Below are 57,671 nucleotides of genomic sequence, written 5' to 3' on the forward strand. Positions count from 1 at the left end.
ATCGTCCACGGCACCGTCCCGTGTTCGGCGCTCGCCAGCCACACCTGCGTCGCGCCGCCCGCGGTCAGGTCGGCCCGGCGGAAGGACGGCGAAACGGCCGAGTCCACATGGCAGATGACGACGCGCGGCCGGTCCGCCCGCGTGCCCAGGGCGCGTTCCAGGACGGGCAGCCAGAAGCCGGAGAACACCACCAGCGTCTCCACGCCGGTCCGCCTCCAGCGGCGTCCGAGTTCCTCCGCCGCCTCGTCCGGTATCGCGGTGGTCGGGTCGGCGGCGATGCGCTGGCCCGCGCGGGCGAACCGGATGTCACGGTGGAAGTGGCCGCGGGAGCGTTCGATGCCCCGCAGCCGCTCCGGCGGTAACAGGCGTTCCAGCACCAGCGTCTCGGCGCGCACTCCCCGGTCCCGCAACCGGTCGGCGAGCAGCAGGCCGGGGGTGTGCACCCCCAGGGCCACGCCCGAGGTCAGTACCGCGATCACGCGCCGCCTCCGCTCGGTGCGGCGAGCACGTTCAGGGCCGCCTCCAGCGCCGGGTACACCAGGGTCCGCGTGCGGGCCGCCTCGAGCGGGGTGAAGCGGCGGGGCACCGTCTCGGTGAGCATGATCAGGTAGAGGTAGCAGCGGTACAGCGCCAGCCGGGTGCGGGCCGCCTCGTCGTCGGGGATCGTGCCGCCGGCCGCCCGGTAGCCGGCGGTGAAGTGCGGGTCGTCCTCGGCGCGGTCGAAGAGCCGCAGCGAGGGGAGGTCCGCCAGCGGATCGCCCCAGAACATCCGCTCCCCGTCCACGATGCCGCTGACCCGCCGGGCGCCCGGCGCGCCCTGGAGCAGGACGTTGCCCTCCCACAGGTCGAAATGGACGGCGACGGGGACCGTCACCTCCTCCAGCGCCCAGGACCCGGCGGCCATCAGCGCCTCGATGTCCGGCAGGGGCCGGGGCAACCGGGGGCCGAACCGCTGCGCGTCCGCCACGAGCGCGCGGGTCATGGCCGTGAACGCCTGCCGCCACGAGGCGTCCAGCGGCGCGACCGACTCGGCGGGATAACCGAAGGCCGGCCCGGTGACCGTGTGCGCCCGGGCCACGATCCCGCCGAGTCGCGTACGCAGCGCCCGCCGTTCGCGTTCTTCGACCTCGTCGGCGAGGGAGGCCCAGGACTCGCCCGGCAGCACCGACATCAGCAGGAACGCCCTGCCCTGCGCTCCCGGGGGCGTCCCGCCCTGCGCTCCCGGCGCAGCCCCGGCGTCGTCCTGGTGGAGGACGGTCGGCATCGGCCCGGCCCCGGACGGCCCGACGGCGCGGTAGTAGACGGCCTCGCCCCGCAGCAGGTCGGTCTCGTACCGCAGGCACGGGAGGTCCGCCGGGGGCGCCACCTTCAGCATCAGCGGCGGCCGGGCGGTGAAGGTGACCCGGTACAGGTCGTTGTAGCCGTTGTGGGACATGGCCCGCGCGTCGGTCACCTCCCCGTCGACACCGGCGCGGTCCAGGTGGTGCCGTACCAGTCGGCCGGTCTCGTCTCGCACGTCAGAGGAGGGCATTCGGGTTCCGATCTGTCGACGGGCTCTGCCGCTCGACCGCGTCCCGGTGAGCCGCGGCCATCAGCCGGACCCGCGCGGTCGCCTCGTCGATGCCGGCTCCCCATTCCCCGGGGGCGCCGGCGAGCAACTGGAGGACGCGGGCGAACTGGACACGGTAGTAGTCGACGGGGGCGCACGCGACGACCGTGCGTGATCCCGTGTGCGGCCGGATCACGATGTTCAGCGGCACGGCGAGGCCGATAGCGGGCAGCAGCACCTTGGGGACGCGGACGTCGGCCTGCTCGAACGCGAATTCGTGTTCCGCCAGGTGGCCGGTGCCGAAGGCGCACTCCAGGACGGCCGTCACCGCGTTCGGAAGGTCCAGCCGGGCGCGGAAACTCCGGTCGACCCCGTTGGGCCCGTCGAAGTCCGAGACGCCGCTCGCGACGGCACCGCCGATCCCGGCCGTCGCCTGGACCGCCTGCAACCAGTACGAGGCGGTGTCGTAGAACGCCCCGCCGCCCAGCTCCGGCCGCAGCCGGAACCCGGACCCGGCGGCGACCTCGAAGCGCATCCGCGAGCGGATGCCGCGCAGTCGGCCGAACCGGCCGCCGGTGACGAGGTCGCGCACCCGGGACTGCCACTCGTGGCCCGCCGTCATCACCATCTCCACCACCCGCACGCCGGAGGTGGCGGCGGCCCGTTCGATCCCCGCGGCCTCCTGCGGCGTCAGGCAGAGGGGCTTTTCGACCAGGACGTGCTTGCCGGCCGCCGCGGCCGCCCGCGCCCACCGGGCGTGCGCCGAATGGTGCAGCGAGATGTAGACGGCGTCGACCGAGGGGTCATCGAGGACGTCCTCGTAGCGCTCGTGGACCACCGCCACCCCGTGCCGGGCGGCGAACCGGCGCGCCCGCTCCACGTCGTGCGCCGCGACCGCGGCGACCAGCACGCCGGGACGGTCGGCCGCCGGGCCCACGATCGCCCGCTCGGCGATGCCGGTCGCCCCCAGCAGGCCGATGCGCACGCTCACCGCGCCGGCACCCGGTCGGTCCGCGCCGACCGTGCGGTGGCCAGGCACCGCCGCACCCGCTGCGCCCAGTGGTCGAACGCGCCCGGCGGGCACAGCACCGCGCAGCACAACCGGCCCCGGGGCGGCGTCAGGCACCCCCCGCTCAGCGGCAGGACACCGGGCTCGGACCCACCCGTGTACAGCAGCCCCTCCCCGGCGAGGGCGGCCAGCACCTGGTCGATGCCCTCACCCTCCGCCAGGGCGATCTCCTCCTGCCACAGGTGGGATTCGAGCCCCCGCCGGCCGGCCACGTCGTTCAGCCGCAGGTTGAGCCGGCCCAGCGACTGCCGTGCGTTGACCTCCAGCACCGGTACGAGCATGCCGTCGGCGCACACCATCGAGTCGACGCACACCGGCCCGAACCAGCCTTCGCCGGCCAGCCGCTCGGCGACCGCGGTCAGCACCGCCGCGTAGCCCTGCCCGCGCAGTTCGGCGGCGAGCGCGGCCGGCAGCGGACCGGAGACGGCGTGCCGGTAGCCCTGGTTGCGCAGGTGCTGCACGCCCACCACCCGGGCGGTGCCGTCCCGGGCGATCTCCAGGTGGGCGGAGAAGTCCCACCGCCGCTCCCACCGCGGCTGGACCAGCAGGCGGACCTCGCAGCCGGCCTCCTCCTGCCGGCGCAGGTGCCGCGTCAGCCGGGCGGCGGTGGCGGCCGACCCGATCTCCAAGGTGCCCTGGCCCGCGACACCGAAGGGGTCCTTGACGAGGACGGCACCGGTGACCCGCGCCGCGCGCTCGACCAGCCCCGCCACCTCCGCGCTGCCGCGGGCCTCGTACGCCTGCCCGGGCAGCCCGAGTTCGCGAACGCAGGCGTTCGACCACAGCTTGCCGTTCACCCGGGCGGCCACGTCCGCGGCGGGCAGCGCCCCGGCCAGGCCCATGCGCTGCGCCAGAGCCACGGTGTCCGGCAGCACGGCGAACGGCTCCAGCCGGTGGTGGCCGGCCGCGACACCGGTCAGGAACGGCTCCTCGGCGGCCAGCGCCTCCGCGGACGCCCCGGCCGGCCCCTGCGGCAGCAGCTGGTGGGCGAAGGTGATTCCGGCGTGCGCCAGGACCTCGCGCAGCGCGCCGGACAGCGGCCTGCGGGTGGCCAGGGTGTCGCCCGGCCGGGTGAGCAGCACGAGCAGCTCGTCCATCGCCGCCACCCACGCCACCGCCCGGGGGTCGCGCACCCCGGGCAGCCGCGCCATACCCTCCGGCCGCCAGTGCTGTTCGGCGCCGAAGGTCCCCAGCACCAGCGCGGCGTCGGTCACCGCGTCGCCCCGGCCGCCTCGACGACCACCGCGAACTCCCGCACCGAGCGCAGGTGGTCCAGGCTCAGGTTCTCGTAGTCGAGCTCGATGTCGAACTCGTCCTCGATCCGCAGCAGGAACTGGATCGCCTGGAGCGAGTCCATGCCCAGTTCCTGCACCATGTCCGCCTCGACGGTGACCGCCTCGGGCGGCACGACCTCGTGCAGCACCTCGGCGAGTACCTTCTTGACGCGGTTCTCGGTCTCCGTCATGCCCCTCACACTCCGTTCAGGTAGAGAAGAATGCACTTGGAGCACACGGGCATCATTCCTCGTTCCGCGAGAAGACCGCGCACCCTGGTGAAACTCGGGCTCCGCCACAATTCCAGGACCGGCGTCTCGTAGAGATTCCCCACCACGAATTCCGGAAAGAACTTGCACGAACTGACGTTGCCGTCGGCGTGCACTTCCATGCGGTTGGTCACCGCGAGACAGCGGTTGCGCCCCTGCGCCGGCCGGGAGGTGCCGCGGATGAAGTCCTCGATCTCGTCCGCCTCCAGTTGCGGCTGGTAGCGGACCCGCGAGCGCCAGGAACGGGCCGCCAGCCGGGCCATGGACTCGCGCAGGTGCGGCAGCCGGTCCTCAGGCAGGCGGTAGGTGTAGGAGTGCCAGGTCGGGCGCTTGGTCCCGGTCTCGGTCCCCAGCCAGCTGAAGGCCTCCTCGTACACCGCGTCCATGGCCTCGGCGACCTGCGGGCTGATGTACCACGGGAACTGGAAGTACACCGTGTTGACGCCGATGTCCTCGGCCCACTCCATGAACTCGTACATGCGGTCCACGGTGGCGTGCGAGACCATGCAGGAGACCGAGATCTCGCCCTTGAACTCCCCGCGCCGCTTCATGTCCAGCATCAGCCGGAGGTTCTGCACGGTGCGGGCGAAGGTGCCCTTCCCGCGCAGGGCCTCGTGGTCGTCGTCCAGGCCGTCCAGGCTCACCAGCAGGTTCAGGTTCTCGTTGATGCGCAGCAGGTCGTCGAGGTGGCGCTGGAAGAGCAGACCGTTGGTGCACATGTTGACGGTGCGCGGATAGCGTTCGAGGAGGCGGGATATCTCGTCGAACCGGCTGTGCATCAGCGGTTCCCCGCCCCACAGGAAGAGCTTCGAACGCACCGGGGCGGTTTCCCGGAGCACGTTCTCCACCACGTCGAGCGCGAGTTCGGTGCGCTGCCGTTCCACACTCCAGTCACGGAAGAAGCCCTGCTCGTTCCACTGGTAGCAGTGCGTGCAGCGCAAGTTGCACCGGTAGGTCAGCTGGAGGCTCACCTCACGCGGAATGTCCGCCGCGTAGGAATGATCGGCGCGCAGACCGGCCCGGGAACGCGACCGGATCGATACGGTGTGTTTGATGTCGGCGAACTCTTTCGCGCTGAGTGTCCGGCTCGTTCGAGGGTGCATCACAATCCCCTGCCATCGGATGAGCTGACCGTTTTCCGGAGCGGGCGGTTCGGGACCTGGTTTTCGGTGGACCGCAGCCGCGCCACCGCGGGCAGTGCCAGGAGGACCAGGCAGCCGGCGACAGTGAGCACGGCCCCTCCCAGCAGGACGGCCGTCGTGCCCGCCAGAGCGACGGCCGGTCCGCTCAGGGCCCGGCCGATCGGTGTGAAGCCGGTGGAACCGACGACGTCGTAGGCGGATATCCGGCTCATCGCCTCCACCGGAGAGTGCGTCTGGACGGCCGTCGACCACATCACCGACCAGAAGGCGAGACCGATGCCGCCGAGCAGCATGGCGGCGGCGACCAGCCAGAACGGCGCGCCCAGCGCGATCACGGCGGGAACGGTCGCGAAGGACAGCAGCATCGCCGCACCGGTCCGCAGCGGCCGGCCGGGATCGCTGTGCAGCGCCAGCAGACCGCCGGCCAGCGACCCGAGCCCCTGGGCGGCCACCACCAGCGCGTAGGCCGACGCCCCGAACCGGCGGGTCAGCACCACGGCCTTCAGCACGTCGAAGGGGCCGAAGACCAGCAGCCCGAACAGCGCGAAGACCACGATGACCGAGCACAGCCACGGCCGCGAGGAGAACTCCTGCCAGCCGTGGGCGAGTTCCTTCCAGACCCCCGGCCTCGTCTCCGGCCGCGCCCGGCCCGTGATCCGTATCCGCGACAGGAGCAGGGCGCTCAACCCGAAGGTCACCGCGTCGAGAGCGATGACCAGAACCGGCCCGGTCAGCACGATGATCACAGCGGCGACGGCGGGGCTGGCGAAGGTCATGACGGACTCGCCGGTGCGGATCAGCGCGTTCCCCTCCCGCAGCCGGCCCGGCACCAGGTGGCGGATGAGCGTGGCCAGCCCCGGCTGGAAGAACGCCTGGGCAGCCCCGCAGACCAGGGTCAGCAACGTCATCACGACGAGCGACGGCTGCCCGCAGAAGAAGAGCACGACCAGGACGCCCTCGGCCAGGAAACGCACCGTGTCGGCGGAGATCATCAGGCGCCGGACGGGAAAGCGGTCGGACAGCACGCCACCCATCAGCATCAGCAGCACCGCCGGCACCATCGACGATCCCAGCACGATGCCGACCTGCGTGGTCCCGTAGCCGTTCGCGAGCATCGCACCGGTCAGCCCGATGGGAAAGACGACATCGCCACCCCGGGACAGCACCCGGGCGGCGAAACAACACCTGAACCCGGCGTCGCGCAACAGCACTTGATAGGACGCCTGCACCAGAAACGACCTCCGTGCGGGGTTTCCGCAGTCCGCGATGCGTCGGTGATCTCAGGAAAACGTTGTCGTGGTGCTGTGTCGCGCGGGGCTGAGCGGTGCGGTGTTCGTGCGGTGCCGTGTTCGTGCGCTGCGATGCCGTGCCGTGCGGGTGGTGCGGTTGCGGTGCGTGTCGTGCCGCGTGACGTGGAAGCGCGCACGGCGGAGTACGACAGCCGGGAACGGCGGCCCGGTACGGCAGTTGGGGACGACAGGCGGGAGCGACGACGGAGAACAGGGGCTGGGAAGAACGGCTGGGAGCACTGGTCGCGAAAGCGGCTGACTGAGCGTGGAGTTCCACGTGCTCGGAGCAGGGACGCGGGCGAAGGCCTGCGGCTGATGACTGTAGGCGAGGCCGATTCGCCCGACAAGGCGGGCCGGACGTGCAGGAGGGGCGGTCGCCGCCATCGGCCCTGCTACGGCGGAATCCCGCAGGGCGCGGCGTGTTCAACCGCTCGAAACGGTGGGTTGAACACCGGTGCCGCATGACCGGCGCGAAAGTAGGATCGCCCACGGCCCAGGTGTGCCGGGCCCATGTCCGGTCGCTCCGGCGGCAGTTGTCGTCACGTGCCGCGCGGTGCGGTGCGGCTTTCTCCCCCGACCCGCCGACGTGACGGCCGGCGGTGTGCGTGGCGGTGTACGGCAGGCGTCTTGCGCGACGGTGCCGTTCCGGACGCGATGCGCGACACCCCGGATCGGATCACGCACGACTCACCCACGACGGGTCGGCGAGGTCACGCGCTCCTACCCGACCCCCTGGCCGCCCGCCCGCCCGACCGCCCGCCACGGCTCGGCCGCGCCCGGCGCTCGGTGTCCGTAACGGCAGCGCCTCCGGTGACCCGCGACGAGCCGCTTCCCGCGCCGCCCGCCTGGCGCCCTGGTGGCCCCCGCACGGCGCGTACGGCAGACACCCGGGCCTTCAGCAGGTGCCCGACGCCGCGGCCGGACCCCGCCGGCAGAGCGGGATCGCCCTTCCGGCCTCCTGTGCGCCGCACGTCCTCGTGCCCGTCGGCGGACTCGCCGGGGGCGGCGGTACGGCGCCGATGCCGCGTCCGTGGGTGGTGTCGACGGCGGATGTGTTTGACGGGAGAGACTCAGGAAAGTAGTTTCCTCAGAGGAAAGTAGTTCTGGTCGAGCAACTTCAGTGACCGGAGTACGCCAGCGATCTTCAGGAGGTCCCATGTCCGACCGTCCCACCGCCGACGAGGCGGCACGCGCGCTGGACGACGTCGACCGTCGCAGGAGCCAGACGTTCGACTCGGTCGGTGAGTCGCGATGGGTCGGCGTCGTCTTCGGCGTCGCGATCTTCCTGTTCCTCGCGGCCCCGGACTTCTTCGGCCAGGGGGTGACGGTCTGGACCTCGTGGGCCTTCACCGCGATCGTCGTCCTGTACAGCGTCATGCTCAGGAGCCGTCGGGGGGCAGCCGTGCTGGGGCGCAGGACGCGGTTGCGCCGGCAGGAGGTCTCGCCGCGGTTCGCGCTCTACCACCGCGTCGTCATCGCCGCCGTGCTCGTGGTCGGCCTGGTGTCCCTCTTCGTCCCGCATCCGCACCTGGCGGTGCCGTACCTGCGCACGATCGTGGGAGCCCTTCTGGGCGGCGCCCTGATCGTCTTCGGCCCGAGCCTTCAGACGGGACTGCTCTCGCTCGCCCGGGGCGGCGGTAACGCTCATGGCTCCCGCTGACCTCGACCCGCTGCTGCTGGACCCGACGCGGCTGTCGATCGTGTCGTTGCTCGCGGGTACCCGGTGGGCCGAGTTCGGCTGGGTGCGCGAGGCCGTCGACCTGTCCGCGTCCGCCCTGTCCAAGCAGGTCACCACCCTCGGCGCGCAGGGCTACGTCGAGGTGGAGAAGGGGTATGTGGGCAAACGCCCCCGCACCTGGCTGAACCTGAGCGACACCGGGCGGACCGCGCTGGAGGACCACGTGCGGGCCCTGCAACGCATCGTCGACGCGTCGCGGCAGGCCGGGCGGGACCACGGGGGCGAGACCGACGGGAGACCACCGGGCGCTGGCGGTCCGCCGGGCGACGGCGTTCCGCATGGCGGCAGTGTTCCGCATGGCGGCAGTGTTCCGCATGGCGGCGGCGCGGAGAGACGTTCACCGCGCGGCCCGTCGGCCGGGTAGGTCGACTGGACGGCGGGAGGGGGCCGGCTCCGGACGGCAGCCAGAAGCGGTCGGCCGAAAGGGACGTGGGGCGCGGCGGGGTAGTCGGCGCCAAGGACGTTCCCGCTCGGCGCGGTGTGCTTGTGTCGCGGAACCGGCAGGCGCCTGCGGAGAGGGCCTGCCGGTTCCGGCGCCGCGGGTGTGCGGGGCGCGGCGCGGGGCGGGATCAGCCCACGGTCTTCCAGTGGTCGTAGGCGCTGACCATCTGGTAGTTGCGGTCGGGGCAGTAGAAGTCACTGCTCGGGGTGTCGTAGTGGGTGTCGGCGTTCGCCGAACTCGCGGGCGACCAGGCGCCGTTGTTCCGCACCGAGATGTTGCTGGACTCGAAGGTCAGGCCGGCCATGTCACCACAGGAGTAGGCCTGGCCGGAGGAGGCGACCGTGGAGTAGAGCTCCTCGATGTCCCAGCCGTCGGTGCGTCCCGACTGGTTGGTCCCGGACTGGGTGAACAGGGTGTCCCACTGGCCGGTCGAGTAGTTGTAGAGAGCCGCGGCCCAGGTGTTGGAGGCCGCGTCGGTCTGGATGACCCGTCCGGTGTAGGCGCCGGAACCGTTGGTGTAGGTGCTCAGGAAGGAGCTGTCGATGGGCACCGAGGCCGCGAAGCTGACGCTCTTGCACCAGTCCCAGGCGGAGACCGAGCGGCCGGACGTCGTGTAGACCGTGACCAGTTCGACGCAGGAGCCGCCGGGCGGGTACATGGTCGGGGTGTAGATCGTGGTGGCGCTGTCGGCGTTGAGCTGGGTGGACACCGACTGGGTGGCGCAGGAACCGTCCGCGCCGGACATCGACTTGAACGCGGTGCCCTGTGACGGGTGGATGTCGACCAGTGGCTGGCGTGCGACCTGGCCGGCGGCGGTGCCGAGCGGCCCCTTGGCCGGGAGCCCGTAGTCCGCGCGGTGCTGCGCGGTGAGGGAGGACAGCCGGCGGTGGACCTCCGCCTGGGGCAGGGCGCCATGGACGGTGTGGTTCGAGGCGGCGGTGGAACTGCAGACGCCGACCGTCGCGCGGGGGGCCGCGGCGGTGTGCGCGGCGGGTGCGGGACTGGCGGCAGCGGTGCCCAGACCGCAGCCCAGGGCGATGGCTGCGGCGGCGGCGATGACGGCCGCCGTGGACTTGAGACTTCTCACGCTGATGCGTTCCTCTCGGCAGGGCAGGCAGGTACCTGGCTAGGCGAACGTGTCCATGACAAGGCAATCGCCTCCAAAAGAGAAGCCCCCGGCCGGGGTTGGTGCCGGTCGGGAACCGAGAATCCCCCGGATGGGCGGGTCACGTACCCCGATGGCTGGAGGTGCCGTGCCCAGGGGGGCGTGCCCGGGGAGTCCCGCGGCTGCCCGGGGAGCCCCGCAGCAGGGGAGCCCGTGCCTGGGGAGCCCGCAGTAGGAGGGCCTGTGCTCAGGGAGACCGCGGTAGGGGGCGGTGCCCGGGGAGTCTCGCGGCAAGGGGCGTGCCCGGGGGGTTGCGGCAGAGGGGGTCCGTGCCCGGAGCAGTGGCAGAGGGTGCCGTCGTGCCAGGGAGACTGCGGCAGGGCGGTCGGCGTTCGGGGGAGCAGCGGTTGGGGGAGGTCGTTCGGGGGACGCCGTTCGGGCGTGCCGGAGGTCGCATCGGACTGCACCGGGGCGATGGTGCCGGTGACCGTTCCCGCGACGCCGGTCCGCGACCGCCGCCCGTCCGCTCCGCGACGCCGGGCGTGACGGGCCCGGACCCGGCCTGTCGGGCAGCCCGCGCGGGCCCATGTATCCGCGGCGTATCCGCCGCGTGAACAGGGGCGCGGAATTCTTGACCGTGGTGCCGGAGGTCTGCTGGACTCGTCGCATGACCCCGCACCTGGACCTGACGAGGCGGCGCCACATCGACCTGGCGCACGTGTCCAGCGCGTTCTGTTGTCGCTGACCCGCAACGCCGCTTCCGGCGGCGGTAGTTGGACACCGCCGGCTCCCGTGGCAACCGGGCGGCGCGCGTCCGTCCTCCTGCCGGAGCCTTCCCATGAGTCCGTCGCGTCGGCCGAGTCGGTCGCGTTCGTCGCGTTCGTCGAGCCGGTCGGATTCGGCGTGTTCGCCCTCTGACCGTGCTCGGCGGACCTCTCCGTGCGTCCCGAGGGCCGGGGGCCGGGGCCGGGGGAGACGCGTCATGCGGTCGCGCCGGCGCCGATAACACAGCGAACCGGCCTTGAGCACGGCCCAGTTGGCGCCGAGACCCGGCGGCCTGCGGCGTGCCGTACTCCGTCTTCCGCCCGCGGCGTGAGCTGCCGTCGGCGCTCTCGTCCACCGTCCGACCGCTGATGACGCCGCGATCCGTCCGACCGCTGTCCCTGCGGTGATCCGCCCGACCCGGGGGTACCGCGCTGCGCCCGACCACCGGCGCTACCGCGCTGCGCCCGACCGCTGTCGACACGGCAACTCGGGTGTTCACGCCGCCCGTTCGCTCCGCCTTTCGTCCATCCCGCCTTTCGTCCACCCCGCATTTCCGCGCCCTGCTGCGTACCCACTTCACGAGGGGTTTCCTCATGCCTTTGTCCATCCGCAAGCTCACGAGCCGCATCGGCGCGGTCGTCGAAGGCGTCGACTTCACCGCCTCGTCGGACCGCGCCACGATCGCGGCGTTGCGTGACGCCCTCAACGAGCACAAGGCGATCGTGTTCGAGGACGTGGACCTCGACGACGCCGGTCAGCAGCGGGTCGCCGGATGGTTCGGTGAACTCACGACCGCGCACCCGAACGTTCCGGCGGTCGACGGCACGAGGAACGTGCTCGCCGTCGACAGCGAGACGTCGAAGGCGAACGCGTGGCACACGGACGTCACCTTCGTGGTCAACCCGCCGCAGGTCAGCACGCTCCGCTCCATCGTGACCACCCTGTACGGCGGTGAGACGCTCATCGCGAACTCGGCGGCGGCCTATCGCGACCTGCCGGAACCGCTGCGCGTCCTGGCGGACTCGTTGCGGGCGGTGCACAGCAACCGGTACGACTACGCGCGCCCCTCGGCCGCCACGGCCAGGCACGAGGAGTACGACCGCGTCTTCGCCGCCACACCGTACGAGGCCGAGCACCCGGTCGTGCGGGTGCATCCGCTGACGGGTGAACGCGGGCTGTTCATCGGCGGGTTCGCCCAGCGGATCGTCGGCTTCTCCGCCGGCGAGTCCGCCGACCTGCTGCGGGTGCTCCAGTCGTACGTGACGCGGCCGGAGAACACCCTGCGCTGGTCCTGGTCGCCGCGCCAGCTGCTGATCTTCGACAACCGGATCACCCAGCACTACGCGGTGGACAACTACGACGACCACCCGCGTCGCCTCAACCGTGTGACGGTCGCGGGCGACGTGCCGGCCGGTGTCGACGGCCGCCCGAGCGAGCAACTCGTCGGCGAGGCCTCGCACTACACCAGCGTGTGGCGGGTCGCGGCATGACCGGGACCCCGCTCGCGGCGCCGGTCGCCGGAGCCGACGCGGATACCGCTGCCGCTGCCCATGCGGAGACGGATGCCGCTGTCGTTACTCACGCTCACGCGGATGCCGTTGCCGCTACCCACACGGAGACGGATGCCGCTGCCGAATCGGATGCCGACGCCGACGCCGACGCCGACCCCGGGAGAACCGCCGACGCCGTCGCGCCGGGGCGGGAGATCTTCCTGCCGGTCGGCGCCCGCCGGCGCACGCCGCTCGGCACGATCCGCCGGCGGTTGCGGTGGCCGCTGGGGATCTACACGACTCCGGTCCTCCTCCTGGTCGCCTGGCAGATCCTCTCCGGGACCGGTGTGCTGTCGGCGGCCTACGCCCCGGCGCCGAGCGCCATCGTGGCGAACGCCGTCGACCTGTGGCGGCAGGGCGTGCTGGGCCCTGACCTGGCCGTATCGCTGCGACGGGCCGGCCTCGGTCTGGCGCTCGGCCTGACGGTGGGCGTCACCGCCGGGGTGCTCGGCGGGCTGCTGCGCCGCGGCGAGTACCTGTTCAACGGTGTCGTGCAGGTGCTCAACACCGTCCCGCTGCTGGCGGTGCTGCCGCTGATGATCGTGTGGTTCGGCATCGGGGAGACCACGAAGGTGCTCCTGATCTCCTTCGGCGCCGGCGTCCCGATGTACCTCAACCTGTTCGCCGCGATCCGGGGCGTGGACCAGCGGCTGATCGAGATGGCCCGGACGACGGGCGCCGGCACGTGGCGCCTGGTGAGCCGGGTGCTGGTGCCCGGCGCGCTGCCGGGGTTCCTGGTGGGGCTGCGGTTCTCCCTGGCCTACAGCGTCCTGGGACTGGTCGCCGCCGAGACGGTCAACGCGGACCAGGGCCTCGGCTTCCTCATCACCCAGGGGCAGACCTACCTCCAGACCGGCCAGGTCTTCGTCGGGCTGGCGGTCTACTCGCTCCTGGGCCTGCTCGCGGACCAGTTCGTCCGGATACTCGAACGGGTGCTGCTGCGCTGGCGCCCGGGTTATGAGGCGTCATGAACGTCACCGTGGCGACACGTTCGCGCCGGCAGGCCGCGGTCCGGGTCGACCAGGCCGTGCGCCGGTTCGGCGACCGCGTGGTGCTCGACCACCTGGACCTGGCGGTCGACGAGGACGAACTCGTGGTCCTGCTGGGCCCGTCGGGCTGCGGCAAGAGCACCCTGCTGAGACTGCTCGCCGGACTGGACCGGCCCGACGGCGGACGCGTGGAGGTGCCGGCCCGCCGCGCGATCGTCTTCCAGGGCGACCGGCTGCTGCCGTGGCAACGGGTCCTGCGCAACGTCACGCTCGGCCTGCGCGGTCCGGACGCGGAGCGGCGGGGCCGCGAGGCGCTCGCCGAGGTCGGACTCTCCGGCCGCGAGCGGGCCTGGCCCAAGGAGTTGTCCGGCGGCGAGGCCCAACGGGTGTCGCTGGCACGGGCGTTGGTGGCGGAACCCGAACTCGTCCTGCTCGACGAGCCGTTCGCGGCGCTCGACGCGATCACCCGGCTGCGCATGCACGGCCTGGTGCGGGGGCTGCGCGGCCGACACCACGCGGCCATGCTGCTCGTCACGCACGACGTCGACGAGGCCATCGCGCTGGCCGACCGGATCGTCGTCATGAGCGACGGGCGCATCGGCACCTCGCGCCTCGTCCGGCTCAGCGACACCGACCGTGAGGCGAGCGCCGCCCGCGAGGAACTGCGCTCCGCACTCCTGGACGACCTCGGCCTCGCCGGCCGCCGCTGACCGTCCCCCGCGTATCGGGAACGCCCCGCCGACCGCCCGCCGTACCGGCCCCGTACCGGCCCCGTACCGGGGAAACCGCCGACCGCCCGCCCTGCCGGCCCCGTACCGGGAAGACCGCCGACCGTTCCCCGTACCGGGAACGACCCAGAAAGCAGTGAGAACGATGCCCGCAAGAACCTCCCGTGTCACCGGCGCCCTCGGCGCGGTCGCCCTCCTGAGCACCCTCGCCGCCTGCGGCGGGTCCTCCTCGGCCGCCACCCCGCTGAGCCACACCGGATCGAGCGCCGCCGCCCACCCCGAGTGGAGCAAGTACACCTTCACCATCGGCGACAACGGCGGCGACGGCGGCCAGGCGCTGTCGAAGATCACCGGCGCGTTCGCCAACGCCCCCTACAAGGTGAAGTTCGCCCGGTTCACCTTCGGCCCGCCGCTCGTGCAGGCCGCCGCCTCCGGCGACATCGACCTGGGCAGCGTCGGCGACGTGCCGCCGATCACCGGTGCCGCGAAGGAGTACGGCTTCAAGATCGTCGCCGTGGAACGCTCCCTGCGGCCCACCCGGCCGATCGAGAACATCATCGTGCCGAAGGGCTCGCCGATCAGGACGCTCGCGGACCTCAAGGGGAAGAAACTGGCGGTACCGCAAGGCAGTTCGGCCCACGGGCTCGCCCTGAACGCGCTCAGCAGCGTGGGCCTGACCCCCAAGGACGTGCACCTGGTCTTCCTCGACCCGGCGGCCGGCGCCACCGCGTTCGCCGGCGGCAAGGTGGACGCCTGGGCCATCTGGAACCCGCAGTCGGCACTCGCGGTCCAGCAGGGCGCGCGCATCCTGGTGAAGGGCCTCCCGCCGATCGACCAGACGAGCAGCTACTACGTCGCCAGTGACACCTCGCTGAAGGACCCCGTCAAGCGGGCCGCCCTCACCGACGTGCTGAAACGGCTGGCGGCGCAGTTCCACTGGGCGGTCCAGCACCCCGCCCAGTACGCGCAGGCGATCTCGCAGGAGGAGGGCATCCCGCTGTCCGATGCCAAGACGGTGCTGCCCACGATGGAGAGCCGGGTGACCCCGGTGGGGAAGGCGGACATCGCGGCCGAACAGCAGCTCGGCAACGCCTTTCTGACGGCTCATCAGATCAGCCGGAAGGTCGACGTCCCGGCGATCACCGACAACCTCCTCCCGGCCGGATTCGACAGCTCGAAGCCCAACTGAGCCGGTCGTCCGCACGGAGCGGACAGCCGTAGCGAGCGGTCGCCCGTACGGAGCGGACGGCCGCACGCAGTGGTTGCCCGCACAGAGCGGACAGCCGCACGGAGCACACGGCCGCACGGAACAGACAGCCACACAGAACAGCCGCACGGAACAGCCATCAGCACGGAACGGACAGCCGCACAGGACTGTCACCAGCACGGAACAGACAGGAGGGCACCCCTGTGAGTGCCAGACGTCAGCTCCACCTCAACGCCTTCTTGATGGAAGCCGGTCACCACGAGGCGTCGTGGCGGCTCCCGGACAGCAACCCACGGGCCGATTTCGACCTGCGGCACTGGATCGAACTCGCTCAGCTGGCCGAGAGCGCCGCGTTCGACTCCCTCTTCCTCGCGGACGGCCCGGCGCTCACCGGCACCGGCGAGTTCCGGCCCCCCGGGCAACTGGACCCGCTGACGCTGCTGACCGCGCTGTCCCAGGCGACCAGCAGGATCGGGCTCATCGCGACCGTGTCGTCGACCTACAACGAGCCGTACGACCTCGCGCGCCGGCTGGCCTCGGTCGACCACGTCAGCGGCGGCCGGGCCGGCTGGAACATCGTCACCTCGGCGGGAGCGAGCGCGGCGGCCAACTTCGGCCTGGACGGCGTTCCCGACCACGCCGGCCGCTATGCCCGCGCCGACGAGTTCCTGCGGGTCGCCAAGGCGCTGTGGGACAGCTGGGAGACGGAGGCCGTCGTCGCGGACAAGGCGTCCGGGCGGTACGCCGACCCGGCGCGACTCCACCGGCCGGACCACCGGGGCCGGTACTTCTCGGTGGCGGGCCCGCTCAACGTCGAACGGCCCCCGCAGGGCTACCCGTTGCTCGTCCAGGCCGGCTCCTCCGAGGACGGCAGGGACTTCGCGGCACGGCACGCCGAGGCGATCTTCACCGCTCACACGACCTACGAGCGGGCGGCGGACTTCTACGGTGACATCAAGGCGCGGGCCAGGGCCGCCGGCCGTGACCCGGACGGCGTGATCGTGCTGCCCGGCATCGTCCCCTACATCGGGTCCACCCAGGCGGAGGCCCAGGCGCTGGCGCAGCAGTTCGACGACCTGCGCGTCCCGGCGTACGGGCTGCGGCAGTTGGCCGCCGTCTTCGAGACCGAACCGTCGTCGTTCGAACTCGACGAACCGCTGCCGGACTTCATCCTGGCGCGTCCCGAACTGGAGGGTGCGCAGAGCCGTTCCGACCTGATCATCGAACTCGCGGTACGCGAGAAGCTGACGGTCCGCCAGATCATCTCCCGACTCGGGGGCGGGCGCGGCCACTTCGAGTTCATCGGCACACCCGACCAGGTGGCCGACACGATCACGGCGTGGTTCGAGGGCGGCGCTGCTGACGGGTTCAACATCATGGCACCCGCCCTGCCCTCCGGCCTGGAGACCTTCGTGGAGCACGTGCTGCCGATCCTGCGCGCCAAGGGGCTGTTCCGCGAGGCGTACGAAGGTACGACGCTGCGCGAGCACTACGGCCTCGCGGTGCCGGCCAACCAGTTCCACCAAGCCCGCCAGCCCGACCAGGTGCACTAGCGACGGCCGCCCCGAGGAAACGTTGCGCCAGAAGGGAGAGGTGATGTGCGGGGACGCCGGTGAAGAGCTCCTCCCCTCGCGACGGACCTGGATGGGCGGTCGCGAGGGGAGCGTGCCGGGAGACCGACAGGACAGAGACGTTCGGGCCTCGTCGGCGGTGCGGAACGTCCGTGGTTCGGGGAGATGGGTTCGGGGCCGGGGTCAGGGCGGGGTCGGGCCGGCGTGGGAGGGGGAGTGGGAGCGGCGGAGTGGGAGTCGGTCGGGGAGTCAGCTCGACGGTGTCCACTGCTGGGCCGCGGTGCCGTTGCAGTCCCAGATCCTCAGCTGGGTCCCGTCCGCCGTCGTGCTGTTCGGGTCGTCCAGGCAGCGTCCGGACTGCGGATTGACCAACGCGCCGTTCGCGCCCGTCTGCCAGCGTTGCGCGCCGGTGCCGTTGCACTGCCACAGCTGGACGAGCGTGCCGTCGGCGGTGCCGCTGTCGCTCACGTCCAGGCAGCCGCCCAGCGCCCGGAGCGTCCCGCCGGCCCCGGGGACCAGCGTCCAGTCCTGCGCGGCGGTGCTGTCGCACCCGTAGAGCTGGACGTGCGTGCCGTCGGCCGTGCCGGAACCCGCCACGTCCACGCACTTCCCGGCGATGCCGGAGCGGACGGGCCCGGTGGCGGTCAGGCCGGTGGTCGCGAGCGTGGATTCCACCAGCGCCGCAGCGGCGTTCATCCCGGCCTCGTTCGGGTGGTACGAGGTACGCCCCGCCGCGACGGTGTACTTCTCCACCCAGGGGCTCGCCGAGCAGGCGTCGTGGCCGCTGCTCGCCGAGGCCAGGTCGACCAGGGTCGCGCCGGTCGCGGTCGCCGCCGTGCTGGTCGCGACGGCCAGCCGTGACGCGATGCTGTGCTCGAACGTCAACTGGTCGGCGCTGAGCGGCACTCCCGTGCACGCGCCCGAAGCGGGCAGGATGGTGAAGTAGTTGACCAGGAGCACGCGCGCCTGCGGGGCGACGGCGTGGACGGCGGTGACGACGTTCTCGATGCGGCCGGCCAGCGCGGGGAAGGTCTGGTTGATGACGTCCTGGTCCACGCTGCCGCAGTTGGAACCGCCGCCGGTCAGGCAGGAGTAGGTGTCGAGGCTGGTGAGGTAGTCGACGTCGTTGCCGCCGATGGTGACGGTGACGAGCTGGGTGGCGCTGGTGACGGCGTCGATCTGCGGCGGCTGCCCGGCCTGACTGTCCGTCAGCACGTTGGCCGTGGTGGCACCGCTGCAACTGGCGTCGGTGAGGTTCGCCCCGATGTCCCGGGACAGCACGCTCGCGTAGTTGGCGCCCGACCGCGCGCACGCCGTGGCCCCGGTGCCGGTCTGCGCCGGTGGGATGCCGGGGCCGGCGGCGAAGGAACTGCCCATCGCCACGTAGTTCAGACCCGAGGTGACGGCCGCGGTCCGGGTTCCGGCGGACGCTGCGCCGGCCGGCAGCACCGCGACCGCCGCGGTCGCGAGACCCACGGCGAAAAGCGCGAACCGGCTCGCGGACCGAAGTCTCCTGTTGCCATGACGAGTTCTCACGCCACCTCCACCGTTGGGAGCCGCTTCCGGCTCGGGGATGCTGCATGCTGATCGGCCGGCCCGAGGACGCGCGCTTCTTTCCCGCGTTCGCGGGGCTCGGGCCCTTTCGCGCGTTCGCGGCGGCCGGTCCCGTCCACACCGTGAGGCGGGTAGTCGTCCGCGGGCCGCTGAGGGGTAAGGCGGGTCGGTGCGGCGGTGCGGGCCGTGCTGGGCCGGGCGTCGTGCGCTCGCCGAGGTCCGCCGTGCGGGCCCCGGGCGACCTCGGAGTGCGTTGGCAACGTTGTCAAGTCGGAAGCTAGCAGCCCGTATGGGGCAAGCCAAGAGGGGCGACCGCAACTCGTCGCGGCAGTACCCCGCGACGAACGCGGTCCGGTGCGGGGCTTTACCGGGTCACCCGTGATCGGACTCGCGCACGGTCGGCGGAATACGGTGCCGTCGGCAAGCGGCGGCGGCCCGGAGACGGTGGATCCGGTGACGGCGGTCGGGCCTCCGGCCTGTGCGGGAGCCGTTACGGGGATGTCGGACAGGGCGTGGACCGCCGTCACCGGGACGTCGGACGGTCCGTGGACCGCGGTGAGCGAGCCGGGCGTGCCGATGTCGGCCCGGCGGAGTCGGGGTGTGGAGTTTTTGTGTACCGGCCGGGGCGGTCGGAGTAACCGGCGGATCGTTGAGTCGTTCCACCACGAGATCAGGTGTGTGCGGGATCGCCGATTGAAGGGGTGACGATGAGCGGTCTTTCGGAGTCGATCGAATCCATGGAGCAACTCGGCTTGGTCTGGCGGGAGATGGTGCTCGACCGGACGGCGGACGCGGATGTGCGGGATCTGCCGGGCATCGCCGTTCGCTGGGCCGACTGCGAGTTCGGTTTCTGGAACTGCGTCGCGCTGACCGATGTCGGCGCGGACCCGGAACTCCTCGGACTGCGCCTGGGCCAGGCGGTGGACATCATGCGCTCGAAGAACCGCCCCGGTTTCCTGTGGGTCTTCGAGGACCTGCTCGACGCCCCGGCGCGTACGGCGTTGCAGGCGGCGGCCGAGCGGGCCGGTCTCGAATACGCCTTCCCCGCCACCGGTATGGCCGCGGACCCGCTCGCCCTGCCCGAACCCGCCCACCCCGACCTCACGTTCGCGCGCGTGACCACCGAAGCGGACCTGCGCGCCTACGCGGACATCAACGCGCGCGCCTACGGCCTCCCGCTCGCATCCGCGCGCGACGGCCTCCTCGGCTCCACGCTGTGGAAGCGCGACGCGCACGCCTACTTGGGCCTGCGGGCCGGCGTCCCGGTGACCTGCGCCGGCGCGATCCCGGCGGACGGCCGCCTGTTCGTCGCCCTCGTCGCCACGGACCCGCAGTGGCAAGGCAAGGGCTACGCCGAGGCGGTGACCCGCAAGGCGCTGTACGAGGCAGCCCTGGCCACCGGCCTCACCCGCGCCATCCTGCACGCCACCGCCGCCGGCGCGCCGGTCTACCCACGCATCGGCTTCACCCCGAACACCCCGATGCGCTTCTACGGCTTGAAGGGGTGATTGGGGGCACGGGTGCGGCACGTGCCTCGCCCGTACCGATCGCGACATCGAGCACCGCGGACAGCAGGTGACCGCACTGGAAGCGGTCGTGGCCGACCCACTCTGCCCGCCCATTCGGCACGCCAGGACAGGACAGGACACGGAGGCGGCCAAGGTCCGGGTCATCCCCCGACGATGCTTCGCGCCCTGAGCTACTGGCATTGCCGGAGGTCATTGCACGCACCAGGGCCACCGCGCGCAAGGTGCTCACGCACTGGTCGGAAGACAGGGAGCGCGGTGTCGTGGACAGTGGCTTCTGCTGCGATCCGGCTTTCCGCGCCTCATGAGCATCGCTTCGACAGCCGCCCGTGAGCGGAACACACGGGCGGCTCCTGCCTGTCCGTCGCGATCGCCTTCGGCTTCCTCCACAGCCGGACTGACGCCAGCGTGCCGCGGTCGGTCGGTCGGTCTGGCTGTCGCCGGCCGTGACGGCCGCGGTATTCGCGATGATGTTCTACCGCTACTGCCCGACGGAGTGAGCAACGGGGCCGCGTACGCAGCCCCGTTGCTAAATCACCGGATTGGCGAGGAACCGCCCCGCTCTGCAGTTCGACGTCGCCCCGTTGCGGGCCACCCGACGGCCCGCCCCGGCCTCTTCAGGCCCGGAGGCGGGGCCATTTCAGTACGTCACGCGAGGAAAAACCCTGACCGAGGATCAGTTTCGGTCGGTATTGCGGCCCGAATAAACGTTTCGTCGGACTCGGGGTCAGGTGATGGACGCGAAGAGTGGAGCCGAGCCGGATGGGCGGATTTCCTCAGGGGTAGGCAGTTGACACGATCGAAGGGGAGGCCATGTCTTTCAAAAACATTTTCGAGGGCGGCGGGAGTGAAGCCAGGTCCGCCGAAGAGTCCGCTCAAAAGGTTGGCGAAAACATTCCGGGTGCCTGGCCCGAATGGAAAGGGGTCGACCCGGAACTGTACGACGGAATTCGGGATGTTGAGCGCGACCCGAAGATTGTGCGTGAGACGTCACCCGAGGCGCTCCGCATCATGAACGGCTTTCTGTCCCCGTTGTTCAAGAGGACCGGGTCGGCCGCCGCCGGACAGCAGGCCACCAGCGAGGACCCCGCATCGACGGCCGGCATGGCGTCCTCGGCCGCGGGAGAGACGTTCAAGCAGGTGAAGGTGGAGATCAGGGACGAGGACCGGCCGAGGGTCAAGGGCGAGGACCTCCCGAAGGCGAGCGAGGAAGAGATGGAAGAAATGCGAAGGAATAACTCGGAAGAGGCCGCGAAAATCGAAAGGACCGACGGCGCGCCGACCAAGGGTGAGTGACTGCCACATCGTTGAGTTCTGCGGGAAAGGGAGGGCCCAAGGGAATGGGCGATGCCAAGAAGAACAACGTGAGTACGGCTCATCTCGGCGAACGGTACATCCGCCACCCGCTGACCGGCCGGAACCTGAAAGAGCTCGATGTCGCCACAAGGGCCCGCGCGATCCTGGAGCGGGACGGGGAGAAATTGAAGAGGAAGGCCGAGCAGAAGTCGCCGGACGGTGAGGATCGGTACGTCCACCCCATCGGGTTCTCCCTGAACAAGGGGCGGTTCCACCAATTCCCCGAGGGGGAGGCCGCAGCCCACGAGCGCGGATGGACGGCCTACATGACGGTGGGGGTGCCGCTCGTCGAAGAGCGGGCCGACATTGCACAGCCCCCTCCTGACGTGATCTCCAAACAGACGTACGTCAACCGGACCGACCCCGTCCCCACGAAGTGGTCGCACACGGTCGAGTTCTCGATCTCGAACACGATCAGCTGGTCGCTCCAGGGGCAGATGCAGCTCACTTTCGGGGCGAAGGTCACCGCCTCGCTGCAGCAGCAACTGCAGACGAGCATGGCGGCGAACCAGTCGCAGAAGACCACCCTGAAGAACAGCAAGGACAACCAGGGCGTCGACTCCGAGTCCCAGTCGCAGTCGACCAGTACCACCACGGCCACGAGCACCGCCACCGGCACCGGTGAGCTGTCGGCACAGCTGATGCTGGGGATCACCGCGTCGGTCAGCGGCTCGCTGACCACCGCGTTCAAGACGTCGTCCACGCTGAGCGGTGAGGTCGGCAGCCGGGTGGACGTCCTGGCCACGCAGCGGCGCCAGGTGCGGAGGTTCGACTACGAATTCCCCATCTCCTTCGGCGGGTGGGTCGCGCTGTATTACCCCGAGCCGGTGGAGGTCAAGGAGACGCCCCCGGACGGCCCGCAGGCCAAGGAGCCGGAGTACGCGAAGGTCATCGCGTGGAAGCTCGGCGAGACCGGCGCGGCCACGGACACCTTCGACCTGAACGACGAGGGCAGGCCGTTCCTGCAGAGGGGGGAAGCCGAAGTCGTCTCCACTCTCGCCGGGGTACATGAGGTCTTCGAGCTGGAAAAACTCGAGTTCGACAGCAAGTTGCACCCTCTTCACAAGGGTGGTGGCGCACAGTCGAGTTCCCGAAAGCCTCCCGTCACCCTCGCCGACGGGCTGGGCACGGCCGACGGCCTCGCGCTGGACCGGGCGAACGGGAAAGCGTACGTCACCGACCGGTACAACAGCGGCAGACTGCTGAAGGTGGATCTCGCCGACGCCGGCGACGGCACCGAATGGGTCCTGGCGACGCCGGGCCAGGTCAACGACGTGGCGCTGGATCTGCCGGGCAGCCATGCCTACATCACCGACTACAGCGGCAAGCGCCTGTTCACGGTGGACCTGGCCGACCGCTCCGCCCCTCCGGTCGTGATCGCCGAGGGCATGTACGCCTACGGCGTCGCCCTGGACCTGCCGGGCGGCCGGGCCTACGTCACCGACGTGGAGAACGGCCGGCTGATCGAGTACGGCCTGAACGGCCGCCCCGCGCAGCAGCAGCGAACCTGGAACGTGCCCAGGGCCGCCGGGGTGGCGCTGGCCGAGGGCAGGGCGTACGTCGGTCAGTACGACCTCGGCGGGCTGTACGAGGTCGACCTGACGGCAGACGGCACCACCCCGCGCACCGTGGCCACCCAGCTCGGGTGCAGCGTCCGGGTGGCACTGGACGGCGCGGGCCACGCGTACGTCTGCGACTCGTCCGGCGGCAAGGTGCACGAGGTCGTCGTGGCCGACGGCGAGGCCAAGGGCCATCAGCGCGTGGTGGCCGACGGCCTGGGCAACGTCAGCGGCATCGAGCTCGACCGCGACAACGGCCTGATCTACGTCAGCGACCGGCAGGGCAAGCTGCTGCGGATCTCCGGCGTACTGCGGGGCGCCCCAACACCGTCGTAGCGAGGCGCGGCCTCCGCAGGGGCTCGGACGACCGTGCTCACGGCATGCCCGATGCGACCGCGCGGGCCATGGCCCGGTAGGCCCTCGGGACCGGACCGAACTGTTGATGGTGCGTTCGACGGTGTTGCGGAGCTTGTACAGCTGCCGGTCGAAGGTGACGGGCCGTCCGCCGCGTGAGCCGCGCTCCTTGCGGTGGGCGGCCTGATCCCTCTTCTCGGGAACGACCGCTTCGATCCCGCGTTCGCGCAGGTGGGAACGGTTCTTGCGGGACGAGTACGCCTTGCCGCCGGCGACTGCGCCGGGACGGGAACGCGGATCCTGTTCAGGACGCCCTCACCCATTTCATGATCCGCCGACCGAGACCTGCGTCACCGTCCACAACCTCCCGGGACAGAACACCTAGCCGTCGGTCCCGCCGGACCGGTCGGCCAGGCCGTGCCGCCAGGCCCAGGCGATCAGGGCGGCGCGGTCGTCCATCGCGAGCTTGGCGAGCACGTGGTTGAGGTGGGTCTTGACCGTCGCCTCGCTGACCACCATCTCCTTGGCCACCTGCCGGTTGTTGAGGCCCTGGGCGACGAGCCGGACGACGTCGATCTGACGGCGCGTCAATCCCTCAGCCGCCAGCGGCAGTTCGGTCGAGAGCGTCGGCAACGGGGCTGCGGCGCGGGCGGTCGGCTCGTTGACGAGCAACTGGATCAGCCGCCGCTGCACCGCGGGGTCGAGGACGGTGTGTCCGGCGGCCACATCGCGGACCGCGGCGAGCAGTGCCTCGCTGGTGGCGTCCTTCGTCAGGTAGCCGGCGGCGCCCGCCCGCAACGCCGGCAGCACCGCGTCGTCGTCGGCGTACGTGGTGAGGATCAGCACCCGGACACCGATGCCCGCGGAGACCACCCGGGCGGTCACCTCGGCGCCGTCCAGTACGGGCATCCGCAGGTCGACGAGGGCGACGTCGGGCCGCAGCTCCGAGGCCAGCCGTACCGCCGTACCCCCGTCGCCCGCCTCGCCGACCACCTCGATGTCGTCGGCCGAGGACAGGAGCAGGACCACCCCGTCGCGCACCACCGCCTGATCGTCGGCCACCAGCACCCGAATCGTCACCGCTCCGCCTTCCCCGCGCACGTTCGGCGTCCGGCGCCCGGACGGCAGCCGAGCCGCTCACGCCCCCATCTTCCCGCCGACGCGCCCTGCCGTTCGCATGCCCTCCGGTTTGATGGACCGCGGTCGGGCCGGGCTGCCGCGTCGGCCGCCCGTGCCTACCCCGCCCCGCTCACCGGCACCCGCACCTCTATCCGCCAGCCGTTGCCGCTCGGGTCCGGTCCGGCGTCCACCGTTCCGCCGACCGCCTCGATCCGCTCGCTCATGCTCCGCAGCCCCGTGCCGCTGCCCATGACCCCCGACGGGCGGTGCCCGGCCGGCAGGCCGTGGTCGCGGACGGCGACCCGCAGCGCCCGCTCCTCCCAGGCCACCCGCACCTCGATCGCGCTGCCGGTGGCGTAGCGGGTCGCGTTGGTCATGGCCTCCTGCACCGCCCGGTACACCGCGTGGCCCGCCTCGGGGCCGAGCCGGCCGGGGTGGCCGGTGACCTGGAGGTCCGCGTCGCCGGGGAAGCCGCCGACCAGCGCCTTGAGGTCGTCGACACCGCGCAGGTGCGGCAGGCGCAGGGCGTCCACCGCGGCGCGCGCCTCCTGGACGCCGTCGCGGGCGAGACCGGCGGCACGGTCGAGGGGCCCGGTCAGCGAGGCGGGGGAGTTCTCGCGGCGGGCGATCGCGCGGATGGCCTGCAGGTGCACGGAGAGGCCGGCGAGGCTGTGCGCGAGCACGTCGTGCATCTCCCGGGCGATCCGGTTGCGTTCCTCGGTCGCCGCCGCCTCCTGCTGCGCCTGCCGGGACGCCTCCACCTCGGCCAGCAGCGCGACGGCCCGGTCCCGTTCGGCCTCCAGGGCGCTGTGCGCGACGGACCGGTCCGCGATGAACCAGGCCCCCACGCCCGCGAGCAGGCCGCCCAGGCTGCCGGAGACGGCCATGATGGTCAGCCCGAACGCGATCGACACCGTTCCGACGGCCGCGATGCGCGCCGGGCCCGCCGGAATGCACAGGGGCAGGACGGAGACGCCGGCCAGCGCCGGGACCTCGCCGAGGCCGCTCGGCGACAACGCGATGGCGGCCAGTCCGGAGCCGATGGTGACCGCCACCGCGAAGCCGGCCGAGTACGAGGGCCGGGTCTGCCGGGACGCCAGCATGCCGAGTTCGGCGCACAGCACCAGCACGCCGACGATGAGCCGGCGGGTCGGGTCGGAGGCCGCGAGCACGGTCACCGCCCCGCACGCGAGCATCGCGACCACGCCGGTCAGGGCGCGGTGGTCGAAAGGCCGCCACCGGCTCGTGCCGGCGCCGCGCTCCTTGGTCAACATCCCGGGGTCCTATCGGTCGGCGGCCGGCACCATCTGTCGGGCGGCGGCAGGTCCAGCCGGTCGGCGTCCCCGACCGGTCCACCGGGTCCCCCCGGTCCGTCACCGGCTGTCGGCAGCCGGCTACCGGAGGCCCGGGGCCGGCGGTTGGTTACCGGCTACCGGTCGCCGGTAACCGGTCCGAGCCGGTTCGAGCCGGTTCGAGCCGGTCCGCGGGCTTGCGGGCCGCGTCAGACGTAGGTGTCGGGCCGGGCCGCGGGGACCGGGCTGAGCTGCTCCTCCTGGCGGGCGAGGGCGGTGATGCGCTGGCCTCGGACGACGATCGTACCCAGCCGGACGATGACCTCACCGAAGGCCATCAGGATGAGCGCTGTCACCCAGGCCTGTCCGCTGGTGATGTCGTGGGCGACGGAGAAGTGCGCGAGGTGGGTGGCACCGGAGGTGTGCGAGGACCAGACGGCGAAGCCGAGCCGGAAGCCCATGCTGATCACCCACAGGGCCACCGCGCTGAGGCTGGCCTTGATCCGTACCTGTCCGGCCGTGTACCGGACCCGGGTGAGCAGGCCGCCAGCCAGGCCGAAGACGACCCCGACCGCCGTGAACGACCCGATCAGCACGAGATCGTTGCCGGCCGTCGGCACGCTGTGCAGGTATTGGCTGGCCGCCCAGCCGATCAACGCCAGCGGCAGCAGGATGGTGCGGGCGGTCAGCCGTGCCTCCCGCAGCTGGCGGAAGACGATGAGGAGGAGGGCGATGTCGATGATCCAGTCGGAGAGGCTCATGCATTCGACTATCCGGCGTGCGGCTCCGAATACCTTCAACCCGTGGGTGGAACCCGGGTTGAACCCCGCGGGCCTGCGGGTGACGGGGTAAGGGCGACGGATCACGTCCCCTGCCCGCATCGCATCTCCTGCTCGCCGGCGCGGCGGCCGGTGCCGGACGGGGTGAGGCTCTCCCGGGGAGGTGGCTCGCCCCTTCCGGTGACGGCGTCGCCGGTATGATCATCTTCGGCATGATGGCGACACCGGGTGGCCGGATCGCGGTGGGTGCCGTGGATCGCGGCACCTCTGCGGTACCCGCTGACGGCGGCGCTCGGCGGTGGGCGTCCGGGGGCGTCCGGCGATGGACCGCGGAGGGCATCCGGCGGTGGACCGCGGTGGGCGGATGCCGTCGTCCGTACAGGCGGCCGGGACGGGGTACCCGGTCCTCGTGCGCGGGCGGTGGCCGTCCGGGCATGGCTCCCGTGGAGCCGTCCCGCCACTCGTTCCGGGCTCCGGTCACGGGACGGGACCGACAGAGACGCCGCCGCGCGCGGCGCCGCAGCGAACAGGATTTATGGGGTACATGCCATGACGCAGAAGGTCTGGTTCATCACCGGTGTCTCGCGCGGTTTCGGCCGTGAGTGGGCGCTCGCGGCGTTGGAACGCGGTGACTCGGTCGCGGGGACCGCGCGTGACCTGTCCACGGTGGACGACATCGTCGCCGCGCACGGGGAGCGTTTCCTGCCGCTGAAGCTCGACGTCACCGACCGTGATGCCGACTTCGCCGCGGTCCGTGAGGCGCACGAACGGTTCGGCCGCCTCGACGTCGTGGTCAACAACGCCGGGTACGGCCACTTCGGGCTGGTCGAGGAGCTGACGGAGGCCGAGGCCCGCGCGCAGCTGGAGACCAACCTGTTCGGCGCGCTGTGGGTCACCCAGGCGGCCCTGCCGTACCTGCGCGAACAGGGCAGCGGCCACATCCTCCAGGTCTCCTCGATCGGCGGGATCAGCGCGTTCCCGCTGGTGGGGATCTACCACGCGTCGAAGTGGGCGCTCGAGGGGATCAGCCAGTCGCTGTCGCAGGAGGTGGCGCAGTTCGGTGTGAAGGTCACACTGATCGAGCCCGGCGGGTTCGCCACGGACTGGTCCGGCCCCTCCTCCCGCCGCTCCGAGCCGCTGCCGGCGTACGCCGAGTTCCACGAGCAGGTGCAGGAACAGCGCCGCAAGCGCGTAGGAACCCCGGGCGACCCGAAGGCGTCCGCCGAGGCCGTACTGCGCATCGTCGACGCGGACGAGCCCCCGCTGCGCTGCTTCCTGGGCACCGCACCGCTGGGCATCGCGAAGGCCGACTACGAGCAGCGCCTGGCAACGTGGGAGAAGTGGCAGCCGATCGCGGAAGCCGCCCAGGGCTGAGGCGGCGGGTCACGGGTTAACGGTCCCTCAGCCGATCCACCGGCCTCCTCCCGCGGTCCGGGGGGATGAGGTTGGTGGCGGTGGGGGGGGGGGGGGGGGGGGGGAGGTCGGCACCGATGCCGGCACCGGCCCGTGCGGATGGCGCCGGGCCGGTATCGCGGTGCGTGGGTATCGCGCTGCGTGGGCGGCGCCGTGCTGCGGGGCCGGCCGGGGGAGCGGCACGTGAAGCCGAAGACGCCCCGGAGGTGCGACGGGGCCCAGCAGGCTGGCGGAGGTGCGACGGCGCCCAGCATGCCGGCGTCCGCGTGCCGAACCCAGGGATGCGCGTCGCACGCGTAGGGCCGTAAGGCCGTCGATCCCGGGGCCGTGACGCAGTCCGTCCCACGAGCCCGATCCGCATCTCGTGCGAACAGCGGTTCAGTTGTGGACGCGGTCGTAGGCGAAGGCGAGCAGGTCGTCCAGGGTGATGTCGGTCGGCGCGGCGGTGGGGTCGGTCGAGTCGGCGTACCACCAGCCGTCGGACCAGCGCACGCGCCAGACCTTTCCGTGCCGGTTTTCGAACTCGACCAGGCTCCCTTCGCCGCCGTCCATCTCCCGCAACTCCATGGCCAGTACGTCGGGGTCGGTGAAGCCGCGGTCGGGGCCGGTGCTGCGGGACTGGGTGCGGGTGTTGATGTGGTGCATCTTCACCCAGGGCAGCGGCGGGCGGTCCTCCAGGCCGACCGGCAGCACGTCATAGCGGGCCCGCGCCTCCACCAGGTTCTCCCGTCCGGAGAACTCGCTGTCGTAGGCCGGGAAGAAGATCCGCGTATGGGGTGTCAGCTCGGGCTGCTCGACCGCGTAGAAGTCGTGGACGCGGGGCCCCACCCCGGCGAGGGCGTCGAAACGCCGCAGGCCCGGAGCGCGGAAACCGCCGGCGCGGGTCAGGTAGGGGTTTTCGGCGAACATCTCCTCCTCGTGCTCGATGGCGAAGGCCAGGACGGCCGCTGCCGCGTCGGGGTCGAACGAGTCGGTGGCGTTCACCTGGAGCAACCGCTCGCCGTCACGGGAAAGCACGCCCACGAAGTCCAGCCCCGGTGCGGGGTACCAGTGCCAGGCACCGGACCATCGGTCGAACGGCACCGCGTTGGGAAAACCGGCGATCACGCTTTTCAGGTCCACCTCGAACTCCTCATCACCGCGACAGCCTGACACCAGCTGAGCGCGCTGTTCGACCTCGCCCCGCGCACCGGACTCCGCAAAGGCGCATTCCTCGGACCACGCTGGGCAGACCTCGACCCGGCCGGGCGGAAGCGTCCAGCATCGGCTATGCCGTCCAACGCACCATCAGCGCCGGCCCGATCGTCGTTCTCAACCAGCCTGTGAACGGGGGACCGTTCTACGTGGTGGCGACGCAGTGCCAATGGCACGAGGATCGGGAATGGGTGGACGCTCCTACGCACTTCGCTCCGTTCCGCGGTGTGAGTGGCGCCACGCTCTGAACGTCACCCGGAAGTCGGTCTGCTGCGGAAACGGGAGGACCCCCGCTCCGCACACCCCCCGGGAGGATCCCGCACCGAGCTCGTCCCGGCACAGCCCCACCGCGTACGCTCGCGATCTCGCCGGAACGTCCTTGGCGATGCTCAGTGAACTGCCCTGCTGGAGGCTCCCATGGTCACCCTCGCCCTGATCGGGCTGGTGGGCGGACTGATCACCGGTATTTCCCCCTGCATCCTCCCCGTCCTGCCGGTGATCTTCCTGTCCGGCGGGGTACAGGGCGCCCGGACCGCGGAGGGGGGACGGCGGTCCGGGCGGCGGCCTTACCTGGTCGTGGCGGGGCTCACCCTGAGCTTCAGCGTCTTCACCCTGGTGGGCACGCTGGCGCTGAGTTCGTTGCCGGTGCCGCAGGACATCATCCGCTGGGCAGGTCTCGTACTGCTGGTGCTGCTCGGCGCCGGCATGATGTCCCCCCGGGTGGAGGCCTGGCTGGAGAAGCCGTTCTCGCGGCTTCCGCAACGCCAGGTCGGTGCGGACCGCGGCGGGTTCGTCCTCGGGCTGGTGCTCGGCACCGTCTACGTCCCCTGCGCCGGACCCGTCCTCGCGGCGATCACCGTGGCCGGCGCGACCGGACGGGTCAGCGGGCACATCCTCGTGCTGACCCTGGCCTTCGCCATCGGCACCGCGATCCCCCTGCTGGTGTTCGCCCTCGCCGGACGCGGACTCGCCGAGCGCCTGCGGGTGTTCCGCAGCCACCAGCGCCGCATCCGCGTCTGCGCCGGTGTCGTCGTGATCGCCCTGGCCGTCGCGCTCACCACCAACCTCACCGATGCCGTCCAACGTGCCATCCCGGACTACACCTCGGCCCTCAACAAGGGCGTGAACGGCTCGGGCGACGTCACCAGGGCACTGGGATCGGGCGGCAGCGCCGCGCTCGCCGCCTGCGCGCAGAACCCGGACCCGACGGCCGGACTCCAGAACTGCGGTGCCGCGCCCGCGATCTCGGGCATCCAGCAGTGGCTGAACACCCCGAAGGGCATGCCGATCAGCCTCCGCTCCCTCAAGGGCAAGGTCGTCCTCGTCGACTTCTGGGCGTACTCCTGCATCAACTGCCAGCGCGCCATCACCCACGTCACGTCCTGGTACTCCACCTACCAGGCCGACGGCCTCGTGGTGATCGGCGTGCACACACCGGAGTACGCCTTCGAACACGTCCCCGGCAACGTCGCGGCCGGTGCCAAGCGGCTCGGCATCACCTATCCCGTGGCGCTCGACAACACGTACACGACCTGGAACAACTTCGGCAACGACTCCTGGCCGGCCGAATACCTCATCGACGCCAACGGCACGGTGCGTTACGCCTCCATCGGCGAGGGGGACTACGGCCACACCGAGTCCCTGATCCGCCAACTGCTCACCGCCGCGCACCCCGGGACCACCCTGCCCGCGGCGACCCGCGTCGCCGACACCACGCCGACGTTCGCGTACGAGACCCCGGAGACCTACCTCGGCGCCGAACGCGCCAACAACTTCGCCTACGGCCCCACCCTCAGCGCGGGCACCCGGACCTACCACTACCCCTCCTCGGTGCCCGGCGACTCGTTCGCCCTGTCCGGCACCTGGTCGGTCGGCGGCCAGGCACTGACCGCGAAGTCGACGGCGGGCATCGCGCTGAACTTCGACGCCAACGACGTCTACCTCGACGTGGGCGGCACCGGTACCGTCACCGCCACGGTGGACGGCAGGACCACGGCGTACCGGATCTCGGGATCACCGGACATCCACACCCTGGTCAGCCGCAGGACCGCCCGGCGCAGCACGCTCAGGGTGACGCTGTCGCCGGGGCTCAGCGCGTACTCGTTCACCTTCGGTTAGAACCTCCCGGTCCCGCTCCCGACGCCGAGGGCCTGACGCGGCTGGCGTGGGCGTGGCGTGGGCGCGGCCGGCGTGCCGCGGAGGACCCGGCGGCGGGCGGTGTGCGGTGTGCCGCCCGCCGCCGGAGCGGGTTACTTCTGCCAGCCGATGGTCTCCGGCAGCGGGGTGCCGAAGATGGTCGCGCCGACGTTGGCGAGGCCGTTCTTCACCCCGTAGATCGACGGTCCGCTGTACAGGGGCAGGAACGCGTACTGCTTGAGCTCCTGCTGCTCGACCTTGTTCGCGGCGGCGATCTGCCGGGTCAGGTCGGCGATCTGCGAGACGGCCTTGATCTGCTTGTCCAGCGCGGCGGTTCCGGCGCCGGTGATGTTGGACGGGCTGGTGGAGCAGTACTGCTCGCACAGGTAGCGCTGGCCGAAGGGGTCGAGCGAGCGGTTGCCGGAGAGGAACAGGTCGAAGTCGTGGGTGCTGATGACCTTGGCGAAGTCGGACTCGTCGACCGTGCGGATGGTCACCTTGACCCCGATCGGCTTGAGCATGGCGACGAAGGCCTCGGCGGTGGCCTTGTCCAGCGGGTCGTCGCCGATGAGGGTGTAACCGACCTCCAGCTTCTTGCCGTTCTTCACCCGGACGCCGTCCGCGCCGGTCTTCCAGCCGTCCGCGTCCAGCGTCTTCCCGGCGTCCCGCGCGGAGTGGGTGATGACCTTGGCGACGTTGTCCTCGTAGCCCTTCTGGAAGCTGTAGAGCAGCCCGGAGCCCGGCAGCGGTTCCGCGTAGTCGAGTCCCTGGAACTCGATCCGCGCGATCTGCGGACGGTCGATCGCCTCCATGATCGCCTTGCGGACCGGGAGTTCGGACAGCTCGGGCGACTTGGTGTTCAGGTACAGCGCGTACTCGAACGGGCTGCCGCCCCGCCGGATCGTCGTTCCCTTGACGCCGCTGATCTGCTTCAGGCCCTCCGCGTCGCCGGTCGTGGCGTAGTCGACCTGGCCGTTGCGGAACGCGTTCACGGCGGCGGTGGATTCGAGGTTGACGAAGATCCGCTTGTCGAGCTTGCCCCGCTTCCCCCACCACTTCGGGTTGCGGACGAACGTGATGTCGCCCGAGTGGGTGTCCCAACTGCCCACGGTGTAGGGGCCGGTGCCCCACTGGGCGTTGGCCTTCTTCAGGTAGGCGGTGTTGAAGTCGGTGACGTTTGCGGCCTTCGGGTTGAGGAAGGTGGAGAACAGCGCCGGCCAGGAGGCGTCCGCGCCCTTGAAGGTGATGACCGCCTGCTTGGCGTTCACGCCCGCGGTGACCGAGGTGATGTGGTCGTAGCCGTCGGTGGACGAGGCGTTGAACTTGGAGTCGGATCCGTTGTTCGCCTTCCAGGTGGCTTCGATCGCCTTCCAGTCGATCGGCGTGCCGTCGTTGAAGACCGCCTTGGGGTTGATGGTGAGGGTGACGACCTGGTTGCCGCCGGTCACCTTCACGGCCACGTGGCTGTAGTAGTCCGGGTTGTACTGGACGGCGCCGGTGGGCGAGTACGTGATGGCGTCGGCGTTGTACCAGAACCAGACCCGGGCGGCGGTGAGGGTGGCGTCGGCGTCGAAGGGGTTGCCCTGGTCGTCGAAGGTGCCGGCGGTGGTGTAGGTGCCGCCGTCCTTGATGTCGGCGTAGGGCTGCGGGTCGTAGTCGACCGCGGCGGCGGCGGTCTTCGGCGTCGCGGGGCCGCCCGCCGGGGACGAGCCGGCACCGCCGGAGGCGGAGCAACCGGTCGCGGTGAGTCCGATCGCGGCGGCGAGGGCGACGCAGGGCAGCAGCAGTCCATGGCGTTTCACTGACAAGTGGCCTTCCGTGAGGGGCGGTTGGGGGCGGTTTGTGCTGGCGGAGGGGAAAAGCGGTATCCGGCTTCGTCGGGCCGAACGGAGGGTGCTTGGGGTACGTCGCCCGCACCGCATGCGCCGACCGGGTCGAGCGCCGGCCCGTGGCCGTTCGGTCCCGTCCGGCGGGGGATCAGCCGGCGTGACAGGCGAACCGGTGGTCCGCCCGGCCGGGCACCGGCGTGGTCCCGGGGTGTTCGTCGCGACAGCGGGCGCGCAGCTCCGGGCCGAGCGTGCGGTGCAACGGACAGCGGTCGACGAAGACGCACCCGACCGGCGCGGCGGGCGCGCGGCCCGGGGAGCCGGGGACCGCGGACACACCAGGCGCGCCGAACACGCCGGGCGTACCGGGCAGTTCGCCGTCCAGCACGATCCGCTCCCGGCCGCGCTGACGCTCCGGGTCGGGAACCGGTACCGCGGACAGCAGCGCCCGGGTGTACGGGTGCCGGGGATCGGCGAAGACCGACTCGGTGGCACCGGACTCCACGATGCGCCCGAGGTACATCACCGCCACCCGGTCGGCCACGTACCGGACCACCGCCAGGTCGTGCGCCACGATCAGGTACGCCAGGCCCAGTTGCCGCTGGAGGCCGGCCAGCAGGTTGATCACCCCGGCCTGCACCGAGACGTCGAGCGCCGAGACCGGTTCGTCGAGCACCAGCAGCTTCGGTTCCACCGCCAGGGCGCGGGCGATGCCGATGCGCTGGCGCTGCCCGCCGGACAGCGCGGCGGGGAACCGGTCGGCGGCCGAGGCGTCCAGGCCCACGAGCCGCAGCAGTTCGAAGACCCTGGCCCGGATCTCCTTGCGCGGGCGGCCGATCGCCTGGAGCGGCTCCGCCAGCAGTTGGGAGACCGGCAGGCGCGGGTCCAGCGCGCCGAGCGGGTCCTGCATCACGATCCGCAGGGTGCCGCGCAGTTCGCGGATGCGGGCCGCCGAGCGCAGGTCAGCGGTGTCGGTGCCGGCCACCTCGATCCGGCCGCCCTCGGGCCGGCGCAGCCCCATGATCTCCAGCAGGGTCGTGGTCTTGCCGCTGCCCGACTCACCGACCAGGCCGAGCGTCTCGCCGGCCCGCAGGTCGAAGGAGACCCCGTTGACCGCGTGCACCGTGCCGACCCGGCGTTTCAGCAGCGCGCCCCGGGTCATGGGGAAGGTGCGCACCAGGTTGTCCACCCGCAGCAGCACCTCGCCCGGCGCGGTGCCCGGCGCGGCGCCCGGCGCGGCCGGCTCCGGGGCCGGCCGGATGTCCACCGCGTCCCCCGGCTGCTCATGAGCCGCGGTCGGGCCGGTCACCGGATCGAGTGTCCCGGCCGCGATGTCGTCGGCACGGACGCAGGCGACGGTGCCGTGCCCGGCGATCGGGCGCAGCGGCGGTTCCTGCGTACGGCACGCGTCGACGGCCAGCGCGCAGCGCGGGGCGAAGGGACAGCCGCCGGGCAGGTCCACCAGCGACGGCGGTTCACCGCCGATCGGCAGCAGCGGACGGCGTTCGCCCGCGTCCACGGTGGGCACCGCCGCCAGCAGTCGGGCCGTGTAGGGCATGGCCGGCCGCCGGTAGAGCTCCCGGACGCCGGCCTGCTCGACGATCCGCCCCGCGTACATGACGGCCACCTCGTCCGCGTACCCGGCGACCACCCCCAGGTCGTGGGTGATCAGCAGCAGCGCGGCCCCGGTCTCGGCCTGCGCGGTGCGCAACACCTCGAGGATCTGCGCCTGCACGGTGACGTCGAGTGCCGTGGTGGGTTCGTCGGCGACCAGGACGGCCGGCCGGTTCGCGACGGCCAGGGCGATCACGACGCGCTGCCGCATGCCGCCGGAGAACTCGTGCGGGAACGAGCGGGCACGGTTGCGCGGATCGGGGATGCCGACCAGGTCGAGCAGTTCGACGGCGCGCTCGCGGGCCGCGGCGCGCGAGAGGTCCTGGTGGACCCGCAGCGCGTCGCTGAGCAGCCGGCCCACCGAGAAGATCGGGGTGAGCGCGGAGAGCGGGTCCTGGAAGACCATGCCGATCTTGCGGCCGCGCACGCGGGACAGTTCGCGGTCCCGCAGCCCGACCAGGTCGCGTCCGTTGAGCAGCACCTGCCCGTCGAGCCGGGCCGAGGGCGGCAGCAGGCCCATGACGCCCGTCGCGGTCGCGGACTTGCCCGAGCCGGACTCGCCGACGATGCCCAGCGTGCGGCCGGGCAGCAGGTCGAAGCTGACGCCGCGCACCGCCTCGACCGGTCCCGCCTCGGAGGGGAAGGAGATCCGCAGGTCGCGTACGGACAGCACCGGCCGCGGGCCGTCCCCGCCGGGGCGAGGGGCACCGGCCGGTGTGGTGGGCGACGGGTGGGGCAGCGTCGCGGGCGGGGGCGGCGGGGTGCCGGTCATCGCGTTCCTCCTGACGAGCCGGTGGCCGACGCCGGATCGAGCGCGTCGCGCAGCCCGTCGCCGATCAGGGTCATCGAGACGGTGAGCAGCACCACCAGCCCGGCGGGGAAGCCGAACAGCCACGGAGCGCTGGTGAGCGAGCCGGAGCCGTCGGCGAGCATGGTGCCCAGCGAGACGTCCGGGGTCTGCACGCCGAAGCCGAGGAAGGACAGCGCGGTCTCGCTCAGTACGGTGGCGACCACCCCGAGGGTGAGGTTCAGCACCAGCAGCGAACCGAGGTTGGGGATGATGTGCCGGGCGACGATCCGCCACGGTCGCACCGCCATGAACTCGGCGGCGGTCACGTAGTCGCGTTCGCGCAGTGACGTGGAGACCGACCAGATGACCCGGGCCGTGCCCATCCAGCCGAACACGGTCAGCACCACGATCAGCACGCGCCAGTCCCCGGCGAGCCGGTGCGAGACCAGCGCCAGGATCAGGAACGACGGCACCACCAGCAGGAAGTGGATCAGGGCGAGCACGGCCTTCTCCACCCGGCCGCCGAGGTAGGCGGCGCCGGCGCCCACCACCGCCGCGACGACCACGGTCATGACGGAGACGCTGACCGCTATCGCGAGCGACCGCTGAAGTCCGTGCACCGCCTCGGCGTAGACGTCGTTGCCGCCCTGGTTGGTACCGAACCAGTGCGCCGCGCCCGGGGACCGGGTGAGCGCGGTGAAGTCCGGGTCGGAGTAGCGCCAGTGCGTGAACGCCGCGCCGAACAGGCTGAACAGCACCAGCAGGGCGAACACCGCGGCCCCGGCGACGGCGGGGCGGTTGCGCAGGTAGCGCCGCAGGTAGAGGCGGCCGAGGCCGATCCCGTGGCCGCCCGCCTCCCCGCCCGGCCCGCCCGGGGGAAGATCGGCCCCCGCCTGCGGAACGATCAGCGCGGTCGGCGGCGTGGACGTCTTCGGTGCCATGTCAGCTCACCCGGACTCTCGGGTCGAGGAACACCGTCGCCAGATCCGCCAGGACCGCGCCGATCGCGGTCATGGCCGCGCCGAACGCGGCGGTGGCGACGGCTCCGTGCACGTCGTTCTTGCTGATGGTCTCGACGAAGTACTGACCCATGCCGTCCCAGCCGAAGACGGTTTCGGTGATCACCGCTCCGGTGAAGATCGCCGGGACGGTGAAGGCGACCGAGGTGGCGGTCGGGATGAGCGCGGCCCGCAGCCCGTGCCGGCGGATCGCCTGCGCCCTGGTGAGCCCGGTCGCCCGGGCGGTGCGCACGAAGTCCGCGTCCAGCGTGTCGAGCAGCAACGCGCGCTGCGTCAGGTGGTAGCCCACGTAGCCGATCAGGGTGAGCGTCACCGTGGGGAGGATCAGGTGCAGCAGCCGGTCCCCGAGCACCGGCCAGAACCCGGTCACCCCCGGCGAGTTCTCCCCGGCGACGTAGAGGAAGCGCATCCCCGCGTGCTGGTTGAGCCAGATCGCGACGAAGACCACGGCCAGCGCCATCACGGCGGTGGGGATGTTGAAGAGCACCACGGAGACGGTCTGCGCGATCCGGTCGCCCCAGCCGTACTGCCGGGAGGCGGTCCACACCGCCAGCGAGACGCCGACCAGCACCGACAAGGCGGTGGACAGCAGCACCAACTCCCCGCTCACCACAGCCCGGTAGCCGATCTCGCCGTTGACCGCGATGCCGGTCGGCGAACTGCCCCAGTCGAAATGGAGCACGATGTTCGCCAGCCAGTGCCACCACCGGTCCACCACCGGCTGCCGGGGGTCCAGGCCGTAGGGGGCGAGCGCGGTGTCGATCTGCGCCTCGGTGCGGACCGGGCGCAGCGTGCGGTAGTCGGAGCGCGGATCGAGGAACCAACTGGCGAGGAAGAACGTCGCGTTGGTGGCGACGACGATCATCAGCAGCCAGCCGGTCGTCTTGCGCGCGAGGTAGCGGAGCATGACGGCGTGTGGTTCTCCAGGCAGGGGGAGGCGTACGCCGATGCGCACGCGATCAATGTGCGGCGTAGGTGTCCTCACCACCAGAGGTGGCCGGTCTTCGCCATGTGATCGCAACACGGCGCAACACAACGACATCAACCGGACGTCCGGACCCCCTCCGCGGACCGTCGGGCCGCCGGGACGGAACCTCCGCGGGGGGCGCCGGGCGGGGCCGGTTGGCTCGCCGGTCGGCCGGTCGGGACGCCGCCGGACCCCGTCGGGACGCCGGTGGGGACCAGTCGGGCGCCGACCGGGCCCAGTCGGGCCGCCGTCAGGGACCGCTCCGCGCTGCGGACGCGCACCGCCGTAGCCACCCGGCGCCGTTGACCCGGCGCCGTGAACGCGGATCGGTCGCGACCCGATCCTGACGAGCCGTCACATACGCGCCGGTGCGTCGAAGCCCACCGGCGCCACGACCGGGCCTGCCGAGCACCGCCTGTCGTCAACGCCCGTGCCAACCAAGGTCGTTCCGCGCCGAAGGCACGTCACCGCACCCCTCCGCCGTACCCCCGGCGACGCTTGCGGGACTTCAGGCGCCCACTCGGCGCCCCTCGGACAACAGGCGCTCACCCAGCGCACCCGGCCAACAGGCGTTCGCCGCCCCTGCGTTGGCCGCTCCGGCATCGGCTGCCACGGACGTCGGACGTTCCCCGCCGCCCGCCGGCCCCACCGCCGCCGGCCGGCCCCACCGCCGGCGGGCACCCCCACCGCCGGCGGACACCCCCACCGCCGGCGGGCACCCCCGCCCCGCCGGTCGGCCCCTACTGCCCCCTACCCGCGCCGACTTGGGCGGGTTCGGCTTCCCGCGATGAGGGGTTGCGCCGCGTCGCCCGTTCAGTAAATACTTACTGCATGCGTGACACTCGATCAGAACTTCTCCATGCCGCGGCGGAGGAGTTCGCCAGGCACGGGTCCCGGGGCACCCGGATCCAGGCCATCGTCAAGCGGGCCGGCGTCAACGAGCGGATGATCTACCACCACTTCGGCAGCAAGGACGAGCTGTACGCGAGCGTGCTGGCCGATCAGCAGTCCCAGCTCGGTCAGGCCTGGACGCCGGTGCTCGGCGAGGCCGTCGGACTGGAGCCCTACCCGGGCATGGTCCGCGCCCTCCAGGGGTTCTACGACGCCCTCGCCACGATGCCGCTGCTGCCGGCCCTGTGGATGCACGAAGCGCTCAGCGGCTGGCAGACCCAACCGCTGCCCACTCCCGACAAGCTGCCCCCGGCGCTGCGGGAGCTGTACGAGCGCGGTCAGCACGAAGGCGTCTTCGTCAAGGAGACGCCGTTCGAGCAGGCGTACGGCGTCGCCATGGCGGCGCTCATCGCCCTGCCGATCTTCGCCCCCCGGTTCACCAAGATGGTGCCCGGCGCCATCGGTTCCGGCGCCTCCGCGGACCCCGACACCCGCGACCAGGTCATCGAACAGCTCGTCAACGGTTTCGTCGTACGCCCCGACCCCACCGGGTGACGTCCCGCGACGCCAGCGGCCCCTTTTCACCACTCCTCAACCCACCACCACGGGAAGTGCCATGTCCGGATCCGCTCCACAGACCCTGCCGCCGCAGGCCGCCGTCACGGGATCGCACACCCGTCGCTGGTGGACCCTCGGCGCCCTCGCCCTCAGCCTGCTGATCATCAGCCTCGACCTGACCATCCTCAACGTCGCCCTGCCGACGATGGCCACCGACCTGCACGCCTCCACCAGCGATCTCCAGTGGTTCGCCAACGCCTACAACCTCGTCCTGTCGATCGTGCTGCTGCCGGCCGGTCTGCTCGGTGACCGCTTCGGGCGCAAGAAGCTGCTGATAGGCGCGCTCGCGCTGTTCGGACTGGCGTCCGCGGCGTGCGCGTGGTCCACCACCTCCGGCCAGCTGATCGCCTCGCGTGCGGTGCTCGCCCTCGGCGCCGGATTCGTGATGATCCTGGCGATCGCCATGGTCCCCGTCCTGTTCAGCGACGAGGAACGCCCCAAGGCCATCGGCATGGTCTCCACCGCCAACTTCATCGGCATCCCGCTCGGTCCGATCGTCGGCGGCTGGCTGCTGGACCACTTCTGGTGGGGTTCGGTCTTCCTCATCAACGTGCCGCTGATCGCCATCGCGGTGGTCGTCGTCTCCCTCGGCGTGCCCGAGACCCGCAGCGTGGAGCGGCCCCGCATCGACCTCGGCGGCATCCTCACCTCCAGCGTCGGCCTGTGCGCGCTGTCCTACAGCGCCATCAAGGCGGGCGAGAGCGGCTGGGGCAACTCGGTCACGCTGTCCTGCCTGGCCGCCGGCGTGGTGCTGCTGGTCGGCTTCGTCCTGCTCCAGACCAAGGCGTCCCGCCCGCTGGTCGACCTCTCGCTGTTCAGGTCGCCGAGCTTCACCTGGGGAACGATCCTGGCGACCCTGCTGTCGTTCGCCATGTTCGGCCTGCTGTTCGTCCTGCCGCAGTACCTCCAGGCGGTCCTGGGCGCCTCGGCGCTGCGCACCGGCCTGTTCATCCTGCCGACCGTCTTCGGCATGATCATCGGCGTCCAGGTCTCCGAGAAGACCGGCCCCAGGACCGGTGCCAAGGCCAACGTCGCGCTCGGCTACTTCCTGGTGGCCACCGGCATGATCATCGGCACGTTCACCACCACGAGCAGCGGCTACGGGATGCTCATCACCTGGAGCGCCATCGTCGGCCTCGGCATGGGCTTCGCGCTGCCGGCGGCGATGGACGCCGCGCTCGGCGCGCTGTCGCGCGACCGCGCGGGCGTCGGCTCGGCCGTCGTGATGTCCAGCCGACAGGTCGGCGGCACCCTCGGCGTCGCGATTCTCGGCACCGTACTGAATTCCGGATACCGCAGCCACCTGCCGCTGGCGGGATTGCCCGCCGTGGCCGTGAATGCCGCGCGGCGCAGCGTTCCCGCCGGTATCGCCGTCGCCCAGAAGATGAACTCCACGTCGTTCCTGCATTCGGTACGCCACGCCTTCACCGAAGCCATGGGATCCACCCTCTGGGTCTGCGGCAGCGTCGCTCTCGCCAGCGTTCTCCTGGCCCTTTTCTTCCTGCCGCGCGGGCTGGCCACCGCGGCGGAGGAAGCGCCGGAGAAGCCCAGGGAACACGCCGTCCGACGCGCCGGGTAGGGGGCATCAGGGGTTGTCCGGCAAAGAACTCCTCCGTAGATTCCCACGTGATTCCTGTGCGACCGGAGTCGTCCGACCCCGCGTCGACATGCACGAATCCACACGGGATGGGAGATCTGTGCTGTGATGAATCCTGGTGTCACCCACAATTTCGGCCACTACCGAACCACGAATCCCGGTGAGCTGATCGACGTCGTCCTCACCGGCGGGCCGGCGGACATCCCGGAGAACCTGGGCGTACCCAAATCGATGGTCGAGGACGGCAAGGTCAAGATCCAGCGCCTCGGCGGATACGAGCACTACGAACGCTCCGGCGGTATCGGCACGGGAGAGACGGCCGGGTCCCCGGTCTTCTCCTGGACCACCCGGACGAAGATCGCCGAATAGCGCGTCCGGACCGCCCCCGCGCGCCGGCCACCGGGGGCGGCCCGCGCGGACGTTCCGGCCCGCGCCGCGGTCAGCTGTGATCGGCCGCGGTCGGTCGCGATCACCTGCGGACACCGGGAACAGCTGCGGGCACCTCGATCACCCGCGGCCACCGCGGACACGGGAACGCCGGACGCACGGGAACGCCGGACGCCAGGACGCCCGGCCTCTCCTCCATCGGGAAGGCCGGGCGCCCTGGCGTCCGGAGACCGGGGCCCGGCCGCCGATGCGGCGCGGTGCCCCGCGGCGGATCAGCCCGGCCGCTTCGCCAGCAGCTCGGAGACGGCCGCCGCCGCGCCCCGGTCGCGCAGCAGTTCGTACCGGTCGACGTCGAAGGCCAGCACCGTTTCGGCCTGCTCCGCGCCGGACCCGGGGGTGGAGGAGGTCAGGACGGTCGCCTCGGCCCAGCTTTTGGCGGTGTCGACCTGCGCGGCGGCGACCATGTACGTGATGAGGGAGCCGAACAGCTCCAGCACCTCGTCGCCGTACTCCTCGTCGATCCCGCTCTCGCGGAAGACCTCCAGCGCCACCTTGCGGTGCAGCGCCATGAGCTCCTGGCCGAGCGCCACCGGCTGCGACTGCTTCTGGAGCAGCGCCTGGCCGTCGCGCTGCGCCGCCGCGATCCGCTCCGGCGACAGCAGCCCCGCGTACCGGTCGACCTGCTTGTGGTACTGCATGTAGATGCCGAACGGGTGCATCGCCTCGGGGTCGAACACGATGAGCCGGGGCTTGGTCTCCTGCTCGTCGCAGATACGGCGGTACAGCTCGCCGGCGAAAACGGAACCGGCGCAGAAACCCGACACCGCCTTGACGGTGCGGCCGCTTTCACGGATGTCCCGCATCCACCATTCCACATAGTCGTCGGGACCGAGCGGATAGGGGAGACCCGCCGGCTGCGATGCCAGCCATACGGGCTGGGACGGGCTCAGATGCGAGGCGAGATCGACGAACGAAGCCTCCGGGCGTCCGGGCGCGAAGAAATCGACGGCCAGGACGAGATCGGATTCCCCTTCCTCTCCGGAAAGTATCTGCCACGACTGCGGTGTGCTCACTGCGTCACCTCTTCGGTTTACGACCCTACAGAGCCGGTGAGAGCCGAATCGTGATTCTCCTTCGGTCCCGGCGGTGACGAAACCCCTACACCTTCCAACCCCTTCCGGCGTTCTAGGGGTTGCCCCTGAACGTGCGTCGGCCAAGGCGCCGGACGCACCCGAATTGGTGCCGGGAAAGGAGGGGCCGTTAGGGGTTGGGGTGGGCTGCGGAAGGTCTATAACTTCGGCCAGGTTGGCGACTGATGTCACCCGGCCGGAGGCGATGGAACGATGGTGGATGATCTGAGCGCGGTCATTGGGCCATCTCCCCGACGGCCGGAAACCGGCGGTGCGGGCGAGCCGGTCGCGATCGTCGGCATGGCCTGCCGCTACCCCGGCGGGGTCCGCTCGCCCGAGGACCTGTGGGAGCTGGTCGCCGCCGGCCGCAACGCCGTCGGCGACTTCCCCGACAACCGCGGCTGGGACCTGGAACACCTGCACGACCCCGCGGGATCGACCCCCGGCACGACCTACGTGGCCCGCGGCGGATTCCTCTACGACGCCGACCGGTTCGACGCCGCGTTCTTCGGCATCTCACCCCGCGAGGCCGCCGTCGCCGATCCGCAGCAGCGCCTGCTGCTGGAGACCGCGTGGGAGGCGCTGGAACGGGCCGGGCTGCACCCCGGCACCCTCGGCGGCGACCCGGTCGGCGTCTACGTCGGCGCCACCGCCCAGGACTACGGGCCCCGCATGCACCACGCCGTCGAGGACGCCGCCGGACACCTGCTGACCGGCAGCGCGCCCAGCGTCGCCTCCGGCCGCATCGCGTACTCCTTCGACCTGACCGGCCCCGCGCTGACCGTCGACACCGGCCAGTCGTCGTCGCTGGTCGCCCTGCACCTCGCGAACCGGGCCCTGCGCGCCGGCGAATGCGAACTGGCCCTGGCCGGCGGCGTCGCGGTCATGGCCACCCCGGGCATGTTCGTCGAGTTCAGCCGGCAGGGCGCCCTGGCACCGGACGGCCGCTGCAAGCCGTTCGCCGCCGGGGCGGACGGCACCGGATGGGGCGAGGGCGTCGGCGTCCTGGTGCTGGAACGACTGGCGCGGGCCCGGGAACTCGGCCACCGCGTCCTCGCCGTCATCAGGGGCTCCGCGGTCAACCAGGACGGCGCCAGCGAGGGCCTCACCGCCCCGAACGGCGCCTCCCAGGAGCAGGTGGTCCGCCGCGCCCTGTCCGACGCCGGGCTCGAACCGGCCGACGTCGACGCCGTCGAGGCCCACGGCACCGGTACCCGGCTCGGCGACCCCGTCGAGGCCGGGGCGCTGCTCGCCACCTACGGCGCCGGCCGCGACCGGGACCGGCCGCTGTGGCTCGGCTCGCTGAAGTCCAACCTCGGCCACACCCAGGCCGCCGCGGGGGTCGGCGGCGTCATCAAGATGGTCATGGCGCTGCGCAACGGCCACCTGCCGGCCACCTTGCACGTCGACGAACCCACCCCGCGCGTCGACTGGGCCGCCGGCGGCGTCTGCCTGCTCACCGAACCCCGCCCCTGGCCGAGCACCGGCCGCCCCGCCCGCGCCGCGGTCTCCTCGTTCGGCATCAGCGGTACCAACGCCCACCTCATCCTCGAACAGGCCCCGGCCGCCGCGGCGGAAGAAGGCACCGCTCCGGCCGACGGCAACCACTCCACGGTCGCCGCTTCTGCCGCCGCCGACGGCGACACCGCCGCCCCCGACACCGCCGCCCCCGACACCGCCGTCCCCAACACCCTTACCGCGTGGCCGCTTTCCGCCAAGACCCCGGACGCCTTGCGTGAACAGGCCGACCGGCTGGGCGCGTTCGTCCGGGCCGACCCCGGTGCCGACCCCGTCGCGATCGCGCACGCCCTCGCCACCACCCGCGCCGCGTTCGACCACCGCGCCGTCGTCCTGGGTACCGGACGCGACGAACTGCTCGGCGGGCTCGACGCGTTGAGCGGGGGCCGTACCACCCCCGGCGTGGTCCAGGGCACCGCCACCGCGGCCGGCGGCACCGTGTTCGTCTTCCCCGGGCAGGGCTCGCAGTGGGAGGGCATGACGGTCCGGCTGCTCGACACCTCCGCTGTCTTCCGCGACCGCATGCACGCCTGCGCCGCCGCCCTCGCCCCGCACGTCGACTGGTCGCTCATCGACGTCCTGCGCGGCGCCGAGGGCGCCCCCGGCCTCGACCGGGTCGACGTCGTCCAGCCCGCGCTGTTCGCGGTGATGGTCTCCCTCGCCGAACTGTGGCGCTCCCACGGGGTCCGCCCGGACGCCGTCGTCGGCCACTCGCAGGGCGAGATCGCCGCCGCCCACGTGGCCGGCGCGCTCACCCTGGAGGACGCCGCCGTCATCGTCGCCACCCGCAGCAAGGCCATCACCGCCCTCGCCGGCACCGGCGCCATGGCCTCCGTACCGCTGCCCGTCGACGAGGTGCGCCGCAGGACCGCCGGCACCGACGTCTTCGTCGCCACCGTCAACGGCCCGCACTCCACCGTGGTGTCCGGCACGCCCGGCGGTGTCGAGGAGTTCGTCACCGCGTGCCGCGCCGAGGGGTTGCGCGCCCGGACCATCGCCGTCGACTACGCCTCCCACTCCCCGCACGTCGACGCGCTCAAGGACACCGTCCTGGGCGCGCTGGCCGGCATCACCCCTCGGCCGCCGGCCATCCCGTTCCGCTCGACGGCCGGCGCACGGCCCGGCGAACCGCTGGACGCCGCCTACTGGTACCGCAACCTGCGGCAGACCGTGGAGTTCGAGGGCGCGGTACGCGGCCTGCTGGACGACGGGCACCGGCTGTTCGTCGAGATCAGCCCGCACCCGGTCCTCAACATCGCCGTCCAGGAGACCATCGAGGCCGCCGGCGCGCACGGTGCCGCGGTGCTCGGATCACTGCGCCGCGGCGAGGACACCCCGGCCCGCTTCCTGACCTCCGTCGCCGAGGCCCACACCCGCGGTGCCCACGTCGACTGGACCCCCGGCGCCGGCCGGCCCGGCGGCTGGGTGGACCTGCCCACCTACGCCTTCCAGAGCAGGCGGCACTGGGCCGTGCCGCCCGCCGCCACCGACGCCGGCACCCTCGGACTGCGACCGGCCGGACACCCGTTCCTCGGCGCGGCCGTCGACCTCGCCGGCAGCGGCGGCACCGTCCTCACCGGCCGCGTCTCGGCCCGTACCCACCCCTGGCTCACCGAGCACACCGTCCACGGCACGGCCGTGCTCCCCGGCGCCGCCCTGCTCGACCTGGCCGTCCACGCGGGCCACGAGAGCGGCTGCGACCGGGTGGAGAACCTCACCCTCGGCGCTCCGCTGCTCCTGCCCGCGCAGGGCGGGGTCGCGCTCCAGGTCGTCACCGGGCCCCCGGACGGCACCGGCCGCCGCACCGTCACCGTCCACGCCCGGCCCGAGGACGCCGCCGACGCCCCGTGGACCCGGTACGCCCACGGCACGCTCGCCCCGGCCGCCGCCGACGGCACGCGGGTCGCGCCGGACCCCGCCGCCTGGCCGCCGCCCGGCGCGACCCCCGCCGACCTGACGGCCCTGTACGACCGGTGGGCCGCGCAGGGGCACGAGTTCGGACCGGCCTTCCAGGCGCTGACCTCCGCGGGGCGGGCCGGCACCGAGGTCTACGCCGAGGTACGGCTGCCCGCCGAACAGCAGGCCGAGGCCGCCGCGCACCTCCTGCACCCGGTGCTGACCGTCGCCGCCCTGCACGCCGTCGGCCTCGCCGGGGACCGGGGCGACGGCCGGGTGCCGGCCACCTGGCAGGGCGTCACCGTGCACGCGGTGGGCGCCGCCGCCCTGCGGGTGCGCATCACGCCGGCCGGCCCCGACGCGGTCGCGGTCACCGCCACCGACGCCGCCGGCCGGCCCGTGCTGACCGTCGACTCGCTCACCGTCAGGCCGCTGACCGCCGAGGAGTTGGGCGCCTCGCACCGCGACAGCCTCTACACGGTGAGCTGGACACCGCTCACCCCCGGCGGCGCCGCGCCGGCCACCTGGACCGCCCTGGGCACGCCCGCGTTCGCGGCAGAGGTCGGCGCCGCGGACCGCGTCACCGGCCTGGCCGGCCTCGGCGACGCACCGGGTCCGGTCCTGGTGCCCGCTGCGGCCGGGCCCGACAGCGGTGACGCGCGGGACGGCGGCGACCCGCACGCGGCGGTCGGGCGGATGCTCACGCTGCTGCGCGACTGGCTCGCCGAGGACCGCTCCGCCGGCTCCCGCCTGGTGATCGTGAGCCGCGGCGCGGTCGCCGCCACCCCCGGCGACGAGGTCACCGACCTCGCGGCCGGCGCCGTGTGGGGGCTGGTCCGCTCCGCCCAGACCGAACACCCCGGCCGCTTCGTCCTGCTCGACCTGGCCACCGGCGACAGCGCGCAGGCCGCCGCCCTGGCCGCCGCCCTGGCCACCGGGGAACCGCAGCTGGCCCTGCGCGCCGGCACCGCCCTCGCACCCCGCCTGACCCGCGTCGACCGCGCCGACGCCGCCGATCCCGTCGACCGCGCCGCCGCCGTAGACGCTGCCGCCGCAGACGCCGACGTCGCCGATCCCGTCGACCGTGCCGACCGCGCCGACCGCGCCGACGCCGACCCCACCGCCGCCGACCGCTCCGGCACCCCCGACCCCGCCGCCGACCGCTCCCGCACCCCCGACCCCGCCGCCTCCTCACCCCGGCCGCTCGACCCCAACGGCACCGTCCTGATCACCGGCGGCACCGGCACCCTCGGCCGCCTCGTCGCCCACCGGCTCGTCACGCGGCACGGCGTCAAGCGGCTGGTGCTGGTGAGCCGCACCGGTTCCGCCGCACCGGGCGCGCGGGAGGCGGAACGGGAACTGTCGGCGCTGGGCACCGACGTCACCGTCGCCGCGTGCGACGCCGCCGACCAGACCGCGCTCGCCAAGGTCCTCGCCGACATCCCCGCCGGACACCCGCTCACCGCGGTCGTCCACGCCGCCGGGGTGATCGACGACGGCACCGTCACCACCCTGCGCCCGGAGCAGACCGGCGCCGTGCTGCGCGCCAAGGCCGACACCGCGTGGAACCTGCACGAACTGACCCGGCACACCGACCTCGCCGCCTTCGTGCTGTTCTCCTCCGTCGCCGGCACGCTCGGCACCGCCGGCCAGGCCAACTACGCGGCGGCCAACGCCTACCTCGACGCCCTCGGCCACCACCGCCACGCCCTGGGACTGCCCGCCGTCTCGCTCGCCTGGGGCCTGTGGGCGCCGGCCGGCGGTATGACCGGACACCTCACCGACGCGGACCTCGCCCGCATGCGCCGGGCCGGGATCGCGCCGCTGGCCGCCGAGGCGGGGCTCGGCCTGTTCGACGACGCGCTCGGCACCGACCGGCCCCACCTGGTGCCCGCCCGCCTCGACACCTCCGCGCTCGGCGGGTCCGTACCGCCGCTGCTGTCCGGCCTGGTGCGGTCCCGGCCACGGCGTGCCGCCGACACCGGGGCCGGCGGCGGTGAACCGGTGACCCTCGCCGAACGGCTCGCGACCCGGCCGGCCGCCGAGCAGAGCCGCGCCCTGCTCGACCTGGTACGCGACCACACCGCCACCGTGCTCGGCCACGACCGGGCCGACGCCGTCGAACCCGGCCAGTCGTTCAAGGACCTGGGCTTCGTCTCCCTCACCTCGGTCGAACTGCGCAACCGGCTGATCGCCGCCACCGGCACGCCCCTGCACGCCACCGTGGTCTACGACTACCCCACCCCCGCCGCCCTCGCCGGCCACCTGCGCACCCACATCACCGCCAAGGACCTCGACCCGGCAGCCCCGGCGCTGACCGCGCTCGACGCACTGGAACTGGCGCTGGCCGGCCTTTCCGCCGACGGCGACTCGCGGTCCGCGGTCACCACACGCCTTCAGGACCTGCTCTGGAAATGGGGCGACGAGCCGTCGGAGGCGGAATCGGCGGAGGACGAGCTGGATCACGCGACGGACGACGAGATATTCGGACTGCTCGACAAAGAGTTCGGCAATTCCTGAACGCTGACCCTCGGATCTCCTGGACGGCATACCGCACATGACGAGCAACGAAGAAAAGCTGCGCGAATACCTGAAGAAGGCCACCGTCGATCTGCGTCAGGCGCACCGGCGACTGCGTGACGTCGAGTCACGGGCCCAGGAGCCGATCGCGATCGTCGGCATGGCGTGCCGTTTCGCCGGGGGAGTGGCCTCGCCCGAGGACCTGTGGAACCTGGTCGCCGAGGGCGGCGACGCCACCGCCGCGCTCCCCGCCGACCGCGGCTGGGACCTGGCGGGCATGTACGACCCGGACCCCGCCCGGCCGGGCACCACCTACGTGCGCGGCGGCGGATTCCTCTATGACGCGGCCGAGTTCGACGCGGAGTTCTTCGGCATCAGCCCGCGTGAGGCGCTGGCGATGGACCCGCAGCAGCGCCTGCTGCTGGAAACCTCCTGGGAGGCGCTGGAACGGGCCGGCATCGTTCCCGACACCCTGCGCGGCACCCGGACCGGCGTGTTCGTCGGCGCCATTCCGCAGGGCTACGGACCGCGTCCCCGCGAGGCCGACGCCGACATCGAGGGCTACGTCCTCACCGGCAACACCACCAGCGTCTCGTCCGGGCGCGTGGCCTACGTGCTGGGACTCGAAGGCCCCGCGATCAGCGTGGACACCGCGTGTTCGTCGTCACTGGTGGCGTTGCACCTGGCGTGTCAGGCGCTGCGGCAGGACGAGTGCACGATGGCGCTGGCCGGCGGCGTGACCGTGATGTCCACCCCGGAGATCTTCACCGAGCTGAGCCGCCAGCGCGGCCTGGCGCCCGACGGACGCAGCAAGCCCTTCTCCGCGGCCGCCGACGGGTTCGGGCCCGGCGAGGGCGTCGGCATGCTGCTGGTCGAGCGGCTGTCGGACGCGCAGCGGCTGGGTCACCGGATTCTGGGTGTGGTGCGCGGCAGCGCGGTCAACCAGGACGGCGCCAGCAACGGTCTGACCGCGCCGAACGGCCCTTCGCAGGAACGCGTGATCCGGCAGGCGCTCGCCAACGCCCGGGTGCCGGCCGGCCAGGTCGACGTGGTCGAGGCGCACGGCACCGGTACCTCCCTCGGCGACCCGATCGAGGCGCGGGCGCTGCTGTCCACCTACGGGCAGGACCGTGAGAACCCGCTGTGGCTGGGTTCGGTGAAGTCCAACATCGGCCACGCGCAGGCCGCGGCCGGTGTCGCCGGCGTCATCAAGATGGTCATGGCGATGCGGCACGGTGTCCTGCCCGCCACCCTGCACGTCGAAGAGCCCTCCCCGCACATCGACTGGACCACCGGCGCGATCTCCCTGCTGACGGAGGAACGGCCGTGGCCGGCGGCGGAGCACCCGCGCCGGGCCGGTGTGTCGTCGTTCGGCATCAGTGGCACCAACGCCCACGTCATCCTGGAACAGGCCCCGGCGGGGGAGTCCCCGGACGCGGAGGGAACCGGCACCGGCGAGGCCGTCACCGCTCAGACCGTCGTGCGGCACCAGCCGGAATCCGGGCTGATCCCCTGGGTGGTTTCGGCGCGTGGTGAGGGTGGTCTGCGGGCGCAGGCCGCGCGTCTTGCCGCGTTCGTGCCCACCGCCGATCCGGTCGACGTCGGCCACGCTCTGGTCTCGACCCGTGGTGCGCTGGAGCACCGTGCCGTTGTCCTGGGTGCCGATCGGGCCGAACTGGTGGCCGGGTTGGGGGCGTTGGCCGAAGGCGTGGATGGTGCTGCCGGTGTGGTGTCGGGTGTGGGGCGGGCCGGGGTGCGGACGGCGTTGTTGTTCGCGGGGCAGGGCTCGCAACGAGCCGGTATGGGCCGGGAGTTGTACGGGTCGTTCCCGGTGTACGCGGCGGCGTTCGACGAGGTCTGCGCGGAGCTGGACGGGCATGTAGGTCGGTCGGTGCGGGAGTTGGTGTTCGCCGCGGATGATGTGGCGTTGCACGGGACGGGGTTGACGCAGGCGGCGTTGTTCGCTGTCGAGGTGGCGTTGTTTCGGTTGGTGTTGTCGTGGGGTGTGGTGCCGGATGTGTTGGCGGGACATTCGGTGGGTGAGGTGGTGGCGGCGCATGTGGCGGGGGTGCTGGATCTGCCGCAGGCGTGTGAACTGGTGGCGGCGCGGGGTCGGTTGATGCAGGCGTTGCCCGGTGGTGGGGCGATGGTGTCGGTGCAGGCGCCGGAGGCGGAGGTGCTGGCGGCGATCGAGGCTGTGCGGGATCGGGTGGCGGTGGCGGCGGTCAACGGGCCGTCGGCGACGGTGATGTCGGGTGATGAGGACGTGGTCCTGCGGATCGCGGGGGAGTTCGCCGCCCGTGGTGTCAAGACGCGGCGTCTGCGGGTGAGTCACGCGTTCCACTCGCCGCACATGGACGCGATGCTGGCGGAGTTCGGTGAGGTCGCCGGCCGGCTCACCTTCCGTGAGCCGGTGATCCCGATCGTCTCCAACGTCACCGGAACCCTGGTCGAACCCGGGCAGATCACCGACCCCGGTTACTGGGTCGAGCATGTGCGGCGGGCTGTGCGGTTCGGCGACGCCATCACCGCCATGCGCGACCAGGGCGTGGGCCTGTATCTGGAGATCGGGCCGGACGCGACGTTGACCGCGATGGCCCAGCAGGTCCTTGACGGGCAGGACGCGGCGCCGGCGGTGTTCGCCCCGTTGCTGCGCAAGAACCACAGCGAGACCCGATCCTTCGTGACCGCGTTGGCTCGTGCCTTCGTGACCGGGGTGGACGTCGACTGGACCGCCGCGTTCACCGACGCCGCACCGCGCCCGCTGGAGCTGCCGACCTACGCCTTCCAACGCGAGCGCTACTGGCTCGATCCCACTGCGGGCAGCACGAACGCGGCGGGGCTGGGACTCGACGGCACCGGACACCCGTTGCTGGGCGCCGGTGTCGAACTGCCGGGCTCCGGGGGCTTCCTGTTCACCGGCCGGCTCTCCCGCACCTCGCACGACTGGCTCGCCGACCACACCGTCCTGGGCGCCGTCATCGTCCCCGGGACCGCCTTCGCGGAGCTGGCAGTGCGTGCCGGCGGCGAGGTGGGCTGCGGGTGCGTGGAGGAACTGACGCTTCAGGCGCCGCTGTTGGTGCCCGAGCGCGGCGGTGTCCGCCTCCAGGTGGTGCTGGGTGGCGCGGAGGACTCCGGCCGCCGCACCGTCGAGATCCACTCGGCCGCCGACGACACCGCATGGGTGTGCCACGCCGTCGGCACCGTCGCCGCCGCGACCCCGGCCGGCTTCGACCTGACCGCGTGGCCCCCCTCCGGTGCCACCGCCGTCCCGGTCGCAGCCCTGTACGAAGGACTTCACGCCCGCGGCTACCAGTACGGGCCGGGGTTCCAGGGTGTCAGGGCCGCCTGGCGGCGCGGCGCCGAGGTGTTCGCCGAGGTCGAACTGCCCGCACGCGAGAACACCGGTACCGCTTCCGGTTCCGGGGCGTTCGAGATCCACCCCGCGCTGCTCGACGCCTGCCTGCACGCCGGATTCGGCACCCTGTTCCCCGACGAGGACGGCACCCGGCTGCCGTTCGTCTGGGGCGGCGTGTCGCTGTACGCCGTCGGTGCGCACCGCGTCCGGGTGCGCCTGGCGTCCGAGGGCGCCGACACCCTCTCGGTCCAGGTGGCCGACGAGACCGGCGCCCCGGTGGCGGCGGTCGCCTCCCTGACGACGCGGGCCACCGGCGCCCGGCAGCTCACCGCCTCCGGCGGCGAGGGCGGCGCGCTGTTCGAGATCGTCTGGCAGGACGTTCCGCTCCCCGCCGACGGCGCTGCGAACGCCGACGGCCCGGCCGTCCTGGAGGTGACCGGCGAGCTGCGGCAGGCCGTCGCCCAGGTCCTGGACCGGGTACGGCGGGCCGTCGACGACGACGAGCGGCTGACGGTGGTCACCCGCGGCGCGACCGACGGCACCGACCCGGCCGCCGCCGCCGTCTGGGGCCTGGTCCGGTCCGCCCAGTCCGAGCACCCCGGCCGGTTCGTCCTGGCCGACACCGACGACGACCCCGCCTCGCGTGCCGCCCTGACCGCCGCGCTCGCCCTGGACGAACCGCAACTCGCTCTGCGCGCCGGGACCGTGCGGGTGCCCAGGATCGCCCGTACCCCGGACTCCGGCGCCGGGGAGCGCGCCGCGCCGATCGGTGACGGCACCGTGCTGGTCACCGGCGGCACCGGCCGCCTCGGCGCGCTGGTCGCCCGCCACCTGGTCGCCGTCCACGGAGTGCGCCGCCTGGTGCTGGCCGGCCGGCGCGGTCCGGCCGCCGAGGGCGCCGACGAGCTGCGGTCGGACCTGACCGCCCTGGGCGCCGACGTGCGGATCGTGGCCTGCGACGCCGCCGACCGCGACCGGCTGGCCGAGGTCCTGGCCGGCATCGGCGCCCACGGCCGCCTGGCCGCCGTCGTCCACACCGCCGGCGTCCTCGACGACACCGTCGTCACCTCGCTGACGCCCGAGCGCATGGACACCGTGCTGCGCCCCAAGGCCGACGCGGCGCTGAACCTCCACGACCTGACCCGGGACCTGGACCTGGACGCCTTCGTACTGTTCTCCTCCGTCTCCGGCACCCTCGGCGCGGCCGGCCAGGGCAACTACGCCGCCGCCAACGCCTACCTGGACGCGCTGGCCGCCCACCGCCGCTCCCTGGGCCTGCCGGCCGTCTCGCTGGCGTGGGGGCTGTGGGAGGACCGCAGCGACATGACGGCCGGGCTGGCCGACGTCGACCTGGCGCGCTTCGGCCGCCTCGGCGTGGCGGCGATGCCGTCGCACGAGGGGCTCGCGCTCCTTGACGCCGCGCTGGCCGCCGGGGGCCCCGCCTACCTGCCCATGCGGCTCGACCTGCCCGCCCTGCGCGCCCGCGCCAGGACCGGCGACGTCCCGTCCCTGCTGCGCGGCCTGGTCCGCGCCGCCGCCCGCCGCACCGTGCGCGCCGCCGGCGCCGGGGCCGCGCCCCTGGCCCAGCGGCTGGCCGGCCTCCCCGCCGAGGAGCAGGAGCGGTTCCTGCTGGACCTGGTCCGTACCCAGGTGGCCGCGGTCCTCGGACACGCCAAGCCGCAGACCGTCGATCCCGCCAGCGCCTTCAAGGACCTCGGGTTCGACTCGCTGACCTCCGTCGAACTGCGCAACCGCCTCAACACCGCCACCGGCGAGCGGCTGCCCGCCACCGTCGTCTTCGACTACCCGACGTGCGACGCCCTCACCGGCTTCCTGCGGGCCGGGTTCACCGGCAACCGCGAGGAAGCCGCGCCGGCGGTCGTGGCCGCGATCGCCGACGACGAGCCCATCGCCATCGTCGGCATGGCCTGCCGCTACCCCGGCGGTGTCACCTCCCCCGAGGAGCTGTGGAACCTGGTCGCCACCGGCTCCGACGGCATCACCGCCTTCCCCGCCGACCGCGGCTGGGACGTCGAGGGGCTGTACGACCCGGACCCCGACGCGGCGGGCAAGACGTACTCGCGCGAGGGCGGCTTCCTGCACGACGCGGCCGACTTCGACGCGCGGTTCTTCGGCATCAGCCCGCGGGAGGCGCTGGCGATGGACCCGCAGCAGCGCCTGCTGCTGGAGGTCGCGTGGGAGACGCTGGAGCGCGCCGGCATCGACCCGGCCACCCTGCGCGGCAGCCGCACCGGGGTGTTCGCCGGGGTGATGTACGACGACTACGGCAGCCGCCTGCGGCAGGTCCCGGAGGACCTTGAGGGCTATCTGATGAACGGCGCCGCCGGCAGCGTGCTGTCCGGCCGCGTCTCCTACACCCTCGGCCTGGAGGGCCCGGCGATCACCTTGGACACGGCGTGTTCGTCGTCGCTGGTGGCGTTGCACCTGGCGTGTCAGGCGCTGCGGCAGGGCGAGTGCACGATGGCACTGGCCGGCGGTGTGACGGTGATGGCGACGCCGGAGACGTTCGTGGCGTTCTCCCGCCAGCGCGGCCTGGCCCGCGACGGCCGCTGCAAGGCGTTCTCCGCGGCCGCCGACGGCACCGGCTGGGGCGAGGGCGTCGGCATGCTGCTCGTCGAACGGCTGTCGGACGCGCGGCGCCTGGGACACCAGGTCCTCGGTGTGGTGCGCGGCAGCGCGGTCAACCAGGACGGTGCGAGCAACGGTCTGACCGCGCCGAACGGTCCGTCGCAGCAGCGGGTGATCCGGCAGGCGTTGGCCAACGCCCGGGTGACCGCCGACGGCGTCGACGCCGTTGAGGCGCACGGTACGGGTACGTCGCTGGGTGACCCGATCGAGGCGCAGGCGCTGCTGGCGACCTACGGCCAGGAACGCGGTGCGGACCAGCCGTTGTGGCTGGGGTCGATCAAGTCCAACATCGGTCACACGCAGGCCGCCGCCGGTGTCGCCGGCGTCATCAAGATGGTCATGGCGATGCGGCACGGCGTCCTGCCCGCCACGCTGCACGCGGACGAGCCGTCCCCGCACGTGGACTGGTCGGCCGGCGCGGTCTCGCTCCTCCAGCAGGCCCGCCCGTGGCCGGAGTCGCAACGCCCGCGCCGCTCGGCGGTCTCCTCGTTCGGCATCAGCGGCACCAACGCCCACGTCATCCTGGAACAGCCCCCCGTCGAGGAGGGCGCCCGGGGCTCGTCCGTGCCGTACCCCGGCGCCCTGCCGTGGGTCTTCTCGGCACGCGACGCGGAGGGCCTGCGGGCCCAGGCCGGGCGGCTGGCCGGCCTGACCGACGACGCCGTCGACATCGGGCACGCGCTGGTGGAGGCGCGCGGAACCCTGGAACACCGCGCCGTCGCCATCGGCACCGGCACCCGCGAACTGGCCGCGTCGCTCGCCGCGTTCGCCGCCGGGCAGGACAGCGTCGTGTCCGGCACCGCGCGGCCCGGCGCGAAGGCCGCGTTCCTGTTCACCGGGCAGGGCTCGCAGCGGCTCGGCATGGGCCGCGAACTGTACGACGCCCACCCGGTCTTCGCCGAGGCGTTCGACGAGATCTGCGCCCGCCTCAACGGCCATCTGGGCGCGAGCCTCCAGGACGTGGTGTTCGCCGGGTCCGGCACCCGGCTGGACGAGACGATGTACACCCAGGCCGCCCTGTTCGCCCTCGAAGTCGCCCTCTACCGGCTCGTGCGGTCCTGGGGCGTCGAGCCCGCCGTGGTCGCCGGCCACTCCATCGGTGAGCTGGCGGCGGCGCACGTCGCGGGCGTGTTCGGCCTGGACGACGCGTGCGCGCTGGTCGCCGCCCGCGGCCGCCTGATGCAGGCGCTGCCCGGCGGCGGCGCCATGGTCTCCGTACAGGCCCCCGAGGCGGACGTCCTGCGGGCCCTGGAAGGCCACGAGGACCGGGTCGCGATCGCCGCGGTCAACGGTCCGGAGTCGGTGGTGATCTCCGGTGACGACGACACGGCGACCGCCATCGCCGCGCACTTCGAGGCGCTGGGCCACCGCACCCGCCGGCTGCGCGTCAGCCACGCGTTCCACTCGCCGCACATGGACCCGATGCTCGCCGACTTCGCAGCGGTGACCGCCGGACTGACCTACGCGGCGCCGAAGATCCCGGTCGTGTCGAACCTGACCGGCCTGCCGGCCGACCCGGCGCGGATCACCGACCCCGCCTACTGGGTCGACCACGTACGCCACGCCGTCCGGTTCGGCGACGCCGTCGCCACCCTGCGCGAGCAGGGCGCCACGTTCTTCCTGGAACTGGGCCCCGACGCCACCCTCACCGCGATGGTCGGGCAGATACTCGGCGACGACGCCCAGCCCGCCGCGTCCGTCCTGCGCAGGAACCACGACGAGTCGCGGACCTTCCTGACCGCCCTGGCCACCGCGCACGTCAACGGCGTCACCGTCGACTGGCGCACGCCGTTCACCGGCCTGGACACCCGGCGCGTCGACCTGCCCACCTACCCGTTCCGGCGCGACCGCTTCTGGCTGGAGTCCGGCACTGGCGGCGACGTCACCGGGGTGGGACTCGACGGCGTCGGACACCCGTTGCTCGGCGCCGCCGTCGAACTGCCCGGCTCCGGCGGGTACGTGTTCACCGGCCGTCTCACCGCCGGCGCGCACGGCTGGTTCGCCGACCACGCGGTGCTCGGCTCGACGCTGCTGCCCGGCGCCGCGATCGCCGACATGGTGGTCCGGGCCGGCGGCGAGGCCGGCTGCGGTCGGATCGAGGAACTCACCCTCCAGGCACCGCTGATGTTCCCCGGCCACGGCGGCGTACGCCTCCAGGTCACCCTGGCCGACGCGGACGGGGCCGGCCGCCGCGCCGTCGAGGTGTACTCGGCCGGCGAGGACGGCGAGTGGGTCCGCCACGCCGCCGGCACCGTGACCCCGGCGGCCCCGGCCGGCTTCGACCTGACCGCGTGGCCGCCGTCCGGCGCCGACGCCCTGGCGCTCGACGGGTTCTACGACCGGCTGGCGGAACGCGGGTACGCCTACGGCCCGGCGTTCCAGGGGCTGCGGGCGGCCTGGCGGCGCGGCGCGGAGGTGTTCGCCGAGGTCGAACTGCCCGAGCGGACGGCCGCCGACACCGGCGCGTTCGAGATCCACCCCGCGCTCCTGGACGCCGCCCTGCACGGACTGCTGCTCGATCTCGCCGACGGCGGCCCCGAGGCAGCGCGGCTGCCGTTCCTCTGGAGCGGCGTGTCGGTCCACGCGGTCGGCGCCACCCGGGCCCGCGTCCACCTGGCGCCGGCCGGCGACAACGCGTTCACCGTCCGGATCGCCGACCCGTCCGGCGCCCCCGTCGCCGTCGTCGAGTCGCTCGTCTCCCGCCCGGTGGACGCCGGCCAGCTCGCCGCCGTCGACGACAACCGCCTGTACGAGGTCACCTGGCGGGAGGAACCGCTCCCCGCCACCGCCGGCGCGGCCCCGACCCGGTGGGCGGTGCTCGGCGAGGACGTGCTCCAGGCGGCCGCCGCCCTCGACAAGGCCGGCCTGCCCGTGCACCGGGCCGCCGACCTCGACGCGCTCGCCGCCGGCCTGCCGGTGCCCGACGCGGTGATCGTGACCGCGCACGCCACCGGCACCGGCGCCGGGGCGGTCCACGACGCGGCCGGCCGGGCGCTCGCCACCGTCCAGCGCTGGCTGGCGGAGGAGCCGTTCGCCGCCGCGCGGCTGGTCGTCGTGACACGCGGCGACCTGGCCGGTGCGGCGGTCTCCGGCCTGGTGCGGTCCGCGCAGGCCGAGAACCCCGGCCGCTTCGTGCTCGTCGAGACCGACGGTGACCCGGCCTCCTTCGCCGCGCTGCCCGGCGTACTCGCGCTGGACGAACCGCGGGTGTCGGTACGCGGCGGAGTCGTCCGGGTGCCGAGGCTGGCGCCCGCCGGACCGGCCGGACCGGCCGCACCGGTGTGGTCCGCGGACGGCACCGTGCTGATCACCGGCGGCACCGGAGCGCTCGGCGCACTGGTCGCCCGCCACCTGGTCACCGAGCACGGCGTACGCAACCTGGTCCTGACCAGCCGTCGCGGCCCCGCGGCGGACGGCGCCGGGCAACTGCGTTCCGAACTGGCCGCGTCCGGTGCGGTGGTTGAGGTCGTCGCGTGTGATGCCGCTGACCGTGACCGTTTGGCGGAGGTGGTTGATGGCATCGGGAAGCTGACCGGTGTCGTGCACGTGGCCGGTGTGCTGGACGACGCGGTGGTGACGTCGTTGACGCCGGAGCGGTTGGACGCGGTGTTGCGGCCGAAGGTGGACGCGGCGCTGAACCTGCACGAGGTCACCAAGGGCCTCGATCTGGACGCGTTCGTGCTGTTCTCCTCGATCGCCGGCGTGCTCGGCGCGGCGGGCCAGGGCAACTACGCCGCCGCCAACGCCTTCCTGGACGCGCTGGCGGAGGAACGCCGGGCGGACGGACTGCCGGGCCTGTCGCTGGCCTGGGGTCTGTGGCAGGACACCAGCGACATGACCGCCCACCTCGCGGCGGCCGACCGCCGGCGCATCTCGCGCGGCGGTATCACCCCGCTGCCGGCCGCGGACGGCCTGGCGATGT

35 protein-coding genes and 1 pseudogene (2 of these 36 cut by a window edge) are annotated in these 57,671 nt (G+C 72.5%); 17 read left to right on the top strand and 19 right to left on the bottom strand.

The features are described from left to right. From POF43_RS06460 to POF43_RS06490, 7 genes are all read right to left on the bottom strand, one after another. Window positions 1-479, bottom strand: partial view of a glycosyltransferase family protein gene (locus POF43_RS06460; protein ID WP_271323921.1) — the start only. The gene continues 631 nt to the left of window position 1, outside the view; the window shows 479 of its 1,110 coding nt (coding positions 1-479); its start codon is at window positions 477-479; its stop codon lies beyond the left edge, outside the window. Then, a complete protein-coding gene (locus tag POF43_RS06465) occupies window positions 476-1,516 on the bottom strand; it encodes a phosphotransferase family protein (RefSeq protein WP_271323920.1) in 1,041 nt (346 codons plus the stop codon). The genes POF43_RS06460 and POF43_RS06465 overlap by 4 nt, the downstream gene beginning before the upstream one ends. A gap of 1 nt (window position 1,517) precedes the next feature. Further along, complete coding sequence (locus POF43_RS06470; protein ID WP_271323919.1) at window positions 1,518-2,540, bottom strand: Gfo/Idh/MocA family protein; 1,023 nt, start codon at window positions 2,538-2,540, stop codon at window positions 1,518-1,520. Then, window positions 2,537-3,832, bottom strand: coding sequence for an ATP-grasp domain-containing protein (locus POF43_RS06475; protein WP_271323918.1), 1,296 nt, complete (start codon window positions 3,830-3,832; stop codon window positions 2,537-2,539). Before POF43_RS06475 ends, POF43_RS06470 begins: the two co-directional genes overlap by 4 nt. Next, complete coding sequence (locus POF43_RS06480; protein ID WP_271313653.1) at window positions 3,829-4,083, bottom strand: acyl carrier protein; 255 nt, start codon at window positions 4,081-4,083, stop codon at window positions 3,829-3,831. Before POF43_RS06480 ends, POF43_RS06475 begins: the two co-directional genes overlap by 4 nt. Window positions 4,084-4,088: 5 nt before the next feature. Continuing rightward, window positions 4,089-5,132 (bottom strand): radical SAM protein, encoded by a 1,044-nt coding sequence (locus tag POF43_RS06485; protein ID WP_271323917.1) that lies wholly within the window; start codon window positions 5,130-5,132, stop codon window positions 4,089-4,091. A 131-nt stretch (window positions 5,133-5,263) separates the two neighbouring features. Continuing rightward, window positions 5,264-6,532 carry an MFS transporter gene (locus tag POF43_RS06490; RefSeq protein ID WP_271323916.1) on the bottom strand — a complete coding sequence of 423 codons (1,269 nt, stop codon included), beginning with the start codon at window positions 6,530-6,532 and terminating at the stop codon, window positions 5,264-5,266. A gap of 1,216 nt (window positions 6,533-7,748) precedes the next feature. Between POF43_RS06490 and POF43_RS06495 the strand changes: the two genes are divergently transcribed. Beyond that, window positions 7,749-8,252, top strand: a complete 504-nt coding sequence (locus POF43_RS06495) for a hypothetical protein (RefSeq protein WP_271313656.1) — start codon at window positions 7,749-7,751, stop codon at window positions 8,250-8,252. Then, complete coding sequence (locus tag POF43_RS34810) at window positions 8,239-8,694, top strand: winged helix-turn-helix domain-containing protein (RefSeq protein ID WP_271324056.1); 456 nt, start codon at window positions 8,239-8,241, stop codon at window positions 8,692-8,694. Before POF43_RS06495 ends, POF43_RS34810 begins: the two co-directional genes overlap by 14 nt. 205 nt (window positions 8,695-8,899) lie before the next feature. Here POF43_RS34810 and POF43_RS06505 read toward each other — a convergent pair whose 3' ends face one another. Further along, on the bottom strand, window positions 8,900-9,859 hold the full coding sequence (locus tag POF43_RS06505) for a hypothetical protein (protein ID WP_271324057.1): 960 nt from the start codon (window positions 9,857-9,859) through the stop codon (window positions 8,900-8,902). Window positions 9,860-11,235: 1,376 nt separating this feature from the next. On the opposite strand from POF43_RS06505, the gene POF43_RS06510 reads away from it, so the two are divergent. The 5 genes from POF43_RS06510 (at window position 11,236) to POF43_RS06530 (ending at window position 16,669) form a co-directional block, all read left to right on the top strand. Then, window positions 11,236-12,132, top strand: a complete 897-nt coding sequence (locus tag POF43_RS06510) for a TauD/TfdA dioxygenase family protein (RefSeq protein ID WP_271324058.1) — start codon at window positions 11,236-11,238, stop codon at window positions 12,130-12,132. Beyond that, a complete protein-coding gene (locus POF43_RS06515; RefSeq protein WP_271324059.1) occupies window positions 12,129-13,163 on the top strand; it encodes an ABC transporter permease in 1,035 nt (344 codons plus the stop codon). The genes POF43_RS06510 and POF43_RS06515 overlap by 4 nt, the downstream gene beginning before the upstream one ends. Beyond that, window positions 13,160-13,891 carry an ABC transporter ATP-binding protein gene (locus POF43_RS06520; RefSeq protein WP_271324060.1) on the top strand — a complete coding sequence of 244 codons (732 nt, stop codon included), beginning with the start codon at window positions 13,160-13,162 and terminating at the stop codon, window positions 13,889-13,891. The genes POF43_RS06515 and POF43_RS06520 overlap by 4 nt, the downstream gene beginning before the upstream one ends. Before the next feature lie 163 nt (window positions 13,892-14,054). After that, window positions 14,055-15,098 carry an aliphatic sulfonate ABC transporter substrate-binding protein gene (locus POF43_RS06525; protein WP_271313855.1) on the top strand — a complete coding sequence of 348 codons (1,044 nt, stop codon included), beginning with the start codon at window positions 14,055-14,057 and terminating at the stop codon, window positions 15,096-15,098. 221 nt (window positions 15,099-15,319) lie between these two features. Continuing rightward, a complete protein-coding gene (locus tag POF43_RS06530) occupies window positions 15,320-16,669 on the top strand; it encodes an LLM class flavin-dependent oxidoreductase (protein WP_271324061.1) in 1,350 nt (449 codons plus the stop codon). 267 nt (window positions 16,670-16,936) lie between these two features. Here POF43_RS06530 and POF43_RS06535 read toward each other — a convergent pair whose 3' ends face one another. Next, window positions 16,937-18,163 (bottom strand): ricin-type beta-trefoil lectin domain protein, encoded by a 1,227-nt coding sequence (locus POF43_RS06535; RefSeq protein ID WP_271325701.1) that lies wholly within the window; start codon window positions 18,161-18,163, stop codon window positions 16,937-16,939. Window positions 18,164-18,948: 785 nt separating this feature from the next. On the opposite strand from POF43_RS06535, the gene POF43_RS06540 reads away from it, so the two are divergent. The 3 genes from POF43_RS06540 (at window position 18,949) to POF43_RS06550 (ending at window position 23,018) form a co-directional block, all read left to right on the top strand. Next, a complete protein-coding gene (locus POF43_RS06540) occupies window positions 18,949-19,749 on the top strand; it encodes a GNAT family N-acetyltransferase (protein WP_282704450.1) in 801 nt (266 codons plus the stop codon). 831 nt (window positions 19,750-20,580) lie between these two features. Then, window positions 20,581-21,063: a hypothetical protein gene (locus tag POF43_RS06545; protein ID WP_271324278.1), complete on the top strand. Its 483-nt coding sequence runs from the start codon at window positions 20,581-20,583 to the stop codon at window positions 21,061-21,063. Window positions 21,064-21,107: 44 nt separating this feature from the next. Further along, the gene (locus POF43_RS06550) at window positions 21,108-23,018 is read left to right on the top strand and encodes an NHL repeat-containing protein (protein WP_271324277.1); all 1,911 of its coding nucleotides are present in this window, start codon (window positions 21,108-21,110) and stop codon (window positions 23,016-23,018) included. Window positions 23,019-23,099: 81 nt separating this feature from the next. On the opposite strand, the pseudogene POF43_RS06555 reads toward POF43_RS06550, so the two are convergent. The 4 genes and pseudogenes from POF43_RS06555 to POF43_RS06570 all read right to left on the bottom strand — a co-directional run. Beyond that, window positions 23,100-23,345, bottom strand: a pseudogene (locus POF43_RS06555) (transposase family protein); the annotation flags it as partial. A 72-nt stretch (window positions 23,346-23,417) separates the two neighbouring features. After that, window positions 23,418-24,116: a response regulator gene (locus POF43_RS06560; protein ID WP_271324276.1), complete on the bottom strand. Its 699-nt coding sequence runs from the start codon at window positions 24,114-24,116 to the stop codon at window positions 23,418-23,420. Window positions 24,117-24,271: 155 nt separating this feature from the next. Continuing rightward, entirely contained in the window at window positions 24,272-25,429 is a 1,158-nt protein-coding gene (locus POF43_RS06565) for a sensor histidine kinase (protein ID WP_271324275.1), read from the bottom strand. A 227-nt stretch (window positions 25,430-25,656) separates the two neighbouring features. Further along, window positions 25,657-26,208, bottom strand: coding sequence for a hypothetical protein (locus POF43_RS06570; RefSeq protein WP_271313863.1), 552 nt, complete (start codon window positions 26,206-26,208; stop codon window positions 25,657-25,659). A 567-nt stretch (window positions 26,209-26,775) separates the two neighbouring features. Between POF43_RS06570 and POF43_RS06575 the strand changes: the two genes are divergently transcribed. Further along, window positions 26,776-27,600 (top strand): SDR family oxidoreductase, encoded by an 825-nt coding sequence (locus POF43_RS06575; protein ID WP_271313864.1) that lies wholly within the window; start codon window positions 26,776-26,778, stop codon window positions 27,598-27,600. Between the two features lie 417 nt (window positions 27,601-28,017). On the opposite strand, the gene POF43_RS06580 is transcribed toward POF43_RS06575, so the two are convergent. Next, a complete protein-coding gene (locus POF43_RS06580; protein WP_271324489.1) occupies window positions 28,018-28,761 on the bottom strand; it encodes a hypothetical protein in 744 nt (247 codons plus the stop codon). Window positions 28,762-29,250: 489 nt separating this feature from the next. Between POF43_RS06580 and POF43_RS06585 the strand changes: the two genes are divergently transcribed. After that, entirely contained in the window at window positions 29,251-30,951 is a 1,701-nt protein-coding gene (locus tag POF43_RS06585) for a cytochrome c biogenesis protein DipZ (protein WP_271324490.1), read from the top strand. Window positions 30,952-31,082: 131 nt separating this feature from the next. On the opposite strand, the gene POF43_RS06590 is transcribed toward POF43_RS06585, so the two are convergent. From POF43_RS06590 to POF43_RS06605, 4 genes are all read right to left on the bottom strand, one after another. Continuing rightward, entirely contained in the window at window positions 31,083-32,771 is a 1,689-nt protein-coding gene (locus POF43_RS06590; protein ID WP_271324491.1) for an ABC transporter family substrate-binding protein, read from the bottom strand. A 175-nt stretch (window positions 32,772-32,946) separates the two neighbouring features. Further along, complete coding sequence (locus POF43_RS06595; RefSeq protein ID WP_282704451.1) at window positions 32,947-35,181, bottom strand: dipeptide ABC transporter ATP-binding protein; 2,235 nt, start codon at window positions 35,179-35,181, stop codon at window positions 32,947-32,949. Further along, window positions 35,178-36,140 carry an ABC transporter permease gene (locus tag POF43_RS06600; protein WP_282698426.1) on the bottom strand — a complete coding sequence of 321 codons (963 nt, stop codon included), beginning with the start codon at window positions 36,138-36,140 and terminating at the stop codon, window positions 35,178-35,180. The genes POF43_RS06595 and POF43_RS06600 overlap by 4 nt, the downstream gene beginning before the upstream one ends. Before the next feature lies 1 nt (window position 36,141). Beyond that, window positions 36,142-37,125: an ABC transporter permease gene (locus POF43_RS06605; RefSeq protein ID WP_271318596.1), complete on the bottom strand. Its 984-nt coding sequence runs from the start codon at window positions 37,123-37,125 to the stop codon at window positions 36,142-36,144. 891 nt (window positions 37,126-38,016) lie between these two features. Here POF43_RS06605 and POF43_RS06610 point away from each other — a divergent pair. The 3 genes from POF43_RS06610 to POF43_RS06620 all read left to right on the top strand — a co-directional run bounded on the left by POF43_RS06610 (window position 38,017) and on the right by POF43_RS06620 (window position 40,660). Next, on the top strand, window positions 38,017-38,631 hold the full coding sequence (locus tag POF43_RS06610; protein WP_271315893.1) for a TetR/AcrR family transcriptional regulator: 615 nt from the start codon (window positions 38,017-38,019) through the stop codon (window positions 38,629-38,631). Between the two features lie 61 nt (window positions 38,632-38,692). After that, window positions 38,693-40,273, top strand: a complete 1,581-nt coding sequence (locus tag POF43_RS06615) for an MFS transporter (RefSeq protein WP_271324417.1) — start codon at window positions 38,693-38,695, stop codon at window positions 40,271-40,273. Between the two features lie 126 nt (window positions 40,274-40,399). Then, window positions 40,400-40,660: a DUF5988 family protein gene (locus POF43_RS06620; RefSeq protein ID WP_271324416.1), complete on the top strand. Its 261-nt coding sequence runs from the start codon at window positions 40,400-40,402 to the stop codon at window positions 40,658-40,660. Between the two features lie 290 nt (window positions 40,661-40,950). Here POF43_RS06620 and POF43_RS06625 read toward each other — a convergent pair whose 3' ends face one another. Further along, complete coding sequence (locus POF43_RS06625) at window positions 40,951-41,751, bottom strand: hypothetical protein (RefSeq protein WP_282704452.1); 801 nt, start codon at window positions 41,749-41,751, stop codon at window positions 40,951-40,953. 273 nt (window positions 41,752-42,024) lie between these two features. On the opposite strand from POF43_RS06625, the gene POF43_RS06630 reads away from it, so the two are divergent. Both POF43_RS06630 and POF43_RS06635 read left to right on the top strand, forming a co-directional pair. Next, window positions 42,025-47,742 (top strand): type I polyketide synthase, encoded by a 5,718-nt coding sequence (locus POF43_RS06630; protein WP_372515876.1) that lies wholly within the window; start codon window positions 42,025-42,027, stop codon window positions 47,740-47,742. Window positions 47,743-47,779: 37 nt separating this feature from the next. Further along, window positions 47,780-57,671 carry the 5' portion of a type I polyketide synthase gene (locus POF43_RS06635; protein ID WP_271323374.1) on the top strand. The gene runs 683 nt beyond the window's last position, so only the first 9,892 of its 10,575 coding nucleotides appear in the window; the start codon lies at window positions 47,780-47,782; its stop codon lies beyond the right edge, outside the window.

It is taken from the genome of Streptantibioticus silvisoli, from assembly GCF_027947535.2.
Classification (GTDB): domain Bacteria; phylum Actinomycetota; class Actinomycetes; order Streptomycetales; family Streptomycetaceae; genus Streptantibioticus_C; species Streptantibioticus_C silvisoli.

Excerpts from the sequence above, each read along its gene's own strand:
- POF43_RS06565 (WP_271324275.1), bottom strand. The coding sequence starts at position 25,429 with ATGTTGACCAAGGAGCGCGGCGCCGGCACGAGCCGGTGGCGGCCTTTC.
- POF43_RS06510 (WP_271324058.1), top strand. The coding sequence starts at position 11,236 with ATGCCTTTGTCCATCCGCAAGCTCACGAGCCGCATCGGCGCGGTCGTC.
- POF43_RS06540 (WP_282704450.1), top strand. The coding sequence starts at position 18,949 with ATGAGCGGTCTTTCGGAGTCGATCGAATCCATGGAGCAACTCGGCTTG.
- POF43_RS06570 (WP_271313863.1), bottom strand. The coding sequence starts at position 26,208 with ATGAGCCTCTCCGACTGGATCATCGACATCGCCCTCCTCCTCATCGTC.
- POF43_RS06520 (WP_271324060.1), top strand. The coding sequence starts at position 13,160 with ATGAACGTCACCGTGGCGACACGTTCGCGCCGGCAGGCCGCGGTCCGG.
- POF43_RS06515 (WP_271324059.1), top strand. The coding sequence starts at position 12,129 with ATGACCGGGACCCCGCTCGCGGCGCCGGTCGCCGGAGCCGACGCGGAT.
- POF43_RS06595 (WP_282704451.1), bottom strand. The coding sequence starts at position 35,181 with ATGACCGGCACCCCGCCGCCCCCGCCCGCGACGCTGCCCCACCCGTCG.
- POF43_RS34810 (WP_271324056.1), top strand. The coding sequence starts at position 8,239 with ATGGCTCCCGCTGACCTCGACCCGCTGCTGCTGGACCCGACGCGGCTG.
- POF43_RS06615 (WP_271324417.1), top strand. The coding sequence starts at position 38,693 with ATGTCCGGATCCGCTCCACAGACCCTGCCGCCGCAGGCCGCCGTCACG.
- POF43_RS06620 (WP_271324416.1), top strand. The coding sequence starts at position 40,400 with ATGAATCCTGGTGTCACCCACAATTTCGGCCACTACCGAACCACGAAT.
- POF43_RS06600 (WP_282698426.1), bottom strand. The coding sequence starts at position 36,140 with ATGGCACCGAAGACGTCCACGCCGCCGACCGCGCTGATCGTTCCGCAG.
- POF43_RS06575 (WP_271313864.1), top strand. The coding sequence starts at position 26,776 with ATGACGCAGAAGGTCTGGTTCATCACCGGTGTCTCGCGCGGTTTCGGC.
- POF43_RS06525 (WP_271313855.1), top strand. The coding sequence starts at position 14,055 with ATGCCCGCAAGAACCTCCCGTGTCACCGGCGCCCTCGGCGCGGTCGCC.
- POF43_RS06610 (WP_271315893.1), top strand. The coding sequence starts at position 38,017 with ATGCGTGACACTCGATCAGAACTTCTCCATGCCGCGGCGGAGGAGTTC.
- POF43_RS06480 (WP_271313653.1), bottom strand. The coding sequence starts at position 4,083 with ATGACGGAGACCGAGAACCGCGTCAAGAAGGTACTCGCCGAGGTGCTG.
- POF43_RS06550 (WP_271324277.1), top strand. The coding sequence starts at position 21,108 with ATGGGCGATGCCAAGAAGAACAACGTGAGTACGGCTCATCTCGGCGAA.
- POF43_RS06545 (WP_271324278.1), top strand. The coding sequence starts at position 20,581 with ATGTCTTTCAAAAACATTTTCGAGGGCGGCGGGAGTGAAGCCAGGTCC.
- POF43_RS06605 (WP_271318596.1), bottom strand. The coding sequence starts at position 37,125 with ATGCTCCGCTACCTCGCGCGCAAGACGACCGGCTGGCTGCTGATGATC.
- POF43_RS06585 (WP_271324490.1), top strand. The coding sequence starts at position 29,251 with ATGGTCACCCTCGCCCTGATCGGGCTGGTGGGCGGACTGATCACCGGT.
- POF43_RS06495 (WP_271313656.1), top strand. The coding sequence starts at position 7,749 with ATGTCCGACCGTCCCACCGCCGACGAGGCGGCACGCGCGCTGGACGAC.